Raw genomic sequence first — 54,666 nt, 5'->3', positions numbered from 1 at the left:
ACAAGCTGCAAGAGATTGCTGGTTTGCAAGCGATTGACCATGTGATCCCAGTGACCTTTACGGTGCAGTTCAACCGTGACATCTAAAATAACTGAACTGACTTTGGGCGCGGCAACACTCGACGATGTTGCCGCGCTTTCTCGTTTAGAGGCGAGCTACTATCATGACGACGGCTACCCTGCCCCGCTTTTTTATCAAGCCTTGCATCAATGGCCTGATTTGCTTCAGGTAGCGCGGGTAGAATCCGACCCATCTAGCTTACTGGCCGGTTATTGTTTGGGCGCACCGGGTCAAGAGCCCCAGCAATTGTGGTTAATGTCACTGCTGGTGGATCAAACTCAACGCGGCATGGGCCTAGGCAAACGCTTGCTGCAACATTGGTTACAACATGTAACACAACGCGGCTATCGTTCTATCTGGCTGAGTGTGGCACCAGCCAACGAAGCAGCAATCAAGCTCTATCAGGCCTGCGGCTTTGTCATACAGTCCACAGAAAAAGACTATTTAGGCATTGGCGAAGACCGTCATGTGATGCGTTATGATGCTCCAGCCAAGGATTGACCTAAGCGTTGATTTAGCTCATATTGCAGTAAAGCTTCTCATGCAATATAAAAAAAATAACAAAACACATGGTCTATCGTCGTAGTCTCGCGTTATCGCTGGTAAACGTTACGTTGTTCGTCACTATTAGTGCCACGTTCATGTTTGGCCTATTGGGGCTACTTCTTAACAGTTATGCAAATCCCGCGAGCGCATTCGAGCGCGTGATTTCTAATACCTCTGGCATAGTCGCAATTGCGGTGGCCTTCGCATTATTCGGACTCGCCGCAAAAAAACGCAAGATCCAAGTAACCTTTGCGGTTATTGTCATCTTAGCGGCACTGCATAGCCTGTTAGTCAATTTATCGCTGACCTCGATTCTCTACCTTGAATTCCTTGATTCGATCGACGCCTACTTCTATCCGCCGGTCGCCTTGACCTTTATTTTACTGGGCGTGGCCTTACTATTGAATCCTCGGCAGAAAGTTCAACGACGCTGGATGCGCGCGTCTGCAGGCTTTTTAATTGTGCTGGCCACCATCGCTATTGGCGTGCATTTTTTCGATGACGGTTTTGCCCTACTCGGGCCTCATCCGCCGGTGACGAGTCTTGCGGCCCTGACCATGGTGCTCATCGGTGTGTCATTATTGCTGGCCAGCAATCACCGTGTTTTGCTTTTTGATTTAAACCGTAATCCAGCCGCTTGGCTCACTTTCGCGTTCGTTATTGCGATTTGTTCTATTTGGTTTCAGTTGAGCTTTAACCAAATTAAAAGCATTCGCGCAGAAGCTATCGACACTATCGAAAAAGTTACCAAAGTTCGCCAGCAGACCATTCAAGTGAACCTACAAATTTTGAATCGTTTGCGTGAGCGTTGGCAACAGCTAGGGGTTTCGGCAACCTCAGACTTCGCCCGCTTTGATGCTGCTGCCTACTTACGCGATATTCCGCATTACCTTGGCATTCATTTAATCGATTCACGTGGTGTTCCGCAGTGGCAACAGCACCGTGATGGCGATCAAGCCTACATGGCGCACATTAGCCATCCTGCAGTGCAAGCCTGGCTTGCGTCTGATCCCGATACCATCACCATGTCGATTCCAGAAGATGAATTTAAACTGAACCGGCAACCCCTCGGACTCTTATTAATGCCCGTGGAACAAACGGCTGAGCAACAGTTTTATTTACTTGTGGTGTTCGATTTAATGCGCTTGGTTAGCCCAGAAACCCGCTTATTACCCGAACATTTGAAAATCTATGCCGCACTGAGTGATGAGCGCGTCCTAAGTTTTGAAGCAGACAAGCCATTCAACCGCAATGAACTTTCAATCGCCGAAGCACAGCTCGCGATCCCCAACGGTGCTCCACTGACGCTGTCGGTGAGTATGTATTCATTTGACGAGTTAATTAGTGCGTCCAACCTGCGCATGGTTTTAGCCTTGCTTGGCTTTATGTTTTGCATTGCTTTTCTGGCTCTCGCGCAACAAAACCGAATTTTGCGTAAACACAGCGACCGCTTACGCACAACGCAGCAACGCTTGCACGACCAGCAATGGCAGATGCAACTGAATGAACAACAGTACCGTTCGCTATTTGCTTATCATCCCGATGCGGTTTATTCCCTCGATACAGATGGCTTGGTTACCACTGCTAATGACGCCGTACTGAAAATACTCGATGTCGATCTTGATAGCGTCATCGGGACCCACTTTAGTGCCTTCATCCACCCTGCCGAGCGCGCCAAAGCGGAAGATAATTTCCAACGCACGCTAGCAGGTGAAACCTGCGAATATCCGCTTACCGTATTCAATCGCCATGCCCAATTGATGTTCATTCATGTTACGAATTTGCCGATCATGATCGAGGGCGAAATAACAGGGGTGTTTGGTATAGCTAAAGACGTCACCAAATCCCGCGCCAAAGACGAACAACTACATATTCTCGAACGCAGCATTAACGTCAGCACCAATGGCATCGTCATTTCGGATGCTGGCGACGACACCAGCCCGATTATCTACACCAACGACGCATTTCAAGCGATGTCGGGCTACAGTGCCGACGAGATCGTTGGCAAGTCATGTGACTTCTTAGTTGGGCCTAACACTGCACCCGAGAGTATCGAACAGGTTCGTACGGCGCTCAAAGAACGACGCGAATGTACTGTCGAAGTGATGCATTACCGTAAAGACGGCACCGCCTTCTGGGACGAACTGCAATTAGCACCTGTCGCTGACGCCGAGGGCAAGGTGACGCACTTTATCGGTATTCACCAAGATATAACCGAACGTATGGAGCACAAGCAGCAACTCGCCTTTCAAGCTGAGCATGATGCACTCACGCAACTTTACAATCGCCATGCTTTCGAAAAACGCTTTGCCGCGGTCTTGCAGGCAAGCGAGCGCAAAGAGCCCAACTGCCAGTGGGCGGTACTTTTTATCGACCTCGACGGCTTTAAACCGATCAACGAATCCATGGGCCTAGCCGCTGGTGACGAAGTGCTTACCCAGGTCGCCCAGCGTTTACAGCAAGGCCTCGATGAACCGAGTTTTGTCGCCCGCTTTGGTGGTGACGAATTTGTCGTTGCGCTTTGTGACAACTCGTTACAATCGATTGCCGACAAAGGCGAAGCGTTCCTTGCCCAACTTGCTGAGCCCTACCAAGTTCGTAAGCAAAAGCTTTATCTAACTGCGAGCATCGGTGTGGCCTGTAAATGTGCCAAGGGTCAGTCTGCGGTCGACTTGATCCAGCAAGCAGATACCGCGATGACCTTCGCGAAGCGACAGGGTCGTAACCATTTGCATTTCTTTAAGCGGGCCGAAGAGCACAGTAAGCGAGTGGATATCCATCTGCGCAACCGCTTCCAGCAAGCGATTGATGAAGAAAAGTTGGCGTTGCATTATCAGCCAATCATCGCTTTGCAATCGGGCGAGATGGTCGGGGTCGAAGCACTCATGCGCTGGCAATTAGAGGACGGCAGCTTTGTGCCGCCGGATACCTTTATTCCAATGGCTGAAGCCACCGGCCAGATCATACCTGCGAGTGAATGGGCGATGGAACAAGCCTGTGTCGATTTGAAGCAGATGCTGGAGAAGCGCGAGCAACTATGCGTTTCAGTTAATTTGTCGGTACTGCAGTTCAGTCGCGCCAACTTTTTTGAGCAAATCATCACTACCATTGAAGCCCATGGTTTAGCCAACAACCGTATTGAGCTAGAGCTTACCGAGAGTATCTTAATGGACGACAGCGATCATGCTATCAAGCTGATTGAGCGCTTCCGTAATGCGGGCATTGCTACCTCGATTGATGATTTTGGCACCGGCTTTTCGAGTCTAAGCTATCTGAAGAAGCTCCCGGTCAACCGACTGAAGATTGACCGTGCGTTTATTCAGGATATCGTCGGTAAAAGCAGTGATGAAGCCATTGTTCGCGGTATTTTAGCGATGGCACGCCAGCTCGATATCGAGGTTGTCGCGGAAGGAATTGAGACCGCTGAACAAGCGATTCGTTTAACGGAATTAGGTTGCGGTTTTGGGCAAGGCTATTATTTTGCCAAGCCCAAACCGCTCGCAGAGATTTTAAAAGACCTTGAATAACGACCTCAACTAATTGAGGTCGTCGTCGTGCTTCTCAAGATCCCACGGTAAACTACCCGGCGAAATGTGCATAAACTGCAGGTAATTTTCGAACTGGTTGATGACATCGTTAATAATATCCCCCGGCTCGTAACCATACAGGTCATACGCTTGACCGCCTTGGCGCAAGAATACCTCCGCACGATAATATTGCTTATCTGCGTTTTTGGCATTCACCATCGCGAAGTCAGGACGTTGATAGGCCCGTAGACGTACTTCGTAGTTAAACTCCACTTCGCCCTCTTTGCGCACCGTTAAGATGGAACGAAGGTGTTCACTATCGAAGTTGGTTTCGGTTTCCCAATCGTGTTCGCGTAGCTCTTTCGCGACGTCATTCAAGCAGTCGATAACGGTATGCTCGATGAACTCCCGTACTTCTTGTTGCTGTGGAAACTCAACCACACCGGCGAGACGTTTCTTCCAGTAGCTGGGTCCGGCGTGGACACCGCGACGGTGGGTGCGCATGGCACTTTTCAGACTCGCATATTGGTGGCCTTCAATCACCAGCGCACGCCACATACCAAAGGCGGAAATCAGAATAATCACCGCAAATGGCAAGGCACTGGTAATGGACGCAGTTTGCAGTGCCCCGAGACCACCGGCAAGCAACAGCACACCCGCAACAATACCTTCTGAGCTCGCCCAGAAAATACGCTGCCATACTGGCGTGTCGGTGCGGCCACCAGAAGCCAATGAATCAATCACGAGGGAGCCTGAGTCTGACGAGGTAACGAAGAAGGTCACAATCAGTACCACCGTAGCAAAACTCAGAATGCTGGTCAGCGGTAGCCGCTCATAGAGCTTGAACAAGGCAATCGCCTCATCGTTTTGTACCTCACTGATCAAGGTGGTGTAGCCCTCATTCATGATCAAATTTAGCGCCGTATCACCGAACACGCTAAACCAAAAGAAAGTGAACAGCGTCGGTACAAACATTACCCCGAACACAAACTGTCGAATGGTGCGACCACGGCTGATTTTCGCTATGAACAGACCAACGAATGGCGCCCAAGCAATGGTCCAGCCAAAGATAAATAAGGTCCAGTTACCAATCCAATCACTGCGCGAATAGGCTTGCAGGTTGAAGGTACGCTCAACAATATTATTTAAGTAAGCACCCGTGTTCTGCAGGTAGGTTTCGAGGATATGCACGGTCGGACCGGCAAAGAAAACAAACAGCAAGATAAACAGCACCAGTATCATATTGACATACGATAGGCGCTTGATGCCTTTATCCAAACCGGCCACCACCGACATAATGGCAAAGACCGTAATCACTGCGATAGCAATAATTTGCACCGTCGTACCCACCGGGATCTCTGGCCACAAATAATTCAAGCCGGCGTTGATTTGAATCACCGAGAGCCCCAAGGTGGTGGCGATACCGAACATGGTGCCTAAGATGGCAAAGGTATCGACCGCGTGGCCTGCGGGGCCATGAATTTTCTCACCAATAATTGGATAGAGCGTCGAGCGCATGGACAGTGGCAAGCCATGGCGAAATGAAAAGTAAGCTAAAACCAGGCCGACGAGTCCGTAGATGGCCCAAATGTGAAAGCCCCAATGGAAGTAGGCAATCTGCATCGCCTGCTTGGCCGAGTCCACGGTTTCTGCTGCTCCTACGGGTGGGCTTGAGTAATGCAGCACCGGCTCGGCGACACCGAAGAACAATAGAGCGATACCGTAACCGGCCGAGAACAACATCGCAAACCACGCCGGAAAGCTGTACTCCGGCTCCGCATGGTCGGGGCCTAATTTGATCCGCCCCCATTTCGACACTGCGACGCCGACGATGAAAACTAAGAAGATCGCCACCGCCAGCATATAAAACCAACCAAAGTCAGCGGTGATCCACGCCAGGACGTCACTAAAAACTTCCCCGGCGAGTTCAGGACTGGCTAAAGTACCGATAACCAGTAGCGCGATAACGGCAACGGCTGGAAAAAACACCGGCACCAGAATGGCGGAATTCCACTTCCTGGGTTCTGTCATAACCTACTCCTTTTGTTTATTCTTGTTTTACCCTATGTTGTATAGAACTAAATTTCAAATAAGACAGTCACATGCAAAGATGGCAATTGATTGCGGCACCGCTCGCCGCAATAAGCGTTTATGTTCTTAGCCAATGGCTTTTTGCCTTTGCCCACCCCGCCGCTTGGACCTTAGCAGCGACGGTGTGGATTGCATGGTGGTGGATAAGTGAAGCACTACCGTTGCCAGTCACCTCACTGTTACCCTTTTTACTACTGCCGTTGGGTGGCATCACCCCGCTTAACGAAGTTTCCGCGGCGCTAGGCAACCCTATTATTTGGCTTTTCATGGCTGCATTTATGCTCGCCAAGGCGGTGGAGCTGAGTGGTGTTCATCGCCGTCTGGCACTCGGTTTAGTGCACACCATCGGTAATGGCCATGGCAAGCGCATGCTGTTTGCCTTCATGTTGGCTACGGCGCTCTTGTCGATGTGGATCTCGAACACCGCTGCCGTATTAGCGCTCCTACCCGTTGCTCTGGCCCTAGCTGACGCCTGCGACGACGCCCCATTTCAACGAGCGTTACTGCTCGGCTTAGCCTATTCGGCATCGGTGGGCGGTATCGCTACCTTAGTGGGTACCCCTCCTAACTTAATTTTTGCTTCGGTGTATGAAACAAGTACCGGCCAAGCCTTTAGCTTTACCGACTGGATGGCTATCGGCGTCCCCTTTGTTATTGTAGCGATTCCGCTCATGGCGTGGTGGTTAGGCCGCCGCGTTAACGACCACATTGAACTTCACATCGAAGCACCTGGCGCAATGCGCTCCGCTGAAAAGCGCGTGCTTATCGTTTTTGGCTTAGTGGTTCTGTTGTGGGTCACCCGCACCACCCCATTTGGCGGTTGGACCGCCTTAACTGGACTTAACTACGTGGGCGACGCGACCGTTGCCATTGCGGGTGTATTAGCTATGTTCATCTGGCGCGACCGCGAGGGCGAACCGCTGCTCACTTGGAACGCCGCGGTGTCGATTCCGTGGGGGATTTTGTTACTATTTGCCGGTGGTATTGCCCTGGCGCAAGGCTTTATCAGTAGCGGTTTGAGTCTGCGTATCGGTGATGCTCTCACCGGGCTTGGGGTCCTACCGATTTGGCTACTGGTTTTTTGTCTGACCCTGAGCGTGTCGTTTTTGACCGAGGTCACCTCAAATACCGCCACGGCAACACTGCTCATGCCGATCATGGCCGCCGCTGCCGTGGCGCTCGAGCTGCCACCTGCGTTACTCATGATTCCAGCGACCATTGCCTGCAGCACGGCCTTTTGCATGCCAGTCGCAACGCCGCCAAACTCCATCGTGTTTTCTTCCGAGCGCTTAACGGTGCGCGAAATGGCACGTGAAGGTGTGGTGCTGAACGTGCTGCTGGCGGTGGTGACTACCGCCATTGTCATGCTCTTTGTGGCTTAGTCCGAAGCTTAACCTTGGTTAAAATGCAGCACCTGTCGATACGCCGCGACATGGACGTCATAGCTGGTGGTTTGCTTAAGGTAATCCGACATGGCTTCAAGTGAATCGGGCTCACCATGCACAAGAAATACCTTGGTATTACTTGGCAGTGCTGACTGCTTTAACCAATCACCGATTTCCGTATAGTCTGCGTGCCCTGACAGGCCTTCCAACTGGCGGATCTTAGCTTTGACCGGCAACCATTCACCATGCAACTTAATACGTTCGTTGCCCTGCACCATTTTCGCCCCACGCGTGCCACCCGCTTGGTGGCCACTGAAAAGTACGGTGCTGCGATGATCAGTAAGCCAATGTTTAAAGTGATGCAAGATCCGTCCACCGGTCGCCATACCGCTGCCGGCAATGATTATATGCGGCGCGCCCTGATGCGCGATAGCTTTTGATTCATCCACGCTATGGGTGTAGATGACCGCACGCTCGGCCGCATCACATTGTGCTTGGGTTAACCGGTGGTATTCATGTTGCTCGCTGTAGACATCCGACACACTAATAGCCATGGGGCTATCCAAGAAAATCGGTAAGCGCGGAATACGCCCATCCGCCATCATGGTCACTAGCATGTGTTGCAACAATTGCGCGCGACCCACAGCAAAGCTCGGGATCATCAACACGCCGCCAGCCGCGGCGGTTTCGTTGACCACCTCGGCGAATTCAGCCCATGGGTCGGTTTCAGGGTGACGGCGGTCGCCATAGGTAGACTCTAACAACAGATAGTCGACTGCTGGCAGTGGCCGCGGTGGCTTCATCAGAATATCGTCAGGACGTCCCACATCGCCACTAAAGCCGATGCGCACCCCCTCGTGTTCGGCAATAACGCTCGCGGCACCGAGAATGTGTCCTGCCGGCTGTAAGGTGAAGTCGATATCACCAATGCGGAACGGCTTATCAAAACCGATGCCGTGCAGCAGCTTCAACGCTGCTTCAGCGGTTGCTTCGTCATACAAGGGGCGCGGGTTTTTGTGCTTACTTAATTTATGCTTGATTAAAAACTTCGCGTCTTCTTCTTGAATGCGGCCGCTGTCAGGCCACAAGATCTGGCACAAGCCGACGGTGCCGTAATGCGTATACACTGGCCCGCGAAAACCGTGCTCATACAGAACCGGTACAAAGCCTGAATGGTCTAAGTGTGCGTGGGTAAGAACGACCGCATCCACCTCGTTGATGCCCAAAGGCAACGGCTGCCAATTGCGCTCACGCAGCCACTTGTAACCTTGGAACAAGCCGCAATCGATGAGTACGCGGGTGGTTTCTGTTTCTAATAAGTATTTCGAGCCTGTAACCGTTTCACTAGCGCCAAGAAAGGTTAACCGCATGGATGCACTCCTTAAAGAAAACGCTCGATAGGCAAGCGCTCAAGTATACGCACGGCGACACGTCGCCAAATCGAAGCGTTCGGTTCTGAGTAATACCATGACCGATGTTGGCCCAAACGCTCCACCCAAACCACTTTATTCTTAATTAAGCGTAGTTGATACGCATAGTTCGGCAAGGTGCTAATAATCGCTTGCTCGAGGCGACTGGCGAGCGCTTGACTGTGCATCACAAAGCCAAGTTCGGTATTAATCGCTGCCGAACGAGGATCGAAGTTTAACGAGCCAATAAATACCCGTGCCATATCGACCATAAAAGTTTTCGCGTGCAGGCTTGAAGCCGAGGAACCGAAACGCTCCTTACCTTTTAAGCGCTGCCGTCGTTCTTTACGCTGCTCCCGCCGCGCCAAAGGACTCAAACGCTGCATTTCAAATAGCTGAATGCCGTGACGCAATAATTTTCGTCGCCATTTCGCATAGCCAGCATGCACCACCGCAACATCCGTTGCCTCTAACGAGTTAGTCAAGATAATGATTTGCACGCCGCGTTTGGCCATGGCAATGAGTTCATTAACACCGGTGCGCGTCGGCACAAAGTATGGCGACACCAAGGTGATGTGCGACTGCGGTTCACCAATCGCTTCTTGCAACTGATGTGGCAGCATTTGTTGCGGCTGAGCGCGGCCTAGTGCTTTCGCTGGCAAATCACTCACCAAATGCGTTTTCGCCCAATAGATATCGATATCTTGATGACGTAATTTATCGATGAACGGCAACTCCTCAATCGCCTTCACATAGGCTTGCGCACGCGGATCCTGCTCGTAGCGTTTGGCTATTTTGTGGAGTGTGGAAACACTTTGTGGTTTAGTAAAACTATACAGCTGGTCTAACGGTACCGCCGGCTCGCTCGTCCAATAACGCTCGAAGTCCTGCTGGACCGCATCGACGACTTCACCAATAAGCAAAGCATCGAGGTCGGCAAAAAGAATGTCACTGGTGGCACCAAAATACTCATCACCGATATTACGACCGCCGCTAATGACCACTTGCCCGTCAACAATAAAGGCTTTGTTGTGCATACGACGATTCAGTCGACGCATTTCGAACAGGTAGTTGAGAAAGCGTGGGCGGCGCAGCTTCAGTGGGTTGAACAGGCGAACTTCAATGTTAGAATGCTGATGAAGGCCTTTGAGGGTGGCGTCGAGGCCTACGGTATTATAGTCATCCAACAGCAAGCGCACTTTAACACCACGCTCGGCAGCCTCATGCAAGGCTTCAAATAACAGTGTACCGGTGATGTCATGACGCCAGATGTAGTACTGCACGTCGAGCTTGTGCTGCGCGCGACGCGCGAGTAATACCCTTGCGGCAAAGGCTTCACGCGCATCAACCAGAGGGATAACGCCGCTTTCGCCGGCATGCTCTTGCAGCAGCGGTGAAATCGCAGCGCCGAGACTTTGCTCTTGTTCCGTTTGCGTTACCACCCTAAACAGCACTCCTCCTGTTCACTAAAGTGTACCGTAATGCTCCTCACGCTGTTTAGCAAGCTTCTCCGTCAGCTTGGTATCACGCGTTAAGCTCCAACCGTGCAATTCACGCTCGATAATCGCTTGCAAGGCATCAATATGCGCGGCATTGGCATTCAGTGCTGGAATATAGGCGTAAGCTTCGCCGCCAGCTTCAAGGAAATACTCGCGATTTTCTTCGCCAATTTCTTCAATGGTTTCTAAGCAATCCGCGCTAAAGCCAGGACAAAAAACTTGGACATTTTTAATGCCAAGCCCAGGTAATGCTTTGAGCGTCGCATCGGTATAAGGCTTAAGCCACTCTTCGCGGCCAAAGCGCGATTGGAAGGTAGTCAAATACTCTTCCTCACTTAAGCCTAGCGCCTCAGCAATTAAACGCGAGGTTTTGTGGCATTCACAATGATACGGGTCACCTTTTTTCAGGTATTTCAACGGCACACCGTGATAGGAGAAAATCAGCTTCTCTGCTTGTCCGTGTTCCGCCCAGTACTCCCTAATTTGTGCCGCACAGGCTTGGATATAACCGTCATCGTCATGGTAGTGGCTGATAAAGCGAAAATCAGGCAACCAACGCCGCTGCATAAACTCTTTTGCTAAGGCATCAAAAGTCGAACCATTGGTCGCGGCAGAATATTGCGGGTATAGCGGAAACAACACCAGTTTACGCACACCGCTCGCAAGCATCTCGTCGATAACTTGCGACATACTGGGTGAGCCATAACGCATGGCGTAGCGCACCACCACTTGGTCGCCGTATTGTTCGGCCAGGCGCGCCTGTAATTGCTCTGCTTGATCTGCGGTATGGAATAACAACGGTGAGCCACGTTCGGTCCACACGGTGCGGTAAGCCTCGGCCGAACGCTTCGGACGGATACGTAAGATAACGCCATTGAGAATCAACCACCACAGTGCGCGTGGCACTTCAACCACCCGCGGGTCAGATAGAAACTCCTTCAGGTAACGACGCAACGATGGCGTGTCTGGGGCATCGGGCGTGCCAAGGTTGGTGACCAACACACCTATCTTGTCAGCTTGCCCATGGGCGAAATTGGGGTATCCACGATAATCCATTTTTTTACCTCTGTTTCGGTCGAGAGCTAGCTTAGCTCCAGAGCTCAATGTGGTCACGAATGCGGTCGGTAGCAATCCATTCATGCAATTGATCGGCCATCCGCCGGCCTTGATCGACCGCTTGCTGCCAATACTTAATACGATCGTCGGCAGCCATATTGGCAAAATCGTTGCGGTCAGGGATCTTTTGATACGGCAGTGCGTCAATGAATTCTTGTGTTGGCGTTAAAAGGATCACATTGGGCCACAAAGCCCCGGTGGTACGGCGCTTCTTTAAGCCTTTATCAAACCATCCAGGGATCACTTCTTGATGAAAGTGTGGGTACAGCACCAAACCATTCACCCCGCTAAAATCGAGGTCGAAATGATAATCGGTGACACCACCATCACGGTACACCCCGGCCGGAGCCCCCGGGATATCACGTACCCCCTCGAGTACCATGGGTATCGAGCCGGTTGCCAGCAGCGCCTGTTTAAAGTTATCGCGGCTTAAAGCTGCAAAGCGCGTGGGTAGGTCCTGCCAGTGTTCGGTGAAGGTCGCCGCAGACGCTGGATGATGAAATATCACCCGTTCATAGAATTTGCCCAACCATTTGCGTTTGACCGTATTTGCCGCCGCTGACGCCAAGAGGCCGACCATTTGCCGTTTGCCTTCGGCTGCCGTCAAACCGCGACAACGCACCACTATCCAATGATGACGAAAGCGATCTTGGCTGAGAATGTCCTCGACTGCATGGTCAGGGATATATTCGGCCAGTAATTTTCGTGCTTCATCGGTGATTTCACGCACGTCGGGCTTCTCGCTGTATGTTTGCGTGCTATAGAGACGCGCAAACAACTCACTGGCGGCGACCGGATCACGCTGGCCCAGCGCCGCAAAGCGCCAAGCGCCCGCCGACGTGCCCAACAAATCTAAATGGCCCTCGCGCTGGGCAAAAAACTCGCCAAACAAATAGCGATCAAGACCTTGCAAGACAAACCACTTGGGTCCGCCAGAGGCTCCCACCAGTAATTGAATGTCCCGTTCTGATAGCCCCTGTTCCTTAATCTGCAACCACGCACTTTTCCCCGCACGTAACTGCAACCACTGGGTTGCCATGTTGCTCTCTCCGCTTACATTTTTGCTGTTATCGTTCTGCCGCCAGTATACCCAAATTTTGCCGCAGCGACAGCCTTGAGGTCGCACCAAGCCAACGCTTCTGGTATCCTGAATCGCATTCACTATGCAGCAGCATTTCACCTCAAACTTGAGCAATGGAAGTAAACTTCTATGAAAGTGATTTCGTTTAATATCAATGGCATTCGCGCCCGCTTACATCAATTGCAGGCGCTGATTGAGAAACACCAACCTGACGTCATTGGCCTGCAAGAAACCAAGGTTCATAACGACCAGTTTCCGTTGGCCGATGTTGAAGCTTTGGGCTATCACGTCCTCTTTCATGGTCAAAAAGGGCATTACGGCGTCGCGCTGTTGAGTAAGCAGCCGCTAGAAAACCCACAACTTGGCTTCCCTAACGATGGCGAAGACGCCCAGCGTCGGATGATCATGGGTGACTTTGTGCAAGCCGATGGTACCCGCGTACGCATTCTCAACGGTTACTTCCCGCAGGGCGAGAGTCGTGACCATCCATTGAAGTTTCCAGCCAAAGAAAAGTTCTATGCTGACTTAATGGATTACTTGAATAACCAACTCGATGCATCACAACCGGTGGTGGTGATGGGTGATATGAATATTTCGCATCAAGATTGCGACATTGGTATCGGCGACGATAACGCTAAACGTTGGTTGCGTACGGGCAAATGTAGCTTCTTACCAGAAGAGCGTGAATGGTTGAACACCCTCCTCGATTGGGGCTTAGTTGATACCTATCGCTTGCAACATCAAGACGTGACCGATCAATTTAGCTGGTTTGATTATCGCTCACGCGGCTTCGATGATAATCGTGGTCTGCGTATCGACTTGATCTTAGCCACCCAAGGCTTAGCCGATAAACTGGTGGACACCGGTATCGATTACGAGCTACGCGGCATTGAAAAGCCTTCCGACCATGCGCCGATTTGGAGTGAATTCAAACTCTAATCGAAGCCTTAATGTTCATCCGGCGGTAATTCCCGTAACGCCTTATTCAGCAAGCGCGCCAAGTCCATACGAATGGGTTTGGTGCGCGGCTGCACTTGCAGTTTCTGCGCTAACTCTAAATACCAATGCTTCAACCGTGGATCGAGCTGACTTAACGCACGTCGCCCCAACCAATACCAACCTTGCACCGGTAATGACAATAGAAACAGTGAGCTGACCATCGCTTGCGGCAAGATCTCACTGCCCAACCACTGATATTGAACCCACAGGCTTATCACCGCGGCTGCCGGCATCCATTTGGCGGCAAACTTCACCCCGGGCACCACCCGCGTTTCGGTCATTGCGGCCACCACCGCATGGTGCGGCCAAATCGCTGCGTACTCTTGACCGCTTTTAAACACTTGCCAAATCGAATGGTTCATTTTTGCTCGATACTCGCGCTTTTTGATCGATGTGGTCAAGCATTGACCATATCAATATAGACATTAAAAACAATAGCTTAGCTAGTTCACAGCAGCTAACTCACAGACTTATCCACACAAATTGTGGAGAATCCACATGGCTTTTGTCACAATGCTTGCCATGTCCTTCAAAGCCTAATCAAAGAGTAGACAATGACTGCAACTATTTATGGTATTCCTAATTGCGACACCGTCCGCAAAGCACGTAAATTCCTAGACAAACACGGTGTTGATTATGACTTTCATGATGTGCGTGAGCAACCATTGCATGCCGAAACCCTCACCCGCTGGTTGCAACAGGTTGATCGCGATACGCTTATCAACAAACGCAGCACCAGTTGGCGTCAACTGAGCGCCGATGAACAACAACTCGCTGATGACGGCGTCGCCATTGAGCTGTTACAACGTTACCCAACGCTTATGAAACGCCCAGTTCTCGCTTACCAAGAGCAACTTCTGGTTGGCTTTAAAGAGGCGCAATGGCAACAAGTGCTTGAGGTTTAAGCACCTATGAGCATGGATCCAAAAGTCGCCGAACACGCGGTCATTGCACTGGCACAAGAGTTAATCAGTCGCATGTCAGTAACGCCTGAAGATGCCGGCTGTCAACAAGTACTAAGCGAACGCTTGCGTGCGCTTGGCTTCACCTGCGAAAGTATGGTGTTCGCCGATACCACCAATTTGTGGGCGCGGCGTGGCGACCACGGTCCAGTATTTTGTTTTGCCGGACACACCGACGTGGTCCCCGCAGGTTCAGAACATGCCTGGCGCTTCCCGCCTTTTACTCCAACGCTGCATGAAGGCATGCTGTATGGACGCGGAGCCGCCGATATGAAAGGCAGCCTGGCTGCCATGATCGTCGCCACCGAACGCTTTGTAGAACGCTTTCCACAGCACCGTGGCAGTATCGCATTTTTGATCACCAGCGACGAAGAAGGCCCATTCATCAATGGCACTCCGAAGGTCGTTGAGACACTCGAAGCGCGTAATGAGAAAATTACTTGGTGTGTAGTTGGCGAGCCCTCCAGCACCACCCATGTGGGCGACGTGGTAAAAAATGGTCGCCGCGGTTCCCTCTCAGGTGAACTGCGGGTGTTTGGTATCCAAGGTCATGTCGCCTATCCACACTTGGCAAAGAATCCCGTCCATCAAGCAGCTCCAGCGCTCGCGGTACTTGCTGACACCCTGTGGGACCACGGCAATGATTTCTTTCCGCCGACCAGTTTCCAAATCTCCAATGTGCAGGCCGGAACTGGCGCTGGCAATGTGATTCCCGGCGAATTTCATGTGAGCTTTAATTTTCGCTACAGCACCGAGACCAGCGCGGACGATCTGAAACAGCGCGTGTGTGCCATACTTGATGCGCATGAACTGGATTATGCCATTGATTGGAAGCTCAATGGCGAGCCCTTTCTGACTGCTGAAGGTGAGTTGGTGCAAGCCACCGTTGCTGCGGTGCGTCATCATTGTGGCAGCGCCCCGCATCTATCGACTGCGGGTGGCACCTCAGACGGCCGTTTTATTGCCCCGACAGGTGCCGAAGTCATTGAGCTGGGTCCGGTGAATGCGACGATTCACAAAGTTGATGAATGTGTCAGCATGAACGATCTCATTCAGTTGGCGGACATCTACGAAAGCTTAATGGAGCAATTGTTATGCTAAGCGCAGAAGAGCTTACCGGCCAAGTCGACAGCCATGTCATTAGCGACCCATGCTGCCGCCCGACGGTGCGACTGCAAGCCAGCGTTTTCGCCGCATTTAAAGCGATGCAAACAGCCGCCCAAGAGGCTGGTCTAGCGCTTGATATTGCCTCCGGCTTTCGTGATTTTGCCCGCCAACAAAGTATTTGGAATCGTAAATTTAGTGGTGCTGCACCGCTGTACGACAGCGAAGGTGCACGACTGGACCCGGCACAGCTGGCTGTCGGCGAAAAGGTCGAAGCGATTATGACCTGGTCTGCGCTACCCGGTGCCAGTCGCCACCATTGGGGTACTGACCTTGATGTCTTTGATCCACGCCCTTTCAGTAGTGGCGATCTCAGTCTGCAATTATTACCCGAAGAGTATGACGAGGGTGGCCCCTGCCATGAGCTCGCGCTATGGCTTTACCAACATGCCGCTGACTTTGGCTTTTACTTTCCTTATCGCCAGTACCGCGGCGGCGTTGCTGCTGAGCCATGGCATTTAAGCCATTACACGCAAGCACAGCAGGCCCAGCAACAATTAACCACGGCGGTGCTAAGTAATGCGCTTGCACAACATGACGTGGCTGGCAAAGACTACGTACTCAGCCGTCTGACGGAGCTGAAGGAACGTTTTATCGATAATGTTTGCCCACCGACAACCAATGCAGGAGAGGATGGATGGCTTTTTGGCTGATTTTACTGGTGGTATTTGCGGTGGTGATTGGCAATATTATGCTACTGAAGCATACCGCACATATGAAAATGCCGTCGCGCAAGCAACGGCATTCTGAAGACGATAAAGCCAACGACAGTTGGGATGACGAAGACGATGCTACTTAAAGCTCAACACCTAAACGTTGTGCGACTTCCTCATAGGCTTCAACCACACCACCTAAGCCTTGGCGGAAACGGTCTTTATCGAGCTTTTTGCGGGTTTCACTGTCCCACAAACGGCAACCGTCAGGACTGAATTCATCACCCAAAACGATGGTGCCGTCAGCATCCACACCGAATTCAAGTTTGAAATCTACCAACAGCATGCCGGCATCGGCAAAAAGTTTGCTCAACACTTCATTGACCTTGAAGGTGAGTTCTTTCATTTTGGCCAATTGTGCTTCCGTTGCCCAACCAAACGCCGCGGCATGGCTCTCGTTGATCATCGGGTCGTGCAGCGCATCGTTCTTCAAGAACAGTTCGAAAGTAGCTGGCGAAAGCGCTTGCCCCTCTTCGACTCCTAAACGACGTACGAGGCTGCCCGCTGCGTAATTACGCACCACACACTCGACTGGAATCATATCGAGACGCTTAACCAGCGTGTCGGTATCACTCAGCACTTTGTCGATTTGCGTTGGAATGCCTGCTGCTTCTAGCTTGGCCATAATAAAGTTATTAAACTTATTATTGATCATGCCCTTACGTTCGAGTTGCTCAACTTTTTCGCCATCAAAAGCCGAGGTATCGTTACGAAAGTGCAAGACCAAACGCTCCGGATCATCGGTTGTAAAAACCGTTTTGGCTTTACCACGATAAAGTTCAGTACGTTTTTCCATGAGCAGCAGGTTCTCCAGCTAAATCACAAGTTACAGCGCGCTGCGCTGACGAATTTCTGCCGCAATCGGACCGTAAAGACGATCAATGTCGGCAGCAGTTAATGGGGTATCACCACGATAGAAGGTCAGCGTGGTCGTTGAATCATCACCTTTGACGTTCAATTGATAAGAGCCGTCGGCAAGATCCAGTTTACCTTCACGTTGGTCATTCCAGAACGCCAGACTGAAACCAGGGTCGCGCATGTACTCTAAATAGTACATACCAGCGCTTTGATTCAAGTCGTCGATTTCAAAGCCAAGTCCTTCAAGGACGTCGGCCATCAGTGGCCAGGCCACATCGAAACCAATATCGAGTTGATAGGCTGGGAAGCCGGCGTCATTAAAGCTTGGCTGAACGGTCACCGTAGCAGCCGCCTCAGCAGCTTCGAAAACGCCCTGCTGACGCACAGCGATTTCATTGATCATCGCGTTTAATAAATTCGCTTCGGCATTGGTGTCGCTCACACCGCCAGGCACTTCACTGGCACCTGGGCCGCTTACTTTTTTGTCGACCATGTCGACCGTAACTGTGGCGGTACGGCGATGATCAGGCACTTGCATGGTCACTTGATACTGACGCTGCACGGTTGCCGCTAGCTCATCTTCACCGACTTCCAATTGTTCTTGTTGCCAGCCGGTAGTCAACGATTGCTCAGGAGTTTCCGCGACAATCGTTAGATTTTCACGTTGCAATGCTGCTTTGATACCTTCCCAAGTAAAATTAGGTAAGTCTTCCATGCCATCCAGCTCAGAGAAATCAACCGCGGTAACGTCTACATTCTCACTGGCACGGCTGCCAGCTGCAGTGCCGCGCACCAATACTGGTGGTAGCACATTCATGTTCGCACCCACGGCTCCCGTACCATCAACTGGTGGAATTTCGTAGCGCCGTGAACGCTCTGGAAGCTGTTTACCTGGTGCCGGCTCAAGTGCCTGCACCGATTGCGTATTGGTATAGTCAAAACCACCCTCAGCCTGCTCCCGCGGTGTGAAGCTGCAAGCGCTAACGGCTAGGCTTGAGAGGCAAATCATTGCAATTGAAGAAACTTTCATTAGGACTCCGCGCTTATAATTCCGGCTTGTTTTAATGTTTGTTCGATATGTTGTTGTTGCGGAAGTTCCGGCTCCGTCATCGGTAACCGGTAATTCGGTGCTAATTTTTCCATACACGCCAGCGCCCATTTTACTGGAATTGGGTTCGCTTGCACGAACATCGCGGCATGGACGGCTTGCATTTTTTCGTCAAGACGATGCGCTTCGTCGGCATTACCACGCAACGCTGCGTCGACCATCGCTTTCATTTGCTGCGGTACCACGTTGGCTGTCACGCTAATCACGCCATCACCGCCTTGCAAAATAAAATCACAGCCCGTGGGGTCGTCACCACTGAGCAAAATAAAGTTACTACCACAAAGCTTACGTAGCTGTTCTACGCGTGCTACGTCGCCCGTCGCCTCTTTGATACCGACAATATTTTGGATTTCGGCAAGTTCAGCGACTTGCTCTGGTAATACATCGGCGCCAGTGCGTCCCGGCACATTATAAAGCAACTGTGGTAAATCACTCGCCGCGCAACAAGCACGATAATGTTCAATTAAGCCACGTTGCGACGGTTTATTGTAGTAAGGGTTAACGTTTAGGAAGCCTGCGAGTGGCAGATGTGCCATGCGCTCGGTTAAGTGCACAGCCTCAGAAGTAGCGTTGGAACCGTTGCCCGCAATAATGTTGATGCGTCCGTCAGCAAGTTCGCAGGCGGCGCTCACAACCAGTACATGCTCATCATGACTCATGGTCGCGGATTCGCCTGTGGTGCCCATGATAACAAGACCGTCACTGCCTTGCTCGACATGCCAATTAATCAAGTCTTCCAACGCCGCATAATCGACATTACCTTGCTCTGTAAAAGGCGTCACTAGGGCGACGATACTACCTGTTAACATTACTGCTCCTGATCTTTTTTAAGGCGACAATGGTACTTTCGAATGGTGGCAAACACAAGGGTTGTCGCTTTGCGTTCGTGCATGCCTTTGCCTATCATAAGCACCGACTCTAACGATTTTAACCAACCCAACTCTGTAGCAAAGTGTAAGGAGAGTTATGAAGACTTTACAAGCGGGTGATAAAGCACCTGAGTTTACCCTACTCGACGCCAATGAACAGCAAGTTGCCCTCAATGATTTGCTAAAAGATGGCAAAGTTTTGGTTTATTTTTATCCGAAAGCTATGACGCCAGGCTGCACAGTGCAAGCCCAGCAGTTACGTGACCATCAAGCTGAATTGGCCAAACGCAACGTCATTACCGTTGGCATTAGCCCTGACGCGCCGAAGCGCTTAGCTAAATTCACCGAACGCGATGAGCTCAACTTCACGCTGCTCAGCGACGAAGATCACGCGATTGCGGAAGCTTTTGGGGTGTGGGGACCGAAGAAGTTTATGGGCAAGGAATACGATGGCATCCACCGTATCAGCTTTCTCATTGGCCAGAACGGCAAAGTGGCGCAGGTCTTTGATAAGTTCAAAACCAAAGACCATCACCAAGTTGTACTCGACGCACTCGACGCGTAAATAGCTAGGTCTTACTTACGTGCCGATTCTTCAGTTGCAGGAATTGGCACGTCACTCGACAGCGCGGTAATAACGGCTTTGACTAAGCTCGCCAATGGAATCGCAAAGAACACGCCCCAGAATCCCCACAAACCGCCAAATATCAGCACTGCTGCGATAATGTAGACCGGATTCAAGCTGACGGCTTCTGAGAACAGGAGCGGCACCAGTAAGTTACCGTCAAGTGCCTGAATAATCAGGTAGGCGACCATTACATACGCGAACATCGGCGTCCAACCAAATTGGAACAGCGCCACCAACGCTACGGGTAAAGTCACCACCGCCGCGCCGATATACGGGATCAGTACCGACAGGCCGACCAACACGCCTAACAGCGCAGCATAGCGTAAATCGAACAGTGCAAAACAGATATAGGTTACGCCACCAACAATCACGACCTCGATCGCTTTACCGCGGATATAGTTCATGATTTGCAGATTCATTTCATCACTGACTTGTGAGATCAGACGCCGATTCGCCGGTAACGTGCGGTTAATGTGACCCAGCAACTCACGCTTGTCCTTGAGCATAAAGAACACCAACAGTGGCACCACGATCAGGTAAATCAACAAGGCCATAAAACCAACAATACGACTCAGCGACTGACTAATAATCAGCTCACCGATCGACAACACGCGCTGGTTTATATTCTCAATAAAATTATGAATATAGGTTTCACTAACGTAGCCAGGGAACATTTCAGGTAAGCGATTCAGCAAGTTTTTCAACTCGGTAAACATCTGCGGTAGTTCACTCACTAAGGTGATGCTCTGTTGCCAAATGACCGGCACGAAAAACAGGATCAAGAGGACATTGAGTGTAATAAACAAGGAGAAAACCACCAACACAGCGGCAAGACGACTGGCGCCGATAACTTGCAGGCGCTGGATAGGCCAATCGAGTAAGTAAGCTAAGGCAATCGCCACCAAAATAGGTGCTAACAGGTTACCGAAGAAAATAATCAGTAAAAAGAGCACTGCTAGCAGTAGGAACAGCGTGATAGCGTCTGGATCAGAGAATTTCCGTTGATACCAAGCTTTTAAGTAATCCCACATAGCGCGTGCGTCTCCTGAATTGGGCAGTGCTGTCGCCCATGATAGCTCTGTTTGCGGATTTTATACAGTTTAAACTATTCAAAAATGGGAACCTTTTCCCTATAGTGGACTCTATAACAACGCCGTACTCAGTAGGTTTCAGAAACGATATGTTGTACACCATCAAGGCGCGTCTAGCGCCCGTAAGTCTCGCTCTCCTGCTCGCCTTTGGCAGCACAGGTGCCAATGCGCAGCAAACGCGCTTACCCGAGATCGGGACCGCTGGTGGTAGCGTTATGTCTATCGAACGCGAGCAAGCCGTTGGTGACATGTACATGCGGCAAATTCGCGCTTCAGCACCGATTGTTGGCGACCCTGTGCTTGAAGCCTACCTGCATGATGTTGGCACGCGCTTGGTGCGTAATGCCAACGATGTACGCTTTCCGTTCAAGTTCTTCTGGGTCAACCAAGACCAAATCAACGCTTTCGCCTTTTTTGGTGGGCATATTGGCATCAACACCGGATTGCTTGCCGAAACCCGCAACGAATCTGAGTTAGCTTCGGTCATCGCCCACGAAATTGCGCACGTTTCACAACGCCACATTGTGCGCAATATGGAAGCCATGGAACGCAGTAGCTCGCTCTCCATTATTAGCCTGCTCGGCGCCATTCTGGTGGGGATCGCAAATCCTGAAGCGGGGATTGCCGCCGCCCAAGCCAGTGTTGCGGGCATGCAGCAACGCAGTATCAATTACACGCGCTTATTTGAACAAGAAGCCGACCGGATTGGCCTATCGATTTTGGTCAACACCGGCTTTGACCCGATGGGGGCGCCTGACTTTTTTGGCCGTCTCGCCGAAAAATATCGCTACGTGAGCAAACCACCGGAAATGCTGCTCACCCACCCCTTAAGCGAATCGCGGATCGCCGATACCCGCCTACGCGCCGAGCAATTACGTCAGAACGTAAATTTGAATCGTGATGAAAGCGCCTTTTGGCTGGCCAAATATCGCGTACAAGTTCGTCACCTGCGTAACTACAACGCAGAAGCCGCGCGACGTGACATGACGAGCAATAATCCGGCAATTGCGAATGCTGCACGCTATGGCCTAGCCATCGCGCTACTTGATAGTGATCAGGCGGACGCCGCCGAACGCACCCTCGCGCCGCTGTATCAACGCGAACCATTGAATACCTTCTATCTCGATGTACAAACAGACATTTTGTTGGCGCAAAAGCGCTATGATGAAGTGCTCAGTATGCTGGAGTTTGCGTATAAACGGATGCCGAACGAGCAAACCGTAACGCTGAACTATGCCAATGCAGCGGTTAAAGCAGGACAACCTAAGTTAGCGATTCAGTTATTACGCGACTACCTCGTGCGCAACAAAGACAGCACCCTCGCCTACTCATTAATGATCGAAGCCCAGCGTGGCTTGGGCAACACCAGCGGCATGCACGAAGCCAACGCTGAATTAATGGCGCTGTACGGACAGTTCGACCGCGCTATCGATCATCTGCATAACGCTCATACCCACAATGACAACCGTCTCGAGCAGCGTCGTATTCAAGCACGCATCGAACAACTTATGGCGAAAAAGCGCGAAGTCGAAGCGATGCGTTGATTGCGAACATTAAGGAGCAGCGTTAATCGCCTGCAGGAGCGTCGCCTCTGTTTGTTCACCCAGCAACGGTCCCTTTACCTCACCCTCAGGCGTTATCACATAAGTCGCCGGCAACATTTTCGGTGTTGGAAACGGGAGGTGCGCCAACGGCTCATTTAAAATCAACGGAAACTCAATGCCATGTTCGGCCTGCAATGCCGCGAGCTGCTCGTTATTGAGGCCATCAAAACTGACCCCGAATAGCTTAGCCTTGTCACTATGTGCATGATAAAACTCATTTAGCTCGGGCAGCTCACGCAAACAAGGCGCGCACCACTCGGCAAAATAATTCACAATCACATAATCGCCTTTGAGGCTGTCCCAAGTGAGTTGGTTACCTTGGTTGGTGTGAAAGTCGGCAGCCGGTGCGCAAGCACTGAGCAAACCGAGGATGAAAGTCAGTTGTAACAGGCGTAGTAATCGACAACACATAGCAAATCCCGTAAGCTTCAACTAATTAACAGCGCTGTTTGCTATTCGCTGTTCGTTGTTTGTTTAAACCATTTTTCTAAACAAAAAGCGAACACAGTGAGCGTGCGAACAGCAAATAGCAAACAACGCTTTTTCTTTTAGGGGGTAGCATGTCTCAAGTTTCGATTTATCACAACCCACGATGCTCTAAAAGTCGCCAAACCCTGGCCCTATTACAAGAACAAGGCATCGAACCTACCGTTATTGAATACCTTAAAGACACACCAAGTGAAGACGAAATCAAAGAATTGCTCAGCAAACTTGGCTTCGTTTCGGCGCGCGAATTGATGCGTTCAAAAGAAGACGTGTTCAAAGAGCTTGAACTAAAAAACGAAAGTGACGAAGACAAATTAGTCGCAGCAATGGCCGCGCATCCAAAACTCATTGAGCGTCCGATTGTGGTAAAAGGCGAACAAGCACGCTTAGGCCGCCCGCCTGAGGCTGTGTTGGAGATCCTATAAATGAGTGATGTGCCACGCATTATCATTCTCTATTACAGTCGTAATGGCGCTACGCAGCAATTAGCCGATGCAATTGCGAATGGCGTGAGTAAAGCGGGTGCGGAGCCAGTGTTGCGCACCGTTGCCTGCGACGGTGACGCCGCGTGTCAACGTGATTTGCTGATTGAAACCGATGAACTGGCAGACTGCGCAGGTCTGATCATGGGCAGTCCTACGCGTTTTGGTCACATGTACAGCGGCCTACAAAAATTCTGGGAGCAAACTTCGCGCGATTGGTTAAAGGGTGCGTTGGTCGATAAGCCGGCAGCGGTTTTTACTTCCAGCAGTTCGATGCACGGTGGTCAAGAAAGCACGCTACTGGCCATGGGGGTGCCCTTATTGCATCACGGCATGTTGTTGATGGGGATTCCATACACAGCGCCTGAGTTGCAACAAACCGATGCGGGAGGTTCGCCTTACGGTGCCTCACATGTCGAGCATGCCGCGGGTAGCAAATTGAATCAGTATGAAAGTCGACTTGCTGAGCAACTCGGTGAACGCGTTGCCAAGGCGGCACTTAAGTTAACGTAATCAATTTCAGTAATGAGAAGTAAAGGAAACGACCTATGAGTCCTACAATTGCCCGCTATCGTTGGTTGGCTCTGACAAGTTACCTCGGCCTATTGCTGTGGGTGCTGATTTGGCAATTCGCCACGGATTTCAGCACACAGTCGGTACTATTTAAGGTACTCGTCTATGTCTTGCCCCTGCTCTTTCCATTGCTGGGCATCGTGCGCGGTAAGCCCTACACTCATGCTTGGGCTAACTTCATTTTGATGTGGTACTTTCTGCACAGTCTTACCATGCTCTATATCGCGCCAGAGCAACGCTGGTGGGCGGCTATCGAACTACTGCTGACGACGCTGGCTTTTGCTGGCTGTACATTGTTCGCCCGCAACCAAGGTCGCGCTTTAGGATTAGGCCTGAAAAAACTTAAAGATGAGCAAGAGGGTTAAATACCCAACACCGCTTTGACGAAGGGAATCGTCAATTTACGCTGCGCAGCAATCGATGCCTTGTCGAGGCGTTCCAAGCGTTGCATTAAATCTTCCAGATCACGGCCTAAGCGTTGCACCATAAATTGGGCCGTGTCACTGCGAAGTTCCAGTCCCATCGCGTGGGCACGCTGCTGTAGGGCTTGAACCTTCTCGTCGTCAGTCAGGCGCTGTAACTGCAAAACCACCCCCCAACTCAAGCGTGACTGCACATCAGGATAGGCAGACTGCAACTGTGCGGGTGAGGTACTGGCGGTCACCAGCAAGCGTGAACGACCTTCGTCGCGCACGCGGTTGAGCAGCGCGAAGACTTCAAAACACCACGCTTCGTCGGTCAGCACTGCATCGATATCATCGAGACAAATCAATGCGTAACTTTCAAGTCCACGCAGGACCCCCGCTTGCATGGTCTGCTTTAACTCGCCAAGGGGCAGATAAATCACCTGATCGGACTGCTCACTGCAAACGGCATGCAGCAAATGACTCTTGCCGACGCCCGCACCGCCCCACAGGTACACCAAAGTATCGTGCCCTTCGCGCACCAAAGTAAACGCCTCGGTATTCGGTCCGGCGACCAGAGTGGCAAAGGTTTGATTACTTGGCAGCTGCACATTTAGCGGCAGTTGTTGCAAGGTCATGGTTGCTCGACCCACCTGAAGACCGCATCGCCATCTTCCGTTTCATCGGTCACTGCTTGCAGTTGTTTACTCAAGTCCATGGCCTGGCGAATGCGGGCGGGATCCGCTTGTAAACGCAATTTGTATTGCGCTGTACGGCCATTGTAGCTTACCAGTTGCGCGTCCATGACGGCAGGCATAGAGCTTAATAGCTGTTCTGCGGCAATGGTTGCCTCCAGGCGCAGGAGTTGGTCAATCGTGACCGTCCATTCTTGCAGCGTTTCACTCGCGCTGCCGATGCGGTAACGCGCAGCCAGTTGATCGGTCACATCGCGAATCACCAAAGCACCTAATTCGCTGCGATCCATGGCACGGACGGTGCCGCTCCAACGTAACTCGCCAATGTGCAGGGTCCAATCGCCCGACCAGCGCTGTGGTTGCTGTTCGGTGATCATGCTCGGGTCCGTGCGATAAAAACGTGCAACGACAATGCCATCGGGGCTGTAACGCGCACTAGCAAAATTAATCGTGTCCATAAAACGTGCCCACACATCGATCACCGACACCGTCATGCTGTCGTTTAAATCAAGGAGTGGCAATTGGATCGGCAAACCGCGGCGATTCGCAGCATTACGCAGTTGTTGCACCACAATCGCTTCGCTGTCCGCACCTAATAGCTGGCGGCGCAAGTCATCGTCTTCCGCGACCAGCCACACCAACAATTGCGGTCGCAGGTTGCTCCAGATACCTGAGCCAGCTTGTTGGATCAAGCGATCGACTTGGGTCTGATCGAACTGCACCCACAACCAAAGCTGTTCGTCTTGCTGATAGCCGTATTGCACAACAAAATCACGCACGTTGCGCAGCGCCTGTTCGACCAACGGATGACCTTCTAATTGGCTGTCGCCAGAGAGTTTCAGCAAGGTTGCTTGCAGCGCCTCCTGCAAAGCCTGCTGGCGTTCGCGCGGCGCTTGGCTGTTGACCTGCACGCGGAATTGGTAAAGCTCTTTTAACTCTACCGCGGCGTGGCTCACGCTTGGCGTGATCGCGATCGATCCAACCACCCCAACGAACGCTAACCAAACGAGCAAAATGATCTGTCGCATACGTATCCTATTCACCTCTACTTTGCACATCATAAACAGCCGCTAACCCGCGAGCAAGTAACAAGCTGTGGATAACCTCTTGACGTTTCCGAAAAATATCTTCCGTGTTACACTTTCCTTGATTTTTCGCCCTCTCGCTCAAGTTATCGCAAGGATCTGTTGGCATGCTCAAACAACAACTACGCGCCATTAGTTCATTACTGACCAGTATCACCATGATCGGCATTTGCGTAGGCATGACCAGTACCTTGCTGAGTTTACGGGCGACGATTGAAAACTTTGGTACCCTGACCACGGGTGTCATCATGTCCGCCTATTTCATTGGCTTTCTATTTGGCACCACACGAGCCCCGAAAGATATTCGGCGGGTGGGCTATATTCGCGCCTTTGGCGGACTGGCCGCTCTGGCTGCGGCCTCGATCCTCATTCAAGCGATATGGATCGACCCCACCGTATGGTTCGTCATGCGCTTTCTCACCGGCTTCGCCATTTCCGCGATCTTTGTGATCGTCGAAAGTTGGTTGAATACCATGGCTGACAACAAAAACCGAGGCACTTTACTCTCTGTTTACTTAGTGCTTATTTACGGTGGCCTGGTCGCGGGTCAGTTGATTCTTGGTGTTGCCGACCCTGCAGGCTTTATGGCCTTTGCCATTGTTGCCTTGCTCATTAACTTGGCGTTGATTCCAATCTTGATTAGCGTCACCGTCGAGCCCACTACGCATGAATCGAAGAAGGTACCGATCCGCAGCCTCTTCAAACTCGTGCCGCTTGGGATCGTGAATGCCTTTATTATGCAGGCGTGCTACGCCATGTTTTATGGTATCGGCCCAATGTATGCGACCTACATAGGCCTGAGTGTCGCCCAAGTCTCACTCTTCATGGCATCGTTTATTCTTGGCGGTATGTTAGCCCAAGCCCCTATTGGTTTACTTTCAGATCGCTTTGACCGCCGTATCATCATGGCCGTTTGTGCCGGCTTAGGTTCCGTGATGGCGCTCGTGCTTGCCCAACTTGGTGCGTCCGTCGCTTGGCTCATCTACTTGTGTGTAGGTCTGTTCGGCGCCTGCGTATTGCCGCTCTACTCGCTCGGCATGGCGCACACCAACGACTACCTCGAGAAAGACCAAATGGTGGGTGCCACTGGGGCAATCATCAAAATTGGTGGGGTCGGCTCAATTATCGGTGCGCCCGCCGTTGCCGCACTCATGCAATTCGGTGCCGTCGACTTTTTCTTCTTGCTGATCATGGCGCTGACCGCCGTGGTTTGTTTGTACTCGCTGTATCGTGTGACGCGCCGCGCAAAAGCCGACGAGCAGCTCACCAGCAGCTATGCAATGCTCGGTCCATCACAAACCTCTGACGAGCTATTGACCACCTTGGTCGATGAACATGAGTATCAGGTTGAGTTAGCGGAACGCGAAGCCGAAGAAGAAGGCGATGAAGACGATGAAAAAGAAGCCGCAGACGAAATAAAAGAGCGCTCATAAACTTAATTAAGCGCTCTCTACAATCAATAACCTACTTCGCCTGCAACCAGCTTGTTACCAGCGCTTGCGCTTCGTCGGCAAGCACATCTAAATGCGCTTCACTGACAAAGCTTTCACAGTAGATCTTGTAAATGGGTTCCGTACCCGATGGCCGTGCGGCAAACCAACCGTTCGCCGTGGTCACTTTAACGCCCCCTATGAGCGCGTCATTGCCAGGCGCTTTGGTCATGATGTCGGTCACTGCATCACCCGCTAGTTCCGTCAGCTTCAGCTTATAAGCACGAATTGCGCCAAATGCTTTATTTTGTTCAGGACTCGAAGGCGCATCAACACGACGGTAAAAACTGGTGCCATGTTGATTGCAAAGATGCTCGTAATAGTCACCCAGATCCTGCCCTGTCACCGCGACAATCTCAGCCGCTAACAATGCCAAGATGATACCGTCTTTGTCAGTACTCCAAGCCTTTCCTTCCTTATCGAGGAAGGTCGCACCTGCGCTTTCTTCACCGGCAAAGGCTATGCTGCCGTCGTGTAAGGCCTGTGCGAACCACTTGAAGCCCACCGGCATCTCTTTTAGTTCACGCTCATGTGCCGCTACCACACGATCAATCAAGGCGCTCGACACGAGCGTTTTGCCAATGGCGGCGGTTGCCGGCCAGTTGCGGTGTTTGCAGAGATAATCAATGGCAATTGCGAGGTAGTGATTCGGATTCAGTAGCCCGTGGGTCGGGCTAACAATACCATGACGGTCATAGTCTGGATCGTTCCCCACCGCCACATCATACTCACCCCGCATGTGCAACAGCGATGCCATAGCATAGGGGGAGGAACAATCCATGCGGATCTTGCCGTCTTTATCTAACGGCATAAAGCGGAAGCTGGCATCGACTTCGTCGTGGTAAACATCGATATCAAGACCATACTGCTCGGCAATCAAACGCCAATAACTGGCACCCGCACCACCCATGGCATCAACACCGATGCGCAGATTCGCTTTGCGGATAGCCGCCATATCAATCACTTGCTCTAACTCATTGATATAGTTCGCGCGCCAATCGACTTCTTTTAGCAGCTTACTTGCACGTGCCTCAGCATAACCTACGGCATTCACGCCCATAAGTTCAGACGACAACAACGCATTGGCATATTTTTCAATGACTTTGGTCGCGTCGCTATCAGCCGGTCCGCCATGCGGCGGATTGTACTTAAAGCCGCCATCGCTGGGTGGATTATGCGACGGCGTGATCACCACACCGTCGGCCAAGCCAGAGGTGCGGCCTTTGTTATAGCGCAAAATCGCGTGACTGATCACCGGTGTCGGCGTATATTCGTCGCCTGCTTGCACATGCACTTCAATGCCGTTGCCGATAAACACTTCCAACGCTGTCATATAGGCTGCTTCAGAGAGCGCATGAGTGTCGCGCCCAAGCATGAGCGGCCCAGTAATGCCCTGCTCTTCCCGATACGCCACGAGAGCTTGACTGATGGCCAATATATGCGCTTCGTTAAATGAGCTATCGAACGCACAACCACGGTGTCCAGAGGTACCAAACTGCACCTGTTGCGCACGCTGGCGTGGGTCAACTTCGTTAACAAAATAGGCACTGACTAACTTAGCAATATTAGTCAAATCTTCCGGTAAAGCTGGCTGTCCAGCGCGTTCATGCAAGGCCATCAGAGAAAGTCCCTTATCTGTTCAGCTTGAGTTTGATCGTAACCTAACTCGAGCGCCACCTGCGTCAACATCGACTTTTTCCGCGTAGTGTTGTTATTCGTCACCACATAAAATTCGGAGTCAGGGATCTGTTTCGGATTCGTGCTGGTACCACTGGCTTCGAGCTCAGCAGAACTACGCGAAAAATACTGTCGATCACGGCCGCTGATTTGCAGCACTTTGGCAAAAGTTTGCGGGTGGCATTTGTGCAGCATGCTTAAAATATACAAAAAGCGCGCCACCACACTGCGTTGACCGGCCAAGTCGGCACTGGTCATGCTGTCGAAAATGGTTCGGCCATGGGCTTGTTCGGCCACTGGCGGTTCAACCTCAGCACTCGTCGCGGTGCCTTCGAGCCCCAATAAGCGACGGAGGATCGACGATGCACTCTCGCCGATGTTTTCGGTGTGACTTACCAGATAGCGGTAGATGTCGTCATCAATTTCAATTCGTTTGCTCATGCGCCTTCACTTCTTTTTAGGTTTATAGCTAGCAATATGCACGCTATTATACTCAACCGACCTCGAGGGTACAGGAATTCACAATGACTGATCAGCAAGAAAACATCGTAAATTACGAAATTATGGGCGAGAAAGGCCCCGCCGTGCTGCTTATTCACGGGCTCTTCGGCGATCTTGATAATCTCAAGCGCCTCGGACGCGATCTTGAAGAAGATCATAAAGTCATCGTCATGGATTGCCGTAATCACGGTGATTCATTCCATAGCGAGCGTATGAACTATGCCGCAATGGCCGCCGATGTCGAGGCACTGCTGGATCATCTTGAAGTCGATAAAGTCAGTATTGTCGGTCATTCGATGGGCGGCAAGTTAGCCATGGAGTTTGCCCTGACCCACCCAAACCGGGTGCAAACACTGATTGTCGCCGACGTGGCACCTGCAGCTTACGATGCTCGCCATCGCCATATTCTCGATGCCCTTGAGAATATTGACTTGAGTCAAGTAAAGACGCGACAGGATGCCGATAAGCAATTAGCCAAAGCCATCGATGAACGTGGCGTGCGCCAGTTCCTATTAAAAAACCTCAAGCGCGAAGACGAACAGTATCAATGGCGGTTAAACCTACCGGTAATTGATAGCTGCTATGAAGAAATCTCGGGCGGCGTGCGCGAAGGTAGTTACGACGGCCCCGTGCTCTTTATCAAGGGCGGTGACTCCAACTATCTCACCGAGGAGCATCGTGACGCGGTGAGCTCGCGCTTCAGTGATGTCGATATCAAAATCATCGAAGGTACTGGACATTGGTTGCATGCCGAAAAGCCAAGGATTTTTAACCGTCTGGCTCGTAGCTTTCTCGAGCAACATTCTCGCACCTAGCGGCCTTGCGTGTTATAATCGGCCCACATTTTTAGTCGAACTGGTAGCGCTGTTATGTTGTCAGAGCATTTTGAAACCATTGAGATTCTAGGTACAAACTTTGCCATTGCAATTCTATTTGTACTCATCGGTTTGGCGATTCAAGACGTATTAAAGAAAGGCGACGTGCCGAAGTTTGGCCGCTGGTTCGTCTGGTTAGTGTTGTTTCTTGGCTGTGCAGGTTTTATCGCTAAGGGCATCATCCAAGTTATCTGGGAGGCTGGCTTATAAGCTAGCGCCATTCATCATTTCGTTAAGGTAGTAACACGACTATGGCAAGTGTTGGAATTTTCTTCGGCAGTGATACCGGTAACACCGAAGCTGTCGCACAAATGATCCAAAAAGAATTAGGCAAGCAACTTATCGACGTATTCGATATCGCAAAATCGAGTAAGGAAGATATCGCTAGCTACGATTTGCTCATGTTCGGCATTCCGACTTGGTATTATGGCGAAGCGCAATGCGACTGGGATGACTTCTTCCCAGAACTCGAAGAAATCGACTTCAACAACAAGCTCATCGCGATTTTTGGTTGTGGTGACCAAGAAGATTACGCGGAATATTTCCTTGACGCGATGGGCACGATTCGTGACATCGTTGAAGCCCGTGGCGGTATCATCATTGGTCACTGGCCAACTGAAGGCTATCACTTCGAAGCCTCTCGCGCGATGGCCGACGACAACCACTTTGTTGGCCTCGGTATTGACGAAGACCGTCAACCAGAGCTTACGAAAGATCGCGTGAAGCAATGGTGTGATCAATTACGCGAAGAAATGGCCCTTGACCAATTAGGTTAAAGGGTCATTCCCTTTCTTGTGAAACTTTGCCTATAATGGCGACACCACTGACAAACTAAGTGAAGATAGATGAGCAGCAACGGCGAACAACAACTTAAAAAAGCAGGGCTGAAAGTCACCTCTCCTCGCGTCAAGATCCTTGAGATTTTGAAGAATCCGGACAATCAGCACATTAGCGCGGAAGATGTCTATAAAATTCTGCTAGAGAATAACGAAGAGATTGGTTTAGCGACTGTTTATCGTGTACTGAATCAGTTTGATGATGCCGGCATTGTCACTCGTCATCACTTCGAGGGTGGTCGTTCAGTGTTTGAGCTTAGCGCTAAAGACCATCATGACCATTTAGTCTGTCTTACCTGTGGCCACGTGTTTGAATTTGAAGATGACGTGATTGAAGACCGTCAATTACAAGTAGCACAAGCCAACAATATCAAGCTCACCAATCATAGCTTGTACCTTTACGGCGAGTGTAAAACGCCAGATACCTGCGAAAATAACCAAGCCGACGCTGATTAATCAGCGTCGTCTGCCGGTTCATCATCGGCAATTTGAAATGCTCCGCGCTCGTATTCCTCAACCAAAGCGAGCGCTTTCCCAGCGTCCTCATCCGCAACCCATAATTTTGCAAAACCACTTGCAGCCAAGTCACCTACCGCCCCTTGCAAATAAAAACCGCCACTGTGGCAGGCAATGCCGTGGGCTTCGAATAAGCCTTTTACCAGCTCCGCTTCGACCACGTTATCGGCTTGAAATACACACTGCATAACTGTCCTTAGCGCTTCGCCCAACGGCGCAACAAATTGTTATAAGTTTTGCTGAGCCGATCGAACTGCTCACTCTTCCCATGCTGTTCAAATTCGTGACGCATCGCGGTGTAGAGATCAAAGCTCATTTCGCGCTGCTGCGGCTCGCGCAACAGACTTTCAATCCAGCCTACCATCGCGATGCGTGAACCTCGTGTGACCGCATTCACCCGATGCAAAAACTGTGTCGGGTAAAGTAACACATCCCCCTCGTTCAAGCGCCAGGCCCGCTCGCCCGAGCTATCTTCAATAACTAACTCGCCGCCCTCATACTCAGCAAGTGGCGTCAGACCCAGGGTAAAGGACATATCGGTACGTGTGCCGCCCATAAGCGCATCGTCCATGTGGGTCCCATAAGCCTGCCCTGCGTCATAGCGATTCAGCATGACATTGACGAACTGCTGCGGTCGCGCCGCAACTTTTACCAGCTCATGTTGTTCTAAGCGTTTATGGAGTAACTCAATCAGTGGGTGCGGTGCACGAATCTGTTGGTTGTTTTTGACTTGCTTGGCGGCCCAGCCAGCGCTTTCGAGACCGCTCGTGAACTGCTCTTGGGCTAATTTGTCACGAATCACTGACAAAGTGCCGCGGTCGATAACGTTTTCAATATGTAGGATCATAGGGGCTGCTATTGAGAATGACTCTCATTTGTGAAATTATAAGCAGTATAACGAATCCCGTCAGAGACACGCAACTAAAGGGGTAAAGAATGTACGAGAAACGTAAAGTTTGGTTGGCCGTCGGCGCCGCTGTACTTGGCACGACTGCGGCACAAGCAGCCCAAGCTGACCTAGAACCGCTGCAGCAGCAAAACATGACCATCGTGGCACCCTTTGCCGGCGCCGGTGAAGGCGAAGGCGAAGGTGAGGGAGAAGGTTCTGGCGTGGTTGATCTGCGCGTCAATGACAGTGCTTACCTTGCCCGTTTGGGGCTGATCCGGGGTCATTTATATGTCGGCAAAAAGCTCTATGATCAAGGTCACCTAGCCATGGCCAAAACGCATATGAAGCACCCAGAAGACGAGCTCTATGCAGCGCTGGTACCGGCCTTTAGTGCCCGAGGCGTTGAAGGCTTCGGCACGCAATTAAGTGCGCTCGCAGATGCCGTCAACAATGAGCAAGGTGATGACGCGGTCAATGCTGCTTATGACGACCTGCTAGTGGCTATTGCCGCCACTGAACAAGTCCAAGAGAAAGCCGTGAAAGACGTCCTCATGAGCCTTAGCACCATGCTACTCACAGCCGCCGCGGAATACGATATCGGCGTTAAGTCGGGCGAAGTGGTGAACGTGCATGAATTTCAGGATGCTTATGGTTTCACAACCATTGCCAAAGCGCGTATCGGTGAACTCACTGAGGTGCAAAAAGACGCCAACGCCGCGGCGCTGGCTGAAGTAGAAGAAATTCTGGCTGGCTTACCTGAGTTATGGCCAACCATTACCCCTGCAGGTACGGTTGAAGGTGACTCAAGTGAGTTATATGGCGCCGCCGCTCGCATTGAGCTAGCGACGCTTAATTAAGAAGCACGAAACGGGGCTTAAGCGTTTGCTTAAGCCTCATCATTCCAGGTATCACGCAACCCTACGGTCTGATTAAAGACCAAATGCTCCGCTGAGCTGTCCTTACTGTCAGCACAGAAATAACCGATACGTTCAAACTGGAACGGTTTTTCCGCTTCAGCTGCAGCCATGCTTGGCTCTACGTACCCTTGCTTAATCACCAAAGAATCTGGATTCAAGGTACTGAAGAAATCTTCTTCAGCCGCTGGATTAGGCACTTGGAACAAACGGTCGTACAAGCGGAATTCCGCTGGCTTGGCATGCTCGGCCGCCACCCAATGAATCACGCCTTTCACTTTACGGCCATCGGCAGGATCTTTACCTAAAGTGTCAGCATCATAAGTACAGTAAATCGTGGTGATGTTTCCGTCAGCGTCTTTCTCAACACGTTCAGCCTTGATCACATAGGCATTACGCAGGCGCACTTCTTTATCGAGCACCAAACGCTTGTACTTTTTATTCGCTGATTCGCGGAAGTCTTCACGCTCAATAAAGATTTCGCGCGCAAACGGTACTTCACGACTGCCCATACTCTCATCGTTCGGATGATTTGGCGCTTGCAGTTGCTCTACTTCACCCTCTGGGTAGTTCTCGATCACCAAGCGTACTGGATCGATGACAGCCATGGCACGCGGTGCACCGTGGTTGAGCTCATCACGAATACAGGCTTCGAGCATGCTCATCTCAACCTGATTATCCATTTTTGTCACGCCGATACGGTGACAGAATTCACGCACTGAGCTTGGCGTATAGCCACGACGGCGCATACCAGCAATCGTTGGCATGCGTGGGTCGTCCCAACCGCTGACTTTGCCCTCTTCCACTAACAAGTTGAGCTTGCGCTTACTCATTACGGTGTACTGTAGGTTTAGGCGTGAGAATTCGATCTGCTGTGGGTGACAGTCAATACTGATGTTATCCAAAACCCAGTCATACAAGCGACGGTTGTCTTGGAACTCAAGCGTACACAGTGAGTGCGTGATGCCTTCCAAGGCGTCCGAAATACAGTGCGTGAAGTCGTACATTGGGTACACGCACCATTTGTCACCGGTTTGGTGATGGTGAGCGAAACGTACACGGTAGATCACTGGGTCACGCAGCACCATAAATGGCGAGCTCATGTCGATTTTCGCCCGCAGCGCGGCTTTACCTTCTTCGTACTTACCCGCTGTCATATCGGCAAAGTGCTTAAGATTTTCTTCCACCGAGGTATCACGATAGGGGCTATTGGTACCCGGCTCTTTCAGCGTACCGCGCATTTCACGCATTTCGTCTTGGCTCGAGAAGTCGACGTACGCCAGTCCTTTCTCGATAAGCTCTACAGCGTATGCATGGAGCTGATCGAAATAGTTTGACGAGTAACGAGGCTTTCCTTCCCACTCATAACCAAGCCATTTTACGTCTTCTTGAATTGAGTTAACGTAATCGACTTTTTCTTTCAGTGGGTTGGTGTCATCAAAGCGCAGGTTGCATTGGCCCTGGTAATCTTCAGCGATACCGAAGTTCAGCACAATTGATTTGGCATGACCAATGTGCAAGAAGCCATTCGGCTCAGGTGGGAACCGGGTATGCACCGACGAATGCTTGCCGCTGGCAAGATCTTTGTCGATGATCTGACGAATAAAGTTACTGCGAGGCGCATCTGCTGCCATGGACGTTACTACTCCACTCTCGTTCTAAAAAAGAGCGTTATGATCGCAGTTTATTGGCTTGCTGGCAAGGCTCAGCGGCGGATATTAAAAACCCGATAAACTTGCCGTAATTCGCGTTGTGCTTCGTCCAGCTCCAGCCAGCGAAATTGCACTTTGCGACCGGCGGGGAGTTGCGCCAAAACACTGCGTGCGGTCCAGGTAAGTACGCCTATTTTCGGGTAGCCGCCAAGGGTCTGATGATCGTTCATCATCACGATGGGTTGGCCGTCGGCCGGCACCTGAATGCTCCCTAAAGGTAGCGGCTCGGAAATCATTGACTGCGGAATGTCTGAAAGGCCCTGCTCGCCTTTCAGACGCACGCCCATGCGGTCCTGTTGCGGCGTCACTTCATAACGTTGTTGCACCAATTGCTCGCGCGCGTCACGGCTAAATTTTTGCCATTGCGCGGTCGGTACCACACTCAGCAACGGCTGCTGCGGCAACGTTAAATTGAGCTTGCTACTTGGCCGACGACTTTCCAGCGTCTTTTGTTGCGGTGTACGAGCCCCAAGCTCATCCCCTTGCAGCAAGGGCGTGCCATCTTGGCGTAAACCGCCAAGGCCATCACGGGTTACGGTCGCCACACTGCCGTACACGGTTTTCGCCGCAAACCCGCCAGCTACGGCTAAATAACAGCGTAAGCCGCGCTCATTGACGCCAATGGTCAAGGTTTCGCCCGCACGCGCCTGCAGCACTCGCCAGGTCTTCACCGGGCGCCCATTGAGTTGCAACGGAAATTCAGCGCCCGTGACCGCGAATAAGCAATCGCGACAAAACTGCGCTTTAAATTGACCTAAGGTCACTTCAATTTGCGCTGCGTTAAATGAATTGCCGAGCAGCCGATTGGCCCACAAGAAGGCGCGTTCATCCATGGGACCGCCTTGGGTAATGCCCTGCGCCATTTGCCCGAAACGTCCATAGTCTTGCAAGGTCGCGAGCAACCCCGGTTGTTGAATGCGTAATACCGGATCAGCCATGCGCGTCATCCTCAGACCGCTCTTGGCCCTGCTCTTGCGCAAGCTGCTCGTGCGCAAGGAAGTCGGCTAACGAAATAGGCTTGAAAGTAACCTGATCCCCCGCCTGTAACTCTGGCCAATGCAACGCTCGACCAATCAACTGCCAGCCACCTGGTGAGGTGCGCGGATAAATTGCGGTTTGTTGCTCAGCAATCGCGACACTGCCTTTGGGGACCTTCTGCCGCGGCGTGTCATGACGTGGCAGACGCAATGGTTCGAGGACATCACCGAGATAAGCAAAACCGGGCGCGAATCCAAGTGCGTACACATGGTAGGTGACACCGCTGTGCAGTTGCGCAACCTCTTGTTCGGACAACTGGGTTTGCTTGGCTACCGCAGCGAGATCGGCTGCAAGTTCAGAATGGTAGCAAACCTCAATGGTATGGTGCTGCCCCGCAAAGGTTTCCGCCTCATCAGGTTCGTCTAATAGGCTTTTAATAATGGGCTCAAGCAGGTGTCGCAGTTGCTTCTCGTTGTACTCAAGAACGTCGTAGTAAACCAGCAAGGTATGATAGCTCGGCACTACCTCGAGCACCGCGTCATGGCTTGCTAATTCGTGCGTAAGGCGCTGCACTTTGCGATTGACACTTAAATCGATACGTTCCTCGAGCGCGATCATCAGCGCATCAGGCGCTGCCGTTTGAAACTGCCACTTCATAGGATTTCTGCGCGGATCGCTTTCACTACCGCGAGGGCTTTAGGGTTGTCCCCATGCACGCACAGTGTGTCTGCCTGCAGCAACAATTCGCTGCCGTCATGGGTCATAATGGAGTTGCCCCGCGCAAAAGCGAGCGCTTGCGCCACAATAGCGTCCTGGTCGTGCAGTACCGCACCTTCGAAACTACGCGCACGGAGATGCCCGTTACTTTCATAACAGCGATCCGCAAAAGCTTCAAACAGCAGCTCGACATTATATTTGGCGGCAATCTCTTGTTCGCGCTCACGCTGTAACTTGGCAAGTGTCATCAGCTGCAACGGCTGCGCACGGCCACGATTCAGTTCACCAAGCGTTTGTACCACTTGGGTAAACAACGCCACATCATTTTGCATATCGTTGTAGAGTGCGCCGTGTGGTTTGACATAGTGCAACGGGATCTGCTCGGCATGGCACACGGCTTGCAGTGCGCCGATTTGATAAAGCAACTGGGCACGGATGTCATCGGCACTAAAGTTCATTGAACGACGCCCGAAACCGTGACGATCTGGATAACTCGGGTGGGCGCCGACTTTGACACCATGTTCTTTGGCAAGGCGCACGGTGCTTTGCATGATCGCAAAGTCACCAGCGTGAAAACCACAAGCAATATTGGCGCGGTCAATAAACGGCATCACTGCCGCATCGTCGCCCATGCGCCAAACGCCGTAGCCTTCACCTAAATCACAGTTCAAATCCATGTTATGACTCGCTGTCGTTGCCCTCAGCGGCTGATTTCTTGTGTGCTGAGAAGCGCGCGAAACTATAGACAAATAAGTACAAGCCAATCCCCACCGCACTAATCATCAATGCGGGCAATAGCAAGCCTGCTTGTTGGTGCGCAGCATAAATCGCCGCAGCGCCTGTCAGCCCGAGCGTGGTCAACGATGCACTAATAAAGGTCAGCGGCTCAAGCCATTTTTGCAGGCTTGTCAGGCCAATCAAGTTCACCAAAGCGCCAAGAATAAGCCCCCACGCTAATGGCACACCTAACTTGTACCAGCTTAGCTGATAGTCAACGATGGTGGCCCATAACTGCTCTGCGGTGGCGTTGTAGAACATTAGACCGACTAAGCCGGCCAGAATAACCAAGCGTTTAGTTAGCGACATAAAAAGAAACCACCGCAATAATTAAGGCTGCCACAGGAACCCAAACGATGGGCGATTGATACCATTTAATCGGTGGTGTGCTGGTGCGTTGTTGCGCTGCTTGCTCACGTTGCTCAGGACTGGCTTTTTGGCTAACCAGAAAATAAATCCCTGAAACCAGCAAAAACAAGCCCATCCAACGCACACTACCGGCGTCTTTGGAGGCCAGAACGGCGGTCACTACACCGGCTACAATGAGCGCGATGGCGAGAATTCGTTTTACGATACTACTTTTCATTGTTATCGAGTTGCCCCTCTTTTTTAGCGGATCGCCATTTTATAAAAAACCAAACCCAACCGATTACCTCTAACAAAGCACCGAGCATAATGGTAAATAAGTTCTGTTCCCATACACCGCTCAGCGCTACTGCTATACCAATGACAATTAAAATCAATGCATAGATCATGGTGGCTCCTAGGTTATTGATTCACCTTAACCAATCTTAGTCGAAGAAGAAAGTCAGCGTATAGTCGAATATCGATCTTTCGCCGCAACGCTGGCATACTGCGCTGAAGGTTTTGCAACAGGAAGCAACGCTATGACACGTACGCCAGCAGACAGTGAAAGCCAGCCTACTCCCTGCGAATCTACGCACACACGCCGTGAGGCGAAGGTGCTGCCTGCTCTAACACGGCAGCTCACGCCCAAAATGCGGGTGTTCCGCAGCATTCCCCAACGCGACTTGCGCATGATTGGCCCGTGGTGCTTTCTCGATCATTTTGGTCCTGTCGCTCCGGCCGATTACCAACAGTTTGATGTGCCGCCGCATCCGCATATTGGCTTACAAACCATCACCTGGTTACTCTCCGGTCAGCTGCTGCATCAAGACAGCCTTGGCTATGAGCAAGCGTTGCGCGCCAACGAGCTTAATCTAATGACTGCAGGTAAGGGTATCTCGCATGCCGAAGTTGCCGCACAGCATGTTACCGACCCACTCCATGGTCTGCAGTTGTGGGCGGCGCTGCCACCGGCGGCAGAAACCACGGAAGCCTGCTTTGACCATTATAAAAACCTCCCCTCGTTCGCCGTGGGGGAATGCCAAGCAATCCTTATCATGGGGGAATATCAAGCCGGTCAACGCCGACAGGTTTCGCCCGCGCGTCAATTTCATCCGATTTTTGCCATGCAATTGAAATCGCCACGGGTTGCGGTCGGTGAACTGCAGCTAAACGCCGAACATGAATATGGTTTGTATGTCGTCGAAGGCCGCCTCGACACCTTGAATCAAACTGTGGAACGGCATGAACTGCTGTTTCTCGGGGCGGGCCGCAGTGAGGTGACCCTCGAACTTGCAGCGGATACGGTGGTGCTGGTGCTGGGTGGCGAAGCCTTCGAACAGCCGGTGCTCATGTGGTGGAATTTCGTCAGCGCCGACGCTGCGCAAATTCGCCAAGCGCAAGAACAATGGAATGCTGGCCACGAACGTTTCGGCAACGTGCAGCGCTATAAGGGCGAACGGTTGTTAGCGCCAGAGCTGCCAGCCGGCACCAAACTCAAAAACGAATAGGACGACTCACCATGAAACGCATCGGTTTATGGTTTTTAGCCGCCATTATCACCTGCGCAGTGCTGTTTGTTGCGGTGCTGTTTTACCAGTGGACGGTTTACGAGCCCGATCCACCGACCGTAGCGAACTGCCAGTCCATTGAAACTTTGGTGACCGCCGACAGCGCCGCGCAGATCTATGTTTATCAATGTCAGCGTGGCGCTAATCCGAAATGGGAAGGTTATGAAGTCTGGGCACAAAAACTCGTGAATCAAGAATGGCAACGCTTGGCGACTTCGCCAATGGCAGCGGGTTGTATCGACATTGTTCTCGAAGATCGTCGTCTGGTGATTTTACATGAGGCATCGCGCGGTGACCTCAGTGTCGCGGCAAGTTCCTTCGTTTATGAGTTGCCAGAGGGTGCAGCGACCACGCTCAGCGTAGCCACTGAGCGGGTCAATGATTGTGGGACCGAAAAGCTAGAAAATTAACCGAGCTTCATCACCATTTTTAAGGGGAGGCGCTTCATCAAAAAGCCGATAAGCGCCCACGGCCAGCTCGGTACATAGGCTTTCACTGGCTCTTTCTCGATAGCCTTCACCAACAAACGACAACCGCTTTCGTTGTCGATCATAAACGGCGTGTTCTTCACTTTTTCGTTAATTTCAGAACGGATATAACCGGGCATAATGCAACTGGTTTTAATCGGCGAGCGCGACTTGATCAAGTCAGCACGAATGCCTTCCGTCAGCGCAGACAAACCTGCTTTAGTGGCTGCATAAACCGTCATCGCCCGCGGCATGCCGCGTAATGCGCTAATCGAACTGATGGTGACAAGATGCCCGTCGTTCTGCTCGCGGAAGATTTCGAGTGCCGCTTCGCATTGCGCCACCGCGGCCACAAAGTTGGTTTGCGCAGTTTGCACATTGGCATAAAAGTAACCGGTACCCAATGACGCACCTTTGCCCATACCGGCGTTCACGATCACCCGATCGATTGTCCCAAACTCAGCTTTGAATGCCTTAAACACCTCGAAGACTTGGTCGTGGTTGTTAACGTCGAGTGCCTTGATACGAATACGACAGTCAGGGTGCTTACTTTCGAGTTCGCTTTTAAGTTGTTCCAAGCGATCTGTGCGCCGCGCGCAAAGTGCTAGATTGCGCCCCTTGGCGGCAAATTCACGTGCCATGCCCTCGCCCAAACCTGAGCTTGCGCCGGTGATTAGAATGGTTTTTCTTAGCGAATGCGTCATGACTTTTCCTTTTTATTTTTATTGGCTTGGCGCATGATCTTGCGGCAACGCCAGTGCAAGTAGTGCACTAAGAACCAAAAGTTCTTGAAGGCTTTGTTGCGTGTTTGCTTATGATGATAGCGGTAATAGATTTGCTGAGCGATGACACTCAAACGGAATAGACCAAAGACTTCGTAGAAACTAAAGTCGGCGACATCAACGTTCATACGCTCGCAGTAATAGCGAATGACCTCGTCGCGACTGAGCATCCCCTTCAGATGTGTGGGCTGACGTCGCGTCGAACGCGCAATGGCGTCATCGTCGGCTTGGATCCAATAAGCAAGACTATTACCGACATCCATAAGTGGATTACCAATGGTTGCCAGCTCCCAATCCAATACGCCAATAATGTGCGTTGGGTCATCAACATCGAGAACCAGATTGTCAAAGCGAAAATCATTATGCGTCATGCACAGTCGCTCGTTTTGCGGCATGTTGTGCTCGAGCCAATTCATGATTTTTTCGCTTTTCGGTACATTCCACGTTTTCGCGAGGCGATAGCGCTTATTCCAACCGAGCACTTGGCGCTCAGTGTAGCCCTCGCCCTTGGCTAGTTGGTCAAGGCCATGCGCTTTAATGTCAATGCTGTGCAGTTCAATGAGACAATCGAGTGCATTTTCACAGAGCTTACGCGTTTGTGCTTCACTGAGCTCAAGACCACGCGGCAAGTTCTTACGCGGAATGATTCCAGCGACGCGTTCCATAACGTAAAACTCAGCACCAATAATGCTCTCATCATCGGTGTAGTGCAGCATTTTCGGCACGTAGCGGAACACCGGCTCCAGCGCCTTTTGTAAACGGTACTCACGGCCCATATCGTGCGCCGACTTGGCCTTGGTGCCAGCTGGCGGACGCCGCAAAATCCAGTCGGCGTTGGCAAACTGTAGGCGATAGGTCCAGTTCGACGCACCGCCACTGTATTGGGTAATACGTAAATCACCCTCAAGGTGTGGGAATTGCTGTTTCAGGTACTCGGCTAAGCGCTCGCGATGAATTTCCTCACCCTCGCGCACTCTGCCAGCACGATCTTCGAGTTCATGCTGGCTCATGTTAACGCTCCCGGTACTTAGCTAACTCAACTTTTGCGATGGTCGCACGATGCACGGCATCAGGACCGTCAGCGATACGCAAGGCCCGCGCAACGGCAAACAGTTGCGTCAACGGCACGTCATGGCTCACCCCAGCGCCGCCATAAAGCTGAATCGCCTCATCCACCACCTGCTGCAACACGTTAGGGGCGACAACTTTAATCGCGGAAATTTCAGCGAGCGCTTTCATGGCGCCCACTTCGTCAATTTTCCATGCGGCGAAAAAGGTCAGTAAGCGCGCTTGGTCAATGGCGATGCGCATGTCGGCAACACGTTCGAGATTACCGCCCAGTTGCAACAGCGGCTTGCCAAAAGCGATGCGGTCTTGGCCACGCTTCATAAACAGTTGCAAGGCTTTCTCGGCTGCACCTAAAGCACGCATGCAATGATGGATACGGCCAGGGCCAAGGCGCCCTTGGGCAATCTTGAAGCCATCGCCCAAACCACCAATCACGTTCTCTTTCGGCACGCGCACCTGCTCAAAGAGAACCTCGCCATGCCCATAGGGGGCGTCATATTCACCAAAGGCAGGCAACATACGCTCGATAGTCACCCCTGGGGTGTCGAGCGGTACTAACACCATCGAGTGGCGCTGATGTTTTGGCGCATCTGGGTCGGTTAACCCCATCACAATAGCGAACTTCGCATCCGGATGGCCTAAGCCCGTCGACCACCATTTACGGCCACTAATCACAACCTCGTCACCATCGGCCACAATTGAGGTTTGCATATTGGTGGCATCCGATGACGCCACGTCGGGTTCAGTCATACAGAACACCGAGCGGATCTCACCCTTGAGCAGCGGCGTCAGCCATTGCTGTTTTTGCTGATCAGAACCAAAATGGTAAAGCACTTCCATATTGCCTGTATCGGGTGCGTTGCAGTTAAAGATTTCCGGAGCGAGTAAACTATGGCCCATCACTTCGGCCAGAGGCGCATATTCGAGAGTGCTTAAGCCAGCCCCTAACTCCGCATCAGGCAAAAACAGATTCCATAACCCTGCCTCGCGCGCTTTAGCTTTCAGTTCTGCCACCACCGGTGGTACTTCCCAACTGCGCCAGTCGGCGTCAGGATTGAGTCTGCGGCACTCTTTATGATAATTCGATTCAATCGGTTCGATGTTTTCTTTTATAAATTGAATCAGTCGTTTGCGATAATCTAAGGTCTTGGCACTGGGTTGAAAATCCATTGTTGTTCTGCTCTTTTTCAAACGATTGTTTAAATGATTGTAGAGAGCATCGGCTATCCGATCAATAACGAACGTTGCGCGATCGCAGGAATATGTTCGACCAAGTAATCAATCAGCACCCGCACTGCCGGCAATAAGCCGCGACGATGCGGATAGACCAAGTGCATGACCCCTACCGGCAACTGCCACTGTGGCAAGACTTGCTGTAATTGGCCGGCCGCAACCGCATCGGCGCAAAGATAGTTCGGCAACGCCACAATGCCCTCGCCTTGAATGGCCGCTTCGCGCAACACAATCATGTCGTCGGTGACTAAACGCGGTTGGAAGGTAATCGATAATTGATCGCCATCATCAGAACTCAGTTGGTAGACATAACGCCCGCTGGTGTAGTGCAGCGAAAGATGCGGAAAATCGATTAAATCTAAGGGATGTTTCGGTACACCGCGACTTTGCAAAAGTTTTGGCGCGCCATACAACGTTAGCGGTGAATCGGCGAGCGGCCGCGCAATCAACGACGAATCTTCAATACTCGAACGCACCCGCAGCGCCACATCAATGCCCTCGTCAATCAAGTTCACTGGGCGATTGGTGACCATCAGGTGCACATCCACCTCAGGGTAAGCCTGCATAAATGGCGGCAGCAGTTCGGTCAAAAGACTCTGGCTTAATGCATAAGGCGAACTCAGGTGCACAGTACCTCGCGGTGTTTCGCGCACCAGCTGGGTCACCTGTTGCGCCGCTTCCGCCGCACTCACCAGCGCCTCACAATGTATCAAAAACGCTTGCCCGACGTCGGTCAGCTTAAGGCCGCGTCGTGTGCGATGCACCAAGCGAATCCCCTGTTCTTCCTCGAGTTCGGTTAAACGGCGACTGACCGTCGACTTCGGCATGCCTAAGTCGCGGGCACCCGCACTGATGCTACCGGCCTGCACAACCCGCGCAAAAATGAGGTAATTGGTGAGATCCGGAAGTGACATGACGCCGTTATCCTTGAAGTAGCCTTATTGATGTTCCATTTATGGAACGAATGTTTCCAGTATAGCCATCTACAACCATTTTTGGAACTTGTTAGACTAAACGCAACTTAATTTACAGCGCACATGTATTCGGAGAACTTTTTATGACGATTTTACATTTAGATTCAGGACTTTTTGTCGACCAATCGGTCAGCCGCAAGCTCAGCAAGCAAATCGTTGAACGCGTACAAGGCGAGAACGATACTGTGGTGTACCGTGACTTGGTCACGAATCCAGTACCTCACCTCGATGCCGAGGCGTTGTTAGCTGAAAAGAATGAACTGACTGAAGAGCTACTGGCTGAATTGTTCGCCGCCGATACCATCGTGATTGGCGCACCAATGTACAATTTCACCATTCCAACGCAACTGAAAGCTTGGTTTGACCGCGTTTTGAAAGCAGGCGTGACCTTTAAGTACACCGAGCAAGGCGCTGAAGGTTTGCTCAACGGCAAGAAAGTGTACATCGCCTCAGGTCGTGGCGGCATCTACAGCGAAGGCGCTGCGGCGGCAATGGACCATCAAGAAAGCTACTTGCGTAATGCCCTAGGCTTTATTGGTATCACTGACGTGACGGTCATTCGTGCGGAAGGTGTTAACCTTGGTGAAGAGCCTCGCCAGCAGGCCTTGAAAGCTGCTGACGAAGCCATTGCTGAACTCGCTTAAGCTCTTTACTTAGGCTGTTCAATACGCGTCGTATAATTGGCGGGTACCCAACGGTATCCGTCATTTTCTTTTTTCAGACGGCCAATACCCGGAAAGGCAATATGCGCACCGGCCACCCAGTACTCATTCTCCGCAATCATTTCAAATAACTGCAAGCGCTGTGCACGCGCTTTATCTGGGTCACTATCATACTGAATAGTCACCTCTGGGTGCGCAAACTGCACACCGGCGACATGCAAAGTATCGCCCCATACCACCATGGTCTGTCCGCCGCTTTCAACATGATAAACACTGTGGCCTGGTGTATGCCCCGGCGTTGGATTCACTTTAATCCCCGCATGCGGACTTTCGCCATCAGCAAACGTCACAAACGCATCGGCTGCTCTGTAAGGCGCGTATTTGGCTTGCGCACTCTCTGCGTCAGCGTCACGCTCGTGTACATAGACTTTGGCGTTAGGGAAGACACGCTCACCGTTGTTGACCAAACCGCTAACATGGTCGCCATGAAAGTGCGTGATGTAGACCGCATCGATGTCTTCAAGGGTGTACCCTGCCGCGGCAAGATGCGTGGTAAGTTTACCCAAACTAGGACTTACCCCTTTCCCCATGCCGGTATCAATCAGGATTTGTTGTGCACCGGTGTCGACCAAGAAGCCATTGATCGAGCCCTCGACAGGCGAGTCCATAAAGTGCTCAGCCAGCGCTGCTCGAATTTTATCTTCGTTCCAATGCAATAACTTATGCGCCGCCATATCACTGGTGCCATCGTTTAACGCCGTAACGACAAAGTCGCCAACGTTCATACGGTAAAAACCAGGTGCTTGGCTTAATTGATGGTCGTCAGCGATGGCTTGCGTTGCAACCGCTAATCCGCTGGCGGCCATAACCGCCAGTAAACTATTTTGAATTAACTTCATAGAATGCTCCTAACAAAGCAAAAAGACCTTGATAGGTATGGCAGTTTGCGGCAAAAAGTTCAATTTTTTGCTTAGGGTGCAGTCTGTTGTGCGGCAAGCTGAGCAAAACGTTGCGCCACCTGGTTGCGTAACTGCTGAGCAAATTCTTCACCGGTAAGCTGTGCCATCAGTTCAAAATAGAGCTCTAATGGGTCGCTGCGCGGCTTATCGTTGAGCTCCTGCACGTACATGTACCATAAGAAGAACAACCCGTGCGGATACTCTTGCTTGATCTTCTGATCGATTTCGGCCGCCCAAAGCAACCCACAGGCATAATGCAATTCAAACCTATCGTTACTGGCGAGGCATTGCTCACTCGCTTTGCTTACCCGGTGGTTTAGGTAAACCGAATTGGCACGAATCGAGCGCAAATATTCCAGCGCCATGTACTCAGCAGCGCCCTCATGGATCCACGCAGAATCGTTACTAAACTGCCCTGCCTGATAGAGATGGGCAAACTCGTGGGCCACAAACCATAGCGTGTCTTCAACGAAATACGGCGCAGTAATACGCTCAGCCATGCTATGACCATACCAATGCAACACCATTTGATTACCAATTACGCCGCCTTGATAACCATAGCGACCATTATCGGTGGGACTAAACGAGGCTAATAGCATGGGGCGCTCAGCCAAATGTGGCATGCGTTGGTTAAAGTACTCGGTAAGCGGCGGTACATCACGCAGCAAGCGCTGTTTTAATGAAGTCGGCAAAATAGGATCAATAATAGTTTCAAACCCGTGTTCTGCGGGCTCGCCCGGTTGTTGCGGGCCTACATACACGACCTGTCCGTCACTTGCCGACTCGCGCCAATTCAATTCACCACGTTTACTGCGCTCAGGTAGACGGACAAAGTCACTCAGCGGCGCTTCCATGCTAAAGGCGTAATCAAACCACAACGCGCTACTGCAGCTTTGTGGACAAACTTTGAAGCGACCTGAATACCACGACATCCCTCCATCGCTGAAGGGTGAAAACGGCGCGTAGTCTTTGCGCAGGCTTACATAGGTGGGCTCGAGTTCAAAGGCAACGCTGTTGAACGCTTGACCATCGACGCGGGCAATATACTCATGATTACTCTCAGCATCCACGCCAATGTAGTAGTCGCTGTCAATAGGCCGCCAGCGCTCAATGCGGGTATGATCCGGATTACGCACAAACGTCGCTTGGGTTACGCTTTCATCAAAGGTGTAGGCAACAAACCATTCGTCTTGCTGGGTTTTGCTCATTTGCACTTGCACTTCGGTACGCGAATTTTCGCGCAGCCACTCAGCTGCAAACCAAATACCAATTGCGCAAGCCAATAATACCAACAGTACTAACTTTTTATGCATGACCCACACCTGTATTACGACTCGATAAGGCAAGCATACAACTGTTTTCTGCTAATGGGCAAACGCTGAGGTTAGTTTTGTGTAGCAGGAGATGTCTCGGGTGGGAAGTCTTCTTCGCAGGGGATGCCATTCGCATCATCATCTAACTGTGTTTCAGGGCAATTTGTCAGAAAAAAACGAGCTTCTTCTGCCGAGCGCATTTCATGACAGAAACGCCGTCCATCACAGCGAAATTGTGGGTCGCGCTTGAATACTGCCCCCTGCACACCTTGCACAATTTCTTTAATAAGGCCGCGCTCTTCGCCTCGCTCTTCCGCTTGTTTATTTAAATGATAATTCCATGCGGCAAGCGCCAAAATGGCCAGCAAAATCCACTTTTTCATTGATGTGTCCCCGTCGCGACAGCTTTAGTGTGGTGTGTCACTGCTCAGGAATTAGACTAGCTTATTATCAAAAATAGTAAAAGCATGAAGGTTAGTTTATTAAGATGTTTTATTATTGTTTCGCAGTGACAGTGCCTCTCCGACGAATAAAAAACCGCCCAGTGCTGCTATCAATGGTACCGAAAGCTGCCCCACAGCCGCGCTGGTCACCCGCAAGTGCGGCAATACCTTGAACCATAACGCATAACCGATGGCCGATGTCACTACACCCGACGGCAACGCCAGCAGCACGGGTTGCCAATGCAGGTTACTGTAGAGAATCCCCATCAGCAGCAACGGCGAACTGAGCAAACTCGCACGCAAAAAGTGCGTTTTCGTATCGCTGAGCGGCGCTTTTTGTTGCGTAATCCACACGATAACCGCTAACGCCCCGGCACCAGAAACGAGCCGCAGCAAGGTAAATTGCGCCGGATTCATCGCAAATTCCGCCAGCGCCCAACGGCACAACACCGAATTACCGGCAAAAGCGTAGAGCGCTAATAACGTTATGCTGAACTTGCTTACAAAAGGCAAGTTAGCGCTCATCAAATTTCGACTCATTTCGTTTTAGCGACTTGATATGGTGAATCGCAACATCCGCGATGCCGCAAACCAACGAAAATAACAGCGCAAAACGCAATCCTTGAAGCGCAAATTCCTGCCAGTTTGCGTTTAATGCTGCCGGATCATAAATGACCTTAAAGAGAAAAATTATACCGAAGATGAAAAGGCTGATTAAAAACCAACGCAAAAACCCATTCAAGAACACTTTCCCAAATAAACTCATTTGTAACCTCATATAAAGCACACTTTAGTGGTCGACAAAACCCTAGACCCAACACTACCAGAGTCGCGGCGTTTATGCTTCTGTTCGTCATTGCACTCCGCTTTCTCCAGCGCCCCAGTACCGCACCAAAGATACCCGCTCGGGTCGGTGCCCGCCAGCGGATTGTTCATGATGTAGCTATACGGGTTGTGGCTTTGGCTGTTTGCCGGCGCTTGAATAAACGGGTCCACACTTAAAAAGCGGCCCAGTTGATAGTCATAGCCACGGCCATTCATGTGGATAAGCTTGGCGCTATCGATGTGCTCATACCCGGTGTTAGGATGCCGCCTTTACCAGTAAGGCCTTCGTCTTCACGCAATTGCTTTAAGGCGGCGTCGATATCGAAGTTTGGTTTGGCCATGTGTCATCTCGTTTTTGCTTAGTTTAGCGAAATGACACAGAATTCTGAAAACTACCAACCTGGTATTTTGAGCATTTTGAATGCTTTCCTATTTGCAGTCAGGCCCTTCGATAACTTCCATAGAGATATTTTTTAGATTCTGAAGCGCCTTGGTAAGCTTTTTTATGATTCGGTCTGCATCCTCTTTGCCTTGTTCAGAATACACCGCCAACCGAACACAACTTGCACTTATCAAGTTCCCTATCATGATGAAGGACTTCCCACCATCTGCATGAAAGGTTGTTTGAAATTGATTTGTTATTGCAAAGTGCTCTGCATTACCAGCAGATGATTTCAAGGTAAAACCAAGATTTTTAGACAGTTCCTCAACTTTTGTGCTGACGAGCGGAGCCATCTTCGACTCTGCCACAGCCAAGCTAACCGCCGCTTGTGGCGAGTAAGTGGTTTGGGAGCACCCAGTTATCAACGCCATAATTGCTACCATCACTATTTTAAATTTCATTAGTACTTGGGTCCTTTCATTAAGTCACTTCTCAATTGTTGCCTAAATTGAGCTTCACGACGAAGAACACCTCTTCCATCACTGCTAAGCGATAAAACCTGTCGTCTTATATTGTTATCTTGCTGTTTGAAGCCGGGCTTAGCTAAAATATAATTTGCCGCCCATGACACCCTATCAGGCATGTATGTCCAGTTTGTTCTGTTCACGCCTTCACCGTAACTCCTTATCGAAATTACTCCGTCATTCTGTACTACAGACCTAATAACAATGCCATTGTAAAATATATGGTCATCATGCGTGATATTAACAACTCGATAATTATCAACGTCAGCGATATGGCTAACATGCCCACCAGACACTCCAGCCATCTGAATTTCAGTCACCTTATCCGCCGAAACGGCGTTTGTTCCGTCCGCTCCCGGCGCAGCGTTTTTGGTTAACGAGTTATAAACATTTTCTACAGTGCAACTGGAAACATCGGTTGAGCAGATATTATGGAACATAGTGTATTCGTGATAGTAAGTATCACTTTTGTCGTACCCATTCCCATTTCCTTGGCAGTCTATCGAAGTTTGGCAACCTGAAGATGTCCCACCTCCACTGGAACCGCCCTCCCCAGGCCCACCAATCGCCCCACGCTCGCGCTCACCGGTGGCAGCGCTTCGAGGGCTATGCCGGGCGCCGTTGCTAGCCGCTGAACCGCGGTGTACCCAGTAGGTTTCAACGGCTCTAAATCCAACACTCCCGAAGTCGCGGCGTTTATGCTTCCGCTCGTCATTGCACTCCGCTTTGCCCAGCGCCCCAGTACCACACCAAAGATACCCACTCGGGTCGGTGCCCGCCAGCGGATTGTTCATGATGTAGCTATACGGATTGTGGCTTTGGCTGTTCGCCGGCGCTTGAATAAACGGGTCCACGCTTAAAAAGCGGCCCAGCTGATAGTCATAGCCGCGGCCATTCATATGGATGAGCTTGGCGCTATCGATGTGCTCATGCCCGGTAAAGCCGCGCGGCGTAAACGGTGCGCCCTGCGTCAGGCTCGTGAGCGTGCCATTGCCCTCCACCATGCCACCATAGCGCGGTTTGCCAAAGGCATCAAAGCTGCGATGCTCCTGCACTTGGTTCAACGCGTCGGTGAGTGTCACCACCGAGCCGAGGCGGTCGCGCAGCACGTAGCGTAAGCTATGGCTGCTGGTGTTGGCGGTCTCACTGCGCCGGACGAGTGCCACACCGGCAATATCTGTGCGTGTGACGGTGCCCGTGCTCGTCAGTTCGACTTCCACGTCACCATCGACGTAATGCGTGGTGCGCGTGCTACCGCCGGTCGTACTCACCTTCTTGTAACGCTCGCCATTGGCAGCGTAGAAGAACTCCACCACACCACTGCCAGTGCTGATACGTTTAGGTTTACCCGAGGCCGTGTAGCTCAGCGTCACCCCATTACCACTAATTCGCTGCCCGGCAGCATCGTAGTTATAGGTGCGCGTGCTACCATCGAGCAACACCGCCCGCGACACCGCATGCGGCCCCGCATTACTGTTCGCCGCACCGCCGTTGCTGGTGCCGTAGTATAGCGCAGTGGCGTAGTCGCTCTTCTCCAACAGGTTCCCCGCCGCATCATAAGCATAGTTCACGGTGGTATCTGGCACCGGCTCGTTACTGAACACCCGCGTCGCACTCACCAAGCGCTGTAAGCTGTCGTAACTATAGCTCTCGGTGCTTTGTTTCATACCATAGGCGTACACCACTTGTTGCTGACTTAGATTATCAAAATCACCATAGCTATAGTTCAGCTCGTGCACCGCGCCTGCTAACGCACTGCTGGCGACTATCGATTGCATTTGGCCGCTTGCGCTGTAGCTTGCGCTTGCCGTCAATGTGCCACTGTTATAGCGCTGCAACGTGATATTGCCAAGCGCATCATGGCTTTCTACGTCTTGATAGCTAAAGTCCGATTGCGCATTGCGCAAGTGCAAAAGGTACCCACGGCTGTCATTCGCATAAGCCAACTTAATACCACTGGCCAACATGCGCGCTTTCACCCGCCCGAGTCGACTATCGTACTCAGTTGCCACTTGGTAGACATCACCGTCTATGGTGATGGTTTTACCAACCTCGCGACCATAGGTATCGTAATGGAACACCACTTCATGGCCCGCCCGGGATTGCTGAGACGGCAAGCCTATACCGTTAGGTTGTGTGTCGTACGTGAACGTAGCCGAACCTTCCGTTGATGACATCTCGCGGGTGACGCGGCCAAGTTCCTGTGTGTCTTTGTTAAGCTTTCCACTCCTTAATTAAGTACAACAACTTGTCATTTATCTCTAACCATCTTGGTAAATATTTCATATCAAATGATGCAAATACTCCCCTGTTAGACGCTCTATCTAGATATTCAAGTTTACACGTACTATTAACTGGGCCTTCAGTACAGTGGATTAGGACATCATCACCTTGGTTGTTCTGGGCGTGATATGTCACTCCATTACCGTTTAAATTTTCGTAGGCTGTCAACCCATCAATATCTAATTTTTTATTTCTTTCTAATAATCCGAATCTTAATGCATTTTTGAGGCTATTATTCGCGTCTAGACGACCACCAGCATTAACTATCGTCCAGAATGCCGTAACTTGATTTGAGTTGTATGGTCCAACTGTTGCTATGCTGTCTCCCTCAGCGAATCCTGAAAAATCTGGAAAAAAGAAGCTAATTTCGATCATATTTTCTTTTTCGATTTTATTAGGTAACTCTACGTTTGGTGAGAGATAGTTTTTAGGAATTTCAAAAATTTCATCGCCCATGTGTACCGTCGTAATTCTCTGTCCAGTCATTCTGGCTTCCTCTCCTGCATAACTGCAACTAAGAATAATGGTAAGAATTGATAATATTAGCACTAATCTAATTTTGGAAGGGTAGCCAATATCAGCAAAATTATTCATATTGCTCTCCTAAAATTCAATCAAACAGGCTCCGCACGCCCAATCAGCTTGGACAGCTCCTATACTTCCAAAAGCCCTTGGGCCTTCTTTATACAAACTAAGGTCTGACCAATGTCTTCCTATTGTTGTTTTTACAGCATGACTGTAGCTTTTCCGGAACTTGTTCAGTTCGTATGGATTACCTTTTATCAGTTCCCCTACGGTTTCATTGTTAGGTCCGTAAGTTAAATTCCAGAAATAGGATGCTCCACCCCAGCCGCCAATTGTCTGCCCACCATTACTCAAGGCAACTCTAATATCAGCTACAACCAATTGATTGAACTCTGGGATACCACCACTTCTAAGCACATCTGAAATAACATTCTGGGCTATTGAATTCGAAATTCCTTGTAACATCTCAGGCGTTGCTGAAATTCCATCTATTGATAACCCTTTAGTGGTAAAAGCCCTTATCCAAGTGTTCGCAGGTGTATCTTGATTGAGATTTATCTCAATTGCCTTTTCAAACCAATACTTTGTGTCCGAATCAACACCATTTAGTTCCTGAATCTCGGCAAGAATATAGCTGTAGGCGCCTGCATAGTTTTCATCTTTGAAAAAGCCGGCAATATTATCTAGTTGCTTATCACTAAAAGATGTCTGTAAGCACTACCACCCTCCCCAGGCCCACCAATCGCAGCCCTTTCGACTTCACCTTCGCTTGTGCTACTCGGCGTGTCCAGCGCGCCGTTGCTGTCAGCGGTGCCTGCGGTGGAGACGCAGAATGGGCAGTTCTTGTAGTTGAGTGGGCCGTCAACAAACGAATCTCCACACTCCGCTTTACCCAACGACCCAGTACCACACCAAAGATACCCGCTCGGGTCGGTGCCCGCCAGCGGATTGTTCATGATGTAGCTGTACGGGTTGTGGCTTTGGCTGTTCGCCGGCGCTTGAATAAACGGGTCCACGCTTAAAAAGCGGCCCAGCTGATAGTCATAGCCGCGGCCATTCATATGGATGAGCTTGGCGCTATCGATGTGCTCATGCCCGGTAAAGCCGCGCGGCGTAAAGGGTGCGCCCTGCGTTAGGCTTGTGAGCGTGCCGCTGGCCTCCACCATGCCACCATAGCGCGGTTTGCCAAAGGCATCAAAGCTGCGGTGCTCCTGCACCTGGTTTAACGCGTCGGTGAGTGTCACCACCGAGCCAAGGCGGTCGCAATTGGCGGCGTAGTCACTACCGTCTATTGTGTAATGGATACAATATTAAGCCCACCGCTCAATCTGGAGCAAGTTCCAACCCTAAGGCTTCACTAACTTTATCATCTATAGTTCTGTAGCTATCTAAGCCATAGACTCCACAAGGCTCAACCTTTTGACTCAATACCTCGCCATGTTCATTGCAATATCTCTTGAATAAAGGATCATAGAAACAATGTACTGGTAATAGGTCTGGACCTATTCCGCCTCTGTTTTCAATCAATTTGAAATACCCTTTTTTCCACGGTAGTTCATTAGTTGTAATTGGGGGGAGCAATAAATCTGAAGTTGTTAATGAGGGAACTTCATCATTTCCCTCAGTTTGTGTTTTATATAGATAAATGAGTACACAATCATCGAAGCCGCCAACGCTTGCCGTTACACTTACCACTCGCCCCCAATGGTATTTCCCGTCAAGGATTTGAAATGAAAAGATATCTCCCGGTAACGGCTTTTGTTTAGTTTTCTTCAAAACTTTCATATTTGTCATCTAAAAGCCCACTCCTTTAAGAAAGTCATTGCCCCATTTTCCTGCGTCGTCATATATCGAACGTTTTGGACTTGACGTCTCCCCCAAGAATAGAACCATGACATCGATGAGATTTCCATTAAAATGGGTCAAGTGGAGATCTCAAAATGAAAAAACGTTACAGCGAAGAACAAATCATCAAGGCTATCAAAGAGCATGA

Annotated in this window: 64 protein-coding genes (1 of these 64 only partly in view); 23 read left to right on the top strand and 41 right to left on the bottom strand. The window is 51.0% G+C overall.

All coding sequences use genetic code 11. From position 1 onward, the window contains the following. The 3 genes from CWE21_RS00315 to CWE21_RS00305 all read left to right on the top strand — a co-directional run. On the top strand, positions 1-86 hold the 3' end of the coding sequence (locus tag CWE21_RS00315) for a YceI family protein (RefSeq protein WP_126832068.1). 499 nt of this gene lie to the left of the window's left edge; 86 of the gene's 585 nt are visible here — the last part of the coding sequence; its start codon lies beyond the left edge, outside the window; it ends in the stop codon at positions 84-86. Then, a complete protein-coding gene (locus tag CWE21_RS00310) occupies positions 76-561 on the top strand; it encodes a GNAT family N-acetyltransferase (RefSeq protein ID WP_126832066.1) in 486 nt (161 codons plus the stop codon). The genes CWE21_RS00315 and CWE21_RS00310 overlap by 11 nt, the downstream gene beginning before the upstream one ends. A 68-nt stretch (positions 562-629) precedes the next feature. Next, positions 630-4,133 (top strand): putative bifunctional diguanylate cyclase/phosphodiesterase, encoded by a 3,504-nt coding sequence (locus CWE21_RS00305; RefSeq protein WP_126832064.1) that lies wholly within the window; start codon positions 630-632, stop codon positions 4,131-4,133. A gap of 9 nt (positions 4,134-4,142) precedes the next feature. Here CWE21_RS00305 and CWE21_RS00300 read toward each other — a convergent pair whose 3' ends face one another. Next, positions 4,143-6,164: a BCCT family transporter gene (locus tag CWE21_RS00300; RefSeq protein ID WP_126832062.1), complete on the bottom strand. Its 2,022-nt coding sequence runs from the start codon at positions 6,162-6,164 to the stop codon at positions 4,143-4,145. A 71-nt stretch (positions 6,165-6,235) separates the two neighbouring features. On the opposite strand from CWE21_RS00300, the gene CWE21_RS00295 reads away from it, so the two are divergent. Next, entirely contained in the window at positions 6,236-7,606 is a 1,371-nt protein-coding gene (locus CWE21_RS00295) for an SLC13 family permease (protein ID WP_126832060.1), read from the top strand. 8 nt (positions 7,607-7,614) lie between these two features. Here CWE21_RS00295 and CWE21_RS00290 read toward each other — a convergent pair whose 3' ends face one another. Genes CWE21_RS00290 through CWE21_RS00275 form a run of 4 tightly spaced genes read right to left on the bottom strand, consistent with a single transcriptional unit; the run spans position 7,615 to position 12,672 of the window. After that, entirely contained in the window at positions 7,615-8,979 is a 1,365-nt protein-coding gene (locus CWE21_RS00290) for an MBL fold metallo-hydrolase RNA specificity domain-containing protein (RefSeq protein WP_126832058.1), read from the bottom strand. A gap of 11 nt (positions 8,980-8,990) precedes the next feature. Then, positions 8,991-10,460 carry a phospholipase D family protein gene (locus CWE21_RS00285; protein ID WP_198675030.1) on the bottom strand — a complete coding sequence of 490 codons (1,470 nt, stop codon included), beginning with the start codon at positions 10,458-10,460 and terminating at the stop codon, positions 8,991-8,993. A gap of 24 nt (positions 10,461-10,484) precedes the next feature. Continuing rightward, on the bottom strand, positions 10,485-11,573 hold the full coding sequence (hemH, locus tag CWE21_RS00280; RefSeq protein ID WP_126832054.1) for a ferrochelatase: 1,089 nt from the start codon (positions 11,571-11,573) through the stop codon (positions 10,485-10,487). Positions 11,574-11,604: 31 nt separating this feature from the next. Beyond that, positions 11,605-12,672: an alpha/beta hydrolase gene (locus CWE21_RS00275; protein WP_126832052.1), complete on the bottom strand. Its 1,068-nt coding sequence runs from the start codon at positions 12,670-12,672 to the stop codon at positions 11,605-11,607. A 171-nt stretch (positions 12,673-12,843) separates the two neighbouring features. Here CWE21_RS00275 and xthA point away from each other — a divergent pair, with 171 nt between their 5' ends. After that, the gene (xthA, locus tag CWE21_RS00270) at positions 12,844-13,653 is read left to right on the top strand and encodes an exodeoxyribonuclease III (RefSeq protein WP_126832050.1); all 810 of its coding nucleotides are present in this window, start codon (positions 12,844-12,846) and stop codon (positions 13,651-13,653) included. 8 nt (positions 13,654-13,661) lie between these two features. Here the strand turns inward: xthA and yfbV are convergent, their stop codons facing one another. After that, entirely contained in the window at positions 13,662-14,075 is a 414-nt protein-coding gene (yfbV, locus tag CWE21_RS00265; RefSeq protein WP_126832048.1) for a terminus macrodomain insulation protein YfbV, read from the bottom strand. A gap of 192 nt (positions 14,076-14,267) precedes the next feature. Here yfbV and CWE21_RS00260 point away from each other — a divergent pair, with 192 nt between their 5' ends. Genes CWE21_RS00260 through CWE21_RS00245 form a run of 4 tightly spaced genes read left to right on the top strand, consistent with a single transcriptional unit; the run spans position 14,268 to position 16,638 of the window. Then, positions 14,268-14,618: an arsenate reductase gene (locus tag CWE21_RS00260; RefSeq protein WP_126832046.1), complete on the top strand. Its 351-nt coding sequence runs from the start codon at positions 14,268-14,270 to the stop codon at positions 14,616-14,618. Between the two features lie 12 nt (positions 14,619-14,630). Continuing rightward, positions 14,631-15,776 carry a succinyl-diaminopimelate desuccinylase gene (gene dapE, locus CWE21_RS00255; protein WP_126832963.1) on the top strand — a complete coding sequence of 382 codons (1,146 nt, stop codon included), beginning with the start codon at positions 14,631-14,633 and terminating at the stop codon, positions 15,774-15,776. After that, positions 15,770-16,492, top strand: a complete 723-nt coding sequence (locus CWE21_RS00250) for a M15 family metallopeptidase (RefSeq protein WP_241970184.1) — start codon at positions 15,770-15,772, stop codon at positions 16,490-16,492. The genes dapE and CWE21_RS00250 overlap by 7 nt, the downstream gene beginning before the upstream one ends. Next, positions 16,477-16,638: a DUF2897 family protein gene (locus CWE21_RS00245; protein WP_126832043.1), complete on the top strand. Its 162-nt coding sequence runs from the start codon at positions 16,477-16,479 to the stop codon at positions 16,636-16,638. Before CWE21_RS00250 ends, CWE21_RS00245 begins: the two co-directional genes overlap by 16 nt. On the opposite strand, the gene purC is transcribed toward CWE21_RS00245, so the two are convergent. Genes purC through dapA form a run of 3 tightly spaced genes read right to left on the bottom strand, consistent with a single transcriptional unit; the run spans position 16,635 to position 19,327 of the window. Further along, on the bottom strand, positions 16,635-17,348 hold the full coding sequence (gene purC, locus CWE21_RS00240; RefSeq protein WP_126832041.1) for a phosphoribosylaminoimidazolesuccinocarboxamide synthase: 714 nt from the start codon (positions 17,346-17,348) through the stop codon (positions 16,635-16,637). The two genes, CWE21_RS00245 and purC, sit on opposite strands and share 4 nt — an antisense overlap. Positions 17,349-17,378: 30 nt before the next feature. Continuing rightward, positions 17,379-18,440 (bottom strand): outer membrane protein assembly factor BamC, encoded by a 1,062-nt coding sequence (gene bamC / locus CWE21_RS00235; RefSeq protein WP_126832039.1) that lies wholly within the window; start codon positions 18,438-18,440, stop codon positions 17,379-17,381. After that, on the bottom strand, positions 18,440-19,327 hold the full coding sequence (gene dapA / locus CWE21_RS00230) for a 4-hydroxy-tetrahydrodipicolinate synthase (RefSeq protein WP_126832037.1): 888 nt from the start codon (positions 19,325-19,327) through the stop codon (positions 18,440-18,442). Before dapA ends, bamC begins: the two co-directional genes overlap by 1 nt. Before the next feature lie 157 nt (positions 19,328-19,484). Between dapA and bcp the strand changes: the two genes are divergently transcribed. Next, positions 19,485-19,952, top strand: coding sequence for a thioredoxin-dependent thiol peroxidase (bcp, locus tag CWE21_RS00225; protein ID WP_126832035.1), 468 nt, complete (start codon positions 19,485-19,487; stop codon positions 19,950-19,952). An 11-nt stretch (positions 19,953-19,963) separates the two neighbouring features. Here bcp and CWE21_RS00220 read toward each other — a convergent pair whose 3' ends face one another. After that, the gene (locus tag CWE21_RS00220) at positions 19,964-21,046 is read right to left on the bottom strand and encodes an AI-2E family transporter (RefSeq protein WP_126832033.1); all 1,083 of its coding nucleotides are present in this window, start codon (positions 21,044-21,046) and stop codon (positions 19,964-19,966) included. Positions 21,047-21,195: 149 nt separating this feature from the next. Here CWE21_RS00220 and bepA point away from each other — a divergent pair, with 149 nt between their 5' ends. After that, complete coding sequence (bepA, locus tag CWE21_RS00215) at positions 21,196-22,650, top strand: beta-barrel assembly-enhancing protease (RefSeq protein WP_126832031.1); 1,455 nt, start codon at positions 21,196-21,198, stop codon at positions 22,648-22,650. Between the two features lie 9 nt (positions 22,651-22,659). Here bepA and CWE21_RS00210 read toward each other — a convergent pair whose 3' ends face one another. Next, the gene (locus tag CWE21_RS00210; protein WP_126832029.1) at positions 22,660-23,121 is read right to left on the bottom strand and encodes a TlpA family protein disulfide reductase; all 462 of its coding nucleotides are present in this window, start codon (positions 23,119-23,121) and stop codon (positions 22,660-22,662) included. Between the two features lie 149 nt (positions 23,122-23,270). Here CWE21_RS00210 and arsC point away from each other — a divergent pair, with 149 nt between their 5' ends. From arsC to CWE21_RS00195, 3 genes are read left to right on the top strand one after another with little or no spacing between them, the layout of a single operon-like run. Next, positions 23,271-23,621: an arsenate reductase (glutaredoxin) gene (gene arsC, locus CWE21_RS00205; RefSeq protein WP_126832027.1), complete on the top strand. Its 351-nt coding sequence runs from the start codon at positions 23,271-23,273 to the stop codon at positions 23,619-23,621. A 9-nt stretch (positions 23,622-23,630) separates the two neighbouring features. Beyond that, entirely contained in the window at positions 23,631-24,191 is a 561-nt protein-coding gene (gene wrbA / locus CWE21_RS00200; protein ID WP_420821120.1) for an NAD(P)H:quinone oxidoreductase, read from the top strand. Positions 24,192-24,226: 35 nt separating this feature from the next. Continuing rightward, a complete protein-coding gene (locus tag CWE21_RS00195; RefSeq protein ID WP_126832023.1) occupies positions 24,227-24,616 on the top strand; it encodes a DUF2069 domain-containing protein in 390 nt (129 codons plus the stop codon). Here CWE21_RS00195 and hda read toward each other — a convergent pair. After that, entirely contained in the window at positions 24,613-25,293 is a 681-nt protein-coding gene (gene hda / locus CWE21_RS00190; protein WP_126832021.1) for a DnaA regulatory inactivator Hda, read from the bottom strand. The two genes, CWE21_RS00195 and hda, sit on opposite strands and share 4 nt — an antisense overlap. Next, positions 25,290-26,378, bottom strand: a complete 1,089-nt coding sequence (locus CWE21_RS00185; protein ID WP_157982709.1) for a DUF2066 domain-containing protein — start codon at positions 26,376-26,378, stop codon at positions 25,290-25,292. Before CWE21_RS00185 ends, hda begins: the two co-directional genes overlap by 4 nt. Before the next feature lie 164 nt (positions 26,379-26,542). Here CWE21_RS00185 and CWE21_RS00180 point away from each other — a divergent pair, with 164 nt between their 5' ends. Next, the gene (locus CWE21_RS00180) at positions 26,543-27,868 is read left to right on the top strand and encodes an MFS transporter (protein WP_126832017.1); all 1,326 of its coding nucleotides are present in this window, start codon (positions 26,543-26,545) and stop codon (positions 27,866-27,868) included. Positions 27,869-27,899: 31 nt separating this feature from the next. Here the strand turns inward: CWE21_RS00180 and pgm are convergent, their stop codons facing one another. Both pgm and CWE21_RS00170 read right to left on the bottom strand, forming a co-directional pair. Continuing rightward, positions 27,900-29,543 carry a phosphoglucomutase (alpha-D-glucose-1,6-bisphosphate-dependent) gene (gene pgm / locus CWE21_RS00175; RefSeq protein WP_126832015.1) on the bottom strand — a complete coding sequence of 548 codons (1,644 nt, stop codon included), beginning with the start codon at positions 29,541-29,543 and terminating at the stop codon, positions 27,900-27,902. Then, the gene (locus tag CWE21_RS00170; protein ID WP_126832013.1) at positions 29,543-30,043 is read right to left on the bottom strand and encodes a replication initiation regulator SeqA; all 501 of its coding nucleotides are present in this window, start codon (positions 30,041-30,043) and stop codon (positions 29,543-29,545) included. The genes pgm and CWE21_RS00170 overlap by 1 nt, the downstream gene beginning before the upstream one ends. Before the next feature lie 83 nt (positions 30,044-30,126). On the opposite strand from CWE21_RS00170, the gene CWE21_RS00165 reads away from it, so the two are divergent. The 4 genes from CWE21_RS00165 to fur all read left to right on the top strand — a co-directional run bounded on the left by CWE21_RS00165 (position 30,127) and on the right by fur (position 32,270). Continuing rightward, positions 30,127-30,918, top strand: coding sequence for an alpha/beta fold hydrolase (locus CWE21_RS00165; RefSeq protein ID WP_126832011.1), 792 nt, complete (start codon positions 30,127-30,129; stop codon positions 30,916-30,918). A 54-nt stretch (positions 30,919-30,972) separates the two neighbouring features. Continuing rightward, positions 30,973-31,188, top strand: coding sequence for a DUF2788 domain-containing protein (locus tag CWE21_RS00160; RefSeq protein WP_034729986.1), 216 nt, complete (start codon positions 30,973-30,975; stop codon positions 31,186-31,188). Between the two features lie 41 nt (positions 31,189-31,229). After that, positions 31,230-31,754, top strand: coding sequence for a flavodoxin FldA (fldA, locus tag CWE21_RS00155; RefSeq protein ID WP_126832009.1), 525 nt, complete (start codon positions 31,230-31,232; stop codon positions 31,752-31,754). Between the two features lie 69 nt (positions 31,755-31,823). Further along, positions 31,824-32,270, top strand: coding sequence for a ferric iron uptake transcriptional regulator (gene fur / locus CWE21_RS00150; RefSeq protein WP_126832007.1), 447 nt, complete (start codon positions 31,824-31,826; stop codon positions 32,268-32,270). Here the strand turns inward: fur and CWE21_RS00145 are convergent. Together CWE21_RS00145 and CWE21_RS00140 are read right to left on the bottom strand one after the other, a co-directional pair. Continuing rightward, the gene (locus CWE21_RS00145; RefSeq protein ID WP_126832005.1) at positions 32,267-32,518 is read right to left on the bottom strand and encodes a putative signal transducing protein; all 252 of its coding nucleotides are present in this window, start codon (positions 32,516-32,518) and stop codon (positions 32,267-32,269) included. The two genes, fur and CWE21_RS00145, sit on opposite strands and share 4 nt — an antisense overlap. 8 nt (positions 32,519-32,526) lie before the next feature. Then, positions 32,527-33,177 carry a Fe2+-dependent dioxygenase gene (locus CWE21_RS00140; protein WP_126832003.1) on the bottom strand — a complete coding sequence of 217 codons (651 nt, stop codon included), beginning with the start codon at positions 33,175-33,177 and terminating at the stop codon, positions 32,527-32,529. Between the two features lie 89 nt (positions 33,178-33,266). Between CWE21_RS00140 and CWE21_RS00135 the strand changes: the two genes are divergently transcribed. Then, a complete protein-coding gene (locus CWE21_RS00135) occupies positions 33,267-34,076 on the top strand; it encodes a hypothetical protein (protein WP_126832001.1) in 810 nt (269 codons plus the stop codon). Between the two features lie 29 nt (positions 34,077-34,105). Here CWE21_RS00135 and glnS read toward each other — a convergent pair whose 3' ends face one another. The 7 genes from glnS to CWE21_RS00100 form a co-directional block, all read right to left on the bottom strand. Further along, positions 34,106-35,767 (bottom strand): glutamine--tRNA ligase, encoded by a 1,662-nt coding sequence (gene glnS / locus CWE21_RS00130; protein ID WP_126831999.1) that lies wholly within the window; start codon positions 35,765-35,767, stop codon positions 34,106-34,108. Positions 35,768-35,838: 71 nt separating this feature from the next. Continuing rightward, positions 35,839-36,783, bottom strand: coding sequence for a 5-oxoprolinase subunit C family protein (locus tag CWE21_RS00125; protein WP_157982708.1), 945 nt, complete (start codon positions 36,781-36,783; stop codon positions 35,839-35,841). Then, positions 36,776-37,480 (bottom strand): 5-oxoprolinase subunit PxpB, encoded by a 705-nt coding sequence (gene pxpB, locus CWE21_RS00120; RefSeq protein ID WP_126831995.1) that lies wholly within the window; start codon positions 37,478-37,480, stop codon positions 36,776-36,778. The genes CWE21_RS00125 and pxpB overlap by 8 nt, the downstream gene beginning before the upstream one ends. Continuing rightward, on the bottom strand, positions 37,477-38,217 hold the full coding sequence (locus CWE21_RS00115) for a 5-oxoprolinase subunit PxpA (RefSeq protein ID WP_126831993.1): 741 nt from the start codon (positions 38,215-38,217) through the stop codon (positions 37,477-37,479). The genes pxpB and CWE21_RS00115 overlap by 4 nt, the downstream gene beginning before the upstream one ends. Before the next feature lies 1 nt (position 38,218). Continuing rightward, complete coding sequence (locus tag CWE21_RS00110) at positions 38,219-38,626, bottom strand: hypothetical protein (RefSeq protein ID WP_126831992.1); 408 nt, start codon at positions 38,624-38,626, stop codon at positions 38,219-38,221. Beyond that, the gene (locus CWE21_RS00105) at positions 38,613-38,903 is read right to left on the bottom strand and encodes a hypothetical protein (protein ID WP_126831990.1); all 291 of its coding nucleotides are present in this window, start codon (positions 38,901-38,903) and stop codon (positions 38,613-38,615) included. Before CWE21_RS00105 ends, CWE21_RS00110 begins: the two co-directional genes overlap by 14 nt. Then, the gene (locus CWE21_RS00100) at positions 38,893-39,072 is read right to left on the bottom strand and encodes a hypothetical protein (RefSeq protein WP_126831988.1); all 180 of its coding nucleotides are present in this window, start codon (positions 39,070-39,072) and stop codon (positions 38,893-38,895) included. Before CWE21_RS00100 ends, CWE21_RS00105 begins: the two co-directional genes overlap by 11 nt. Positions 39,073-39,204: 132 nt before the next feature. On the opposite strand from CWE21_RS00100, the gene CWE21_RS00095 reads away from it, so the two are divergent. After that, positions 39,205-40,173, top strand: coding sequence for a pirin family protein (locus CWE21_RS00095; protein WP_126831986.1), 969 nt, complete (start codon positions 39,205-39,207; stop codon positions 40,171-40,173). Between the two features lie 11 nt (positions 40,174-40,184). Then, positions 40,185-40,643 carry a hypothetical protein gene (locus tag CWE21_RS00090; protein ID WP_126831984.1) on the top strand — a complete coding sequence of 153 codons (459 nt, stop codon included), beginning with the start codon at positions 40,185-40,187 and terminating at the stop codon, positions 40,641-40,643. Here the strand turns inward: CWE21_RS00090 and CWE21_RS00085 are convergent. The 4 genes from CWE21_RS00085 to CWE21_RS00070 are packed head-to-tail and all read right to left on the bottom strand — an operon-like array spanning position 40,640 to position 44,697. Next, positions 40,640-41,404, bottom strand: a complete 765-nt coding sequence (locus CWE21_RS00085; protein ID WP_126831982.1) for an SDR family oxidoreductase — start codon at positions 41,402-41,404, stop codon at positions 40,640-40,642. The two genes, CWE21_RS00090 and CWE21_RS00085, sit on opposite strands and share 4 nt — an antisense overlap. Then, on the bottom strand, positions 41,401-42,492 hold the full coding sequence (locus tag CWE21_RS00080) for a phosphotransferase family protein (RefSeq protein ID WP_126831980.1): 1,092 nt from the start codon (positions 42,490-42,492) through the stop codon (positions 41,401-41,403). The genes CWE21_RS00085 and CWE21_RS00080 overlap by 4 nt, the downstream gene beginning before the upstream one ends. Before the next feature lies 1 nt (position 42,493). After that, positions 42,494-43,720: an acyl-CoA dehydrogenase family protein gene (locus tag CWE21_RS00075; protein WP_126831978.1), complete on the bottom strand. Its 1,227-nt coding sequence runs from the start codon at positions 43,718-43,720 to the stop codon at positions 42,494-42,496. Between the two features lie 53 nt (positions 43,721-43,773). Continuing rightward, complete coding sequence (locus tag CWE21_RS00070) at positions 43,774-44,697, bottom strand: LysR family transcriptional regulator (RefSeq protein WP_126831976.1); 924 nt, start codon at positions 44,695-44,697, stop codon at positions 43,774-43,776. Positions 44,698-44,840: 143 nt separating this feature from the next. Between CWE21_RS00070 and CWE21_RS00065 the strand changes: the two genes are divergently transcribed. Next, on the top strand, positions 44,841-45,401 hold the full coding sequence (locus CWE21_RS00065) for an FMN-dependent NADH-azoreductase (protein ID WP_126831974.1): 561 nt from the start codon (positions 44,841-44,843) through the stop codon (positions 45,399-45,401). A gap of 5 nt (positions 45,402-45,406) precedes the next feature. Here the strand turns inward: CWE21_RS00065 and CWE21_RS00060 are convergent, their stop codons facing one another. From CWE21_RS00060 to CWE21_RS00005, 13 genes are all read right to left on the bottom strand, one after another. After that, positions 45,407-46,318 (bottom strand): MBL fold metallo-hydrolase, encoded by a 912-nt coding sequence (locus CWE21_RS00060; protein WP_126831972.1) that lies wholly within the window; start codon positions 46,316-46,318, stop codon positions 45,407-45,409. A gap of 71 nt (positions 46,319-46,389) precedes the next feature. Next, positions 46,390-47,691, bottom strand: a complete 1,302-nt coding sequence (locus CWE21_RS00055) for a hypothetical protein (protein WP_126831970.1) — start codon at positions 47,689-47,691, stop codon at positions 46,390-46,392. 71 nt (positions 47,692-47,762) lie between these two features. Beyond that, a complete protein-coding gene (locus CWE21_RS00050; protein WP_126831968.1) occupies positions 47,763-48,074 on the bottom strand; it encodes an excalibur calcium-binding domain-containing protein in 312 nt (103 codons plus the stop codon). 99 nt (positions 48,075-48,173) lie between these two features. After that, positions 48,174-48,659, bottom strand: a complete 486-nt coding sequence (locus tag CWE21_RS00045; RefSeq protein WP_198675029.1) for an EamA family transporter — start codon at positions 48,657-48,659, stop codon at positions 48,174-48,176. Then, on the bottom strand, positions 48,649-48,912 hold the full coding sequence (locus tag CWE21_RS00040) for a hypothetical protein (RefSeq protein ID WP_126831964.1): 264 nt from the start codon (positions 48,910-48,912) through the stop codon (positions 48,649-48,651). Before CWE21_RS00040 ends, CWE21_RS00045 begins: the two co-directional genes overlap by 11 nt. Then, complete coding sequence (locus CWE21_RS00035) at positions 48,909-49,175, bottom strand: RHS repeat domain-containing protein (RefSeq protein ID WP_126831962.1); 267 nt, start codon at positions 49,173-49,175, stop codon at positions 48,909-48,911. Before CWE21_RS00035 ends, CWE21_RS00040 begins: the two co-directional genes overlap by 4 nt. Then, complete coding sequence (locus tag CWE21_RS13520) at positions 49,172-49,300, bottom strand: hypothetical protein (RefSeq protein ID WP_276567289.1); 129 nt, start codon at positions 49,298-49,300, stop codon at positions 49,172-49,174. Before CWE21_RS13520 ends, CWE21_RS00035 begins: the two co-directional genes overlap by 4 nt. A gap of 88 nt (positions 49,301-49,388) precedes the next feature. Then, positions 49,389-49,802, bottom strand: coding sequence for a hypothetical protein (locus tag CWE21_RS00030; RefSeq protein ID WP_126831960.1), 414 nt, complete (start codon positions 49,800-49,802; stop codon positions 49,389-49,391). Next, positions 49,802-51,982: an RHS repeat domain-containing protein gene (locus CWE21_RS00025; protein WP_157982707.1), complete on the bottom strand. Its 2,181-nt coding sequence runs from the start codon at positions 51,980-51,982 to the stop codon at positions 49,802-49,804. Before CWE21_RS00025 ends, CWE21_RS00030 begins: the two co-directional genes overlap by 1 nt. Positions 51,983-52,079: 97 nt before the next feature. Then, positions 52,080-52,742: a hypothetical protein gene (locus CWE21_RS00020; protein WP_126831956.1), complete on the bottom strand. Its 663-nt coding sequence runs from the start codon at positions 52,740-52,742 to the stop codon at positions 52,080-52,082. 9 nt (positions 52,743-52,751) lie between these two features. Further along, positions 52,752-53,138, bottom strand: a complete 387-nt coding sequence (locus CWE21_RS00015) for a hypothetical protein (RefSeq protein WP_126831954.1) — start codon at positions 53,136-53,138, stop codon at positions 52,752-52,754. A 218-nt stretch (positions 53,139-53,356) separates the two neighbouring features. Next, positions 53,357-53,917, bottom strand: a complete 561-nt coding sequence (locus CWE21_RS00010) for an RHS repeat domain-containing protein (protein WP_241970183.1) — start codon at positions 53,915-53,917, stop codon at positions 53,357-53,359. 79 nt (positions 53,918-53,996) lie between these two features. Further along, positions 53,997-54,467: an Imm26 family immunity protein gene (locus CWE21_RS00005; protein WP_126831952.1), complete on the bottom strand. Its 471-nt coding sequence runs from the start codon at positions 54,465-54,467 to the stop codon at positions 53,997-53,999. Between the last annotated feature and the right edge of the window lie 199 nt (positions 54,468-54,666).

The sequence above is a fragment of the Pseudidiomarina aquimaris genome, assembly GCF_003987395.1.
GTDB lineage: Bacteria > Pseudomonadota > Gammaproteobacteria > Enterobacterales > Alteromonadaceae > Pseudidiomarina > Pseudidiomarina aquimaris.
Note: the sequence above shows the minus strand (reverse complement) of the source record. Positions and strands in the feature narration are given on the sequence as shown.

Excerpts from the sequence above, each read along its gene's own strand:
- CWE21_RS00020 (WP_126831956.1), bottom strand. The coding sequence starts at position 52,742 with ATGAATAATTTTGCTGATATTGGCTACCCTTCCAAAATTAGATTAGTG.
- dapA (WP_126832037.1), bottom strand. The coding sequence starts at position 19,327 with ATGTTAACAGGTAGTATCGTCGCCCTAGTGACGCCTTTTACAGAGCAA.
- fur (WP_126832007.1), top strand. The coding sequence starts at position 31,824 with ATGAGCAGCAACGGCGAACAACAACTTAAAAAAGCAGGGCTGAAAGTC.
- CWE21_RS00140 (WP_126832003.1), bottom strand. The coding sequence starts at position 33,177 with ATGATCCTACATATTGAAAACGTTATCGACCGCGGCACTTTGTCAGTG.
- hda (WP_126832021.1), bottom strand. The coding sequence starts at position 25,293 with ATGACCTTGCAACAACTGCCGCTAAATGTGCAGCTGCCAAGTAATCAA.
- CWE21_RS00210 (WP_126832029.1), bottom strand. The coding sequence starts at position 23,121 with ATGTGTTGTCGATTACTACGCCTGTTACAACTGACTTTCATCCTCGGT.
- CWE21_RS00065 (WP_126831974.1), top strand. The coding sequence starts at position 44,841 with ATGACGATTTTACATTTAGATTCAGGACTTTTTGTCGACCAATCGGTC.
- CWE21_RS00045 (WP_198675029.1), bottom strand. The coding sequence starts at position 48,659 with ATGAGCGCTAACTTGCCTTTTGTAAGCAAGTTCAGCATAACGTTATTA.
- CWE21_RS00300 (WP_126832062.1), bottom strand. The coding sequence starts at position 6,164 with ATGACAGAACCCAGGAAGTGGAATTCCGCCATTCTGGTGCCGGTGTTT.
- CWE21_RS00245 (WP_126832043.1), top strand. The coding sequence starts at position 16,477 with ATGGCTTTTTGGCTGATTTTACTGGTGGTATTTGCGGTGGTGATTGGC.
- bamC (WP_126832039.1), bottom strand. The coding sequence starts at position 18,440 with ATGAAAGTTTCTTCAATTGCAATGATTTGCCTCTCAAGCCTAGCCGTT.
- pgm (WP_126832015.1), bottom strand. The coding sequence starts at position 29,543 with ATGGCCTTGCATGAACGCGCTGGACAGCCAGCTTTACCGGAAGATTTG.
- CWE21_RS00055 (WP_126831970.1), bottom strand. The coding sequence starts at position 47,691 with ATGCATAAAAAGTTAGTACTGTTGGTATTATTGGCTTGCGCAATTGGT.
- CWE21_RS00125 (WP_157982708.1), bottom strand. The coding sequence starts at position 36,783 with ATGGCTGATCCGGTATTACGCATTCAACAACCGGGGTTGCTCGCGACC.
- CWE21_RS00050 (WP_126831968.1), bottom strand. The coding sequence starts at position 48,074 with ATGAAAAAGTGGATTTTGCTGGCCATTTTGGCGCTTGCCGCATGGAAT.
- CWE21_RS00250 (WP_241970184.1), top strand. The coding sequence starts at position 15,770 with ATGCTAAGCGCAGAAGAGCTTACCGGCCAAGTCGACAGCCATGTCATT.
- xthA (WP_126832050.1), top strand. The coding sequence starts at position 12,844 with ATGAAAGTGATTTCGTTTAATATCAATGGCATTCGCGCCCGCTTACAT.
- CWE21_RS00015 (WP_126831954.1), bottom strand. The coding sequence starts at position 53,138 with ATGTTACAAGGAATTTCGAATTCAATAGCCCAGAATGTTATTTCAGAT.
- CWE21_RS00115 (WP_126831993.1), bottom strand. The coding sequence starts at position 38,217 with ATGGATTTGAACTGTGATTTAGGTGAAGGCTACGGCGTTTGGCGCATG.
- CWE21_RS00160 (WP_034729986.1), top strand. The coding sequence starts at position 30,973 with ATGTTGTCAGAGCATTTTGAAACCATTGAGATTCTAGGTACAAACTTT.
- CWE21_RS00305 (WP_126832064.1), top strand. The coding sequence starts at position 630 with ATGGTCTATCGTCGTAGTCTCGCGTTATCGCTGGTAAACGTTACGTTG.
- CWE21_RS00095 (WP_126831986.1), top strand. The coding sequence starts at position 39,205 with ATGACACGTACGCCAGCAGACAGTGAAAGCCAGCCTACTCCCTGCGAA.
- yfbV (WP_126832048.1), bottom strand. The coding sequence starts at position 14,075 with ATGAACCATTCGATTTGGCAAGTGTTTAAAAGCGGTCAAGAGTACGCA.
- CWE21_RS00105 (WP_126831990.1), bottom strand. The coding sequence starts at position 38,903 with ATGAAAAGTAGTATCGTAAAACGAATTCTCGCCATCGCGCTCATTGTA.
- CWE21_RS00220 (WP_126832033.1), bottom strand. The coding sequence starts at position 21,046 with ATGTGGGATTACTTAAAAGCTTGGTATCAACGGAAATTCTCTGATCCA.
- dapE (WP_126832963.1), top strand. The coding sequence starts at position 14,631 with ATGGATCCAAAAGTCGCCGAACACGCGGTCATTGCACTGGCACAAGAG.
- CWE21_RS00110 (WP_126831992.1), bottom strand. The coding sequence starts at position 38,626 with ATGTCGCTAACTAAACGCTTGGTTATTCTGGCCGGCTTAGTCGGTCTA.
- CWE21_RS00030 (WP_126831960.1), bottom strand. The coding sequence starts at position 49,802 with ATGAAATTTAAAATAGTGATGGTAGCAATTATGGCGTTGATAACTGGG.
- CWE21_RS00170 (WP_126832013.1), bottom strand. The coding sequence starts at position 30,043 with ATGAGCAAACGAATTGAAATTGATGACGACATCTACCGCTATCTGGTA.
- glnS (WP_126831999.1), bottom strand. The coding sequence starts at position 35,767 with ATGGCAGCAGATGCGCCTCGCAGTAACTTTATTCGTCAGATCATCGAC.
- pxpB (WP_126831995.1), bottom strand. The coding sequence starts at position 37,480 with ATGAAGTGGCAGTTTCAAACGGCAGCGCCTGATGCGCTGATGATCGCG.
- CWE21_RS13520 (WP_276567289.1), bottom strand. The coding sequence starts at position 49,300 with ATGGCCAAACCAAACTTCGATATCGACGCCGCCTTAAAGCAATTGCGT.
- bepA (WP_126832031.1), top strand. The coding sequence starts at position 21,196 with ATGTTGTACACCATCAAGGCGCGTCTAGCGCCCGTAAGTCTCGCTCTC.
- arsC (WP_126832027.1), top strand. The coding sequence starts at position 23,271 with ATGTCTCAAGTTTCGATTTATCACAACCCACGATGCTCTAAAAGTCGC.
- CWE21_RS00185 (WP_157982709.1), bottom strand. The coding sequence starts at position 26,378 with ATGCGACAGATCATTTTGCTCGTTTGGTTAGCGTTCGTTGGGGTGGTT.
- CWE21_RS00295 (WP_126832060.1), top strand. The coding sequence starts at position 6,236 with ATGCAAAGATGGCAATTGATTGCGGCACCGCTCGCCGCAATAAGCGTT.
- hemH (WP_126832054.1), bottom strand. The coding sequence starts at position 11,573 with ATGGATTATCGTGGATACCCCAATTTCGCCCATGGGCAAGCTGACAAG.
- CWE21_RS00035 (WP_126831962.1), bottom strand. The coding sequence starts at position 49,175 with ATGAATGGCCGTGGCTATGACTATCAACTGGGCCGCTTTTTAAGTGTG.
- bcp (WP_126832035.1), top strand. The coding sequence starts at position 19,485 with ATGAAGACTTTACAAGCGGGTGATAAAGCACCTGAGTTTACCCTACTC.
- CWE21_RS00135 (WP_126832001.1), top strand. The coding sequence starts at position 33,267 with ATGTACGAGAAACGTAAAGTTTGGTTGGCCGTCGGCGCCGCTGTACTT.
- fldA (WP_126832009.1), top strand. The coding sequence starts at position 31,230 with ATGGCAAGTGTTGGAATTTTCTTCGGCAGTGATACCGGTAACACCGAA.
- CWE21_RS00040 (WP_126831964.1), bottom strand. The coding sequence starts at position 48,912 with ATGAGGTTACAAATGAGTTTATTTGGGAAAGTGTTCTTGAATGGGTTT.
- CWE21_RS00260 (WP_126832046.1), top strand. The coding sequence starts at position 14,268 with ATGACTGCAACTATTTATGGTATTCCTAATTGCGACACCGTCCGCAAA.
- CWE21_RS00070 (WP_126831976.1), bottom strand. The coding sequence starts at position 44,697 with ATGTCACTTCCGGATCTCACCAATTACCTCATTTTTGCGCGGGTTGTG.
- CWE21_RS00090 (WP_126831984.1), top strand. The coding sequence starts at position 40,185 with ATGAAACGCATCGGTTTATGGTTTTTAGCCGCCATTATCACCTGCGCA.
- CWE21_RS00145 (WP_126832005.1), bottom strand. The coding sequence starts at position 32,518 with ATGCAGTGTGTATTTCAAGCCGATAACGTGGTCGAAGCGGAGCTGGTA.
- CWE21_RS00100 (WP_126831988.1), bottom strand. The coding sequence starts at position 39,072 with ATGATCTATGCATTGATTTTAATTGTCATTGGTATAGCAGTAGCGCTG.
- CWE21_RS00290 (WP_126832058.1), bottom strand. The coding sequence starts at position 8,979 with ATGCGGTTAACCTTTCTTGGCGCTAGTGAAACGGTTACAGGCTCGAAA.
- purC (WP_126832041.1), bottom strand. The coding sequence starts at position 17,348 with ATGGAAAAACGTACTGAACTTTATCGTGGTAAAGCCAAAACGGTTTTT.
- CWE21_RS00005 (WP_126831952.1), bottom strand. The coding sequence starts at position 54,467 with ATGACAAATATGAAAGTTTTGAAGAAAACTAAACAAAAGCCGTTACCG.
- CWE21_RS00195 (WP_126832023.1), top strand. The coding sequence starts at position 24,227 with ATGAGTCCTACAATTGCCCGCTATCGTTGGTTGGCTCTGACAAGTTAC.
- CWE21_RS00075 (WP_126831978.1), bottom strand. The coding sequence starts at position 43,720 with ATGGATTTTCAACCCAGTGCCAAGACCTTAGATTATCGCAAACGACTG.
- CWE21_RS00180 (WP_126832017.1), top strand. The coding sequence starts at position 26,543 with ATGCTCAAACAACAACTACGCGCCATTAGTTCATTACTGACCAGTATC.
- CWE21_RS00165 (WP_126832011.1), top strand. The coding sequence starts at position 30,127 with ATGACTGATCAGCAAGAAAACATCGTAAATTACGAAATTATGGGCGAG.
- CWE21_RS00080 (WP_126831980.1), bottom strand. The coding sequence starts at position 42,492 with ATGAGCCAGCATGAACTCGAAGATCGTGCTGGCAGAGTGCGCGAGGGT.
- CWE21_RS00060 (WP_126831972.1), bottom strand. The coding sequence starts at position 46,318 with ATGAAGTTAATTCAAAATAGTTTACTGGCGGTTATGGCCGCCAGCGGA.
- CWE21_RS00085 (WP_126831982.1), bottom strand. The coding sequence starts at position 41,404 with ATGACGCATTCGCTAAGAAAAACCATTCTAATCACCGGCGCAAGCTCA.
- CWE21_RS00275 (WP_126832052.1), bottom strand. The coding sequence starts at position 12,672 with ATGGCAACCCAGTGGTTGCAGTTACGTGCGGGGAAAAGTGCGTGGTTG.